Source organism: Rhodobacter capsulatus, from assembly GCF_003254295.1.
Lineage (GTDB): Bacteria > Pseudomonadota > Alphaproteobacteria > Rhodobacterales > Rhodobacteraceae > Rhodobacter > Rhodobacter capsulatus.
Genome location: NZ_QKZO01000003.1, coordinates 1 through 56,466, shown reverse-complemented (window position 1 = coordinate 56,466; position 56,466 = coordinate 1). Strand labels below are relative to the sequence as shown.

General features: G+C 66.2%; 50 protein-coding genes, 1 tRNA gene, 1 rRNA gene and 1 pseudogene (1 of these 53 only partly in view). 18 read left to right on the top strand and 35 right to left on the bottom strand.

The features are described 5' to 3' along the window. From LY44_RS04935 to tatA, 5 genes are all read right to left on the bottom strand, one after another. Positions 1-2,540 carry the 5' portion of a vitamin B12-dependent ribonucleotide reductase gene (locus LY44_RS04935; RefSeq protein WP_055210676.1) on the bottom strand. The gene continues 1,129 nt to the left of window position 1, outside the view, so the window shows 2,540 of its 3,669 coding nt (coding positions 1-2,540); it begins with the start codon at positions 2,538-2,540; its stop codon lies beyond the left edge, outside the window. A gap of 784 nt (positions 2,541-3,324) precedes the next feature. After that, complete coding sequence (locus tag LY44_RS04930; RefSeq protein WP_055210674.1) at positions 3,325-4,164, bottom strand: ATP-binding protein; 840 nt, start codon at positions 4,162-4,164, stop codon at positions 3,325-3,327. Continuing rightward, a complete protein-coding gene (gene tatC, locus LY44_RS04925) occupies positions 4,161-5,006 on the bottom strand; it encodes a twin-arginine translocase subunit TatC (RefSeq protein ID WP_055210672.1) in 846 nt (281 codons plus the stop codon). Before tatC ends, LY44_RS04930 begins: the two co-directional genes overlap by 4 nt. Then, on the bottom strand, positions 5,003-5,443 hold the full coding sequence (gene tatB, locus LY44_RS04920; RefSeq protein ID WP_055210670.1) for a Sec-independent protein translocase protein TatB: 441 nt from the start codon (positions 5,441-5,443) through the stop codon (positions 5,003-5,005). Before tatB ends, tatC begins: the two co-directional genes overlap by 4 nt. A 24-nt stretch (positions 5,444-5,467) precedes the next feature. Beyond that, positions 5,468-5,689, bottom strand: coding sequence for a twin-arginine translocase TatA/TatE family subunit (tatA, locus tag LY44_RS04915; RefSeq protein WP_055210668.1), 222 nt, complete (start codon positions 5,687-5,689; stop codon positions 5,468-5,470). A 156-nt stretch (positions 5,690-5,845) separates the two neighbouring features. Between tatA and LY44_RS04910 the strand changes: the two genes are divergently transcribed. From LY44_RS04910 to LY44_RS04900, 3 genes are all read left to right on the top strand, one after another. Further along, complete coding sequence (locus LY44_RS04910) at positions 5,846-6,205, top strand: helix-turn-helix transcriptional regulator (RefSeq protein ID WP_055210667.1); 360 nt, start codon at positions 5,846-5,848, stop codon at positions 6,203-6,205. A gap of 57 nt (positions 6,206-6,262) precedes the next feature. Continuing rightward, positions 6,263-6,895, top strand: a complete 633-nt coding sequence (locus LY44_RS04905; RefSeq protein ID WP_055210665.1) for a MarC family protein — start codon at positions 6,263-6,265, stop codon at positions 6,893-6,895. An 82-nt stretch (positions 6,896-6,977) separates the two neighbouring features. Beyond that, positions 6,978-7,553, top strand: coding sequence for a retropepsin-like aspartic protease family protein (locus tag LY44_RS04900; protein WP_055210663.1), 576 nt, complete (start codon positions 6,978-6,980; stop codon positions 7,551-7,553). A gap of 173 nt (positions 7,554-7,726) precedes the next feature. Here the strand turns inward: LY44_RS04900 and LY44_RS04895 are convergent, their stop codons facing one another. Continuing rightward, the gene (locus LY44_RS04895; RefSeq protein ID WP_055210661.1) at positions 7,727-8,695 is read right to left on the bottom strand and encodes a magnesium transporter CorA family protein; all 969 of its coding nucleotides are present in this window, start codon (positions 8,693-8,695) and stop codon (positions 7,727-7,729) included. Positions 8,696-8,873: 178 nt separating this feature from the next. Between LY44_RS04895 and LY44_RS18415 the strand changes: the two genes are divergently transcribed. Then, positions 8,874-9,002: a hypothetical protein gene (locus LY44_RS18415; RefSeq protein WP_262985708.1), complete on the top strand. Its 129-nt coding sequence runs from the start codon at positions 8,874-8,876 to the stop codon at positions 9,000-9,002. Positions 9,003-9,073: 71 nt separating this feature from the next. Next, entirely contained in the window at positions 9,074-9,499 is a 426-nt protein-coding gene (locus LY44_RS04890) for an ArsR/SmtB family transcription factor (protein WP_394325852.1), read from the top strand. Between the two features lie 712 nt (positions 9,500-10,211). On the opposite strand, the gene LY44_RS04885 is transcribed toward LY44_RS04890, so the two are convergent. Further along, a complete protein-coding gene (locus tag LY44_RS04885) occupies positions 10,212-13,430 on the bottom strand; it encodes an efflux RND transporter permease subunit (protein WP_055210659.1) in 3,219 nt (1,072 codons plus the stop codon). Beyond that, complete coding sequence (locus LY44_RS04880; RefSeq protein ID WP_055210657.1) at positions 13,423-14,400, bottom strand: efflux RND transporter periplasmic adaptor subunit; 978 nt, start codon at positions 14,398-14,400, stop codon at positions 13,423-13,425. The genes LY44_RS04885 and LY44_RS04880 overlap by 8 nt, the downstream gene beginning before the upstream one ends. 364 nt (positions 14,401-14,764) lie before the next feature. Here LY44_RS04880 and serS point away from each other — a divergent pair, with 364 nt between their 5' ends. Then, entirely contained in the window at positions 14,765-16,054 is a 1,290-nt protein-coding gene (gene serS, locus LY44_RS04875) for a serine--tRNA ligase (RefSeq protein WP_055210655.1), read from the top strand. 54 nt (positions 16,055-16,108) lie between these two features. Here the strand turns inward: serS and ispG are convergent, their stop codons facing one another. From ispG to hemA, 3 genes are all read right to left on the bottom strand, one after another. Then, positions 16,109-17,230, bottom strand: a complete 1,122-nt coding sequence (gene ispG, locus LY44_RS04870) for a flavodoxin-dependent (E)-4-hydroxy-3-methylbut-2-enyl-diphosphate synthase (RefSeq protein WP_055210653.1) — start codon at positions 17,228-17,230, stop codon at positions 16,109-16,111. Positions 17,231-17,313: 83 nt separating this feature from the next. Then, positions 17,314-18,537 carry a helix-turn-helix domain-containing protein gene (locus tag LY44_RS04865; protein ID WP_055210651.1) on the bottom strand — a complete coding sequence of 408 codons (1,224 nt, stop codon included), beginning with the start codon at positions 18,535-18,537 and terminating at the stop codon, positions 17,314-17,316. Positions 18,538-18,643: 106 nt separating this feature from the next. Further along, on the bottom strand, positions 18,644-19,873 hold the full coding sequence (gene hemA / locus LY44_RS04860) for a 5-aminolevulinate synthase (RefSeq protein WP_055210649.1): 1,230 nt from the start codon (positions 19,871-19,873) through the stop codon (positions 18,644-18,646). Positions 19,874-20,113: 240 nt separating this feature from the next. On the opposite strand from hemA, the gene LY44_RS04855 reads away from it, so the two are divergent. Beyond that, positions 20,114-21,490, top strand: coding sequence for a M20/M25/M40 family metallo-hydrolase (locus LY44_RS04855; protein WP_055210648.1), 1,377 nt, complete (start codon positions 20,114-20,116; stop codon positions 21,488-21,490). A 168-nt stretch (positions 21,491-21,658) separates the two neighbouring features. Here LY44_RS04855 and proB read toward each other — a convergent pair whose 3' ends face one another. From proB to LY44_RS04800, 11 genes are all read right to left on the bottom strand, one after another. Continuing rightward, a complete protein-coding gene (gene proB, locus LY44_RS04850; protein ID WP_111395979.1) occupies positions 21,659-22,768 on the bottom strand; it encodes a glutamate 5-kinase in 1,110 nt (369 codons plus the stop codon). Next, complete coding sequence (gene obgE, locus LY44_RS04845) at positions 22,765-23,790, bottom strand: GTPase ObgE (protein WP_055210644.1); 1,026 nt, start codon at positions 23,788-23,790, stop codon at positions 22,765-22,767. The genes proB and obgE overlap by 4 nt, the downstream gene beginning before the upstream one ends. A 180-nt stretch (positions 23,791-23,970) precedes the next feature. Continuing rightward, positions 23,971-24,483 carry a GNAT family N-acetyltransferase gene (locus tag LY44_RS04840; protein WP_055210642.1) on the bottom strand — a complete coding sequence of 171 codons (513 nt, stop codon included), beginning with the start codon at positions 24,481-24,483 and terminating at the stop codon, positions 23,971-23,973. After that, a complete protein-coding gene (locus LY44_RS04835) occupies positions 24,480-25,019 on the bottom strand; it encodes a GNAT family N-acetyltransferase (RefSeq protein ID WP_023918528.1) in 540 nt (179 codons plus the stop codon). Before LY44_RS04835 ends, LY44_RS04840 begins: the two co-directional genes overlap by 4 nt. Positions 25,020-25,232: 213 nt before the next feature. Next, a complete protein-coding gene (gene rpmA / locus LY44_RS04830) occupies positions 25,233-25,502 on the bottom strand; it encodes a 50S ribosomal protein L27 (RefSeq protein WP_013068008.1) in 270 nt (89 codons plus the stop codon). Positions 25,503-25,508: 6 nt separating this feature from the next. Then, a complete protein-coding gene (gene rplU / locus LY44_RS04825; protein ID WP_013068009.1) occupies positions 25,509-25,955 on the bottom strand; it encodes a 50S ribosomal protein L21 in 447 nt (148 codons plus the stop codon). 419 nt (positions 25,956-26,374) lie between these two features. After that, entirely contained in the window at positions 26,375-27,874 is a 1,500-nt protein-coding gene (der, locus tag LY44_RS04820; protein ID WP_055210640.1) for a ribosome biogenesis GTPase Der, read from the bottom strand. Between the two features lie 75 nt (positions 27,875-27,949). Continuing rightward, entirely contained in the window at positions 27,950-29,257 is a 1,308-nt protein-coding gene (locus LY44_RS04815; protein ID WP_055210695.1) for a PQQ-like beta-propeller repeat protein, read from the bottom strand. 49 nt (positions 29,258-29,306) lie between these two features. Further along, complete coding sequence (locus LY44_RS04810; RefSeq protein ID WP_055210638.1) at positions 29,307-29,951, bottom strand: hypothetical protein; 645 nt, start codon at positions 29,949-29,951, stop codon at positions 29,307-29,309. Between the two features lie 246 nt (positions 29,952-30,197). Next, positions 30,198-32,036 (bottom strand): ABCB family ABC transporter ATP-binding protein/permease, encoded by a 1,839-nt coding sequence (locus LY44_RS04805; protein WP_055210636.1) that lies wholly within the window; start codon positions 32,034-32,036, stop codon positions 30,198-30,200. A gap of 120 nt (positions 32,037-32,156) precedes the next feature. Then, positions 32,157-33,290 carry a LysM peptidoglycan-binding domain-containing protein gene (locus LY44_RS04800; RefSeq protein WP_055210634.1) on the bottom strand — a complete coding sequence of 378 codons (1,134 nt, stop codon included), beginning with the start codon at positions 33,288-33,290 and terminating at the stop codon, positions 32,157-32,159. Positions 33,291-33,417: 127 nt separating this feature from the next. Here LY44_RS04800 and LY44_RS04795 point away from each other — a divergent pair, with 127 nt between their 5' ends. Further along, a complete protein-coding gene (locus LY44_RS04795; protein ID WP_055210632.1) occupies positions 33,418-33,978 on the top strand; it encodes an LOG family protein in 561 nt (186 codons plus the stop codon). A 162-nt stretch (positions 33,979-34,140) separates the two neighbouring features. Here LY44_RS04795 and rarD read toward each other — a convergent pair whose 3' ends face one another. Next, entirely contained in the window at positions 34,141-35,025 is an 885-nt protein-coding gene (rarD, locus tag LY44_RS04790; RefSeq protein WP_055210630.1) for an EamA family transporter RarD, read from the bottom strand. 224 nt (positions 35,026-35,249) lie between these two features. Between rarD and LY44_RS04785 the strand changes: the two genes are divergently transcribed. Further along, positions 35,250-36,614 (top strand): tryptophanase, encoded by a 1,365-nt coding sequence (locus LY44_RS04785; protein WP_055210628.1) that lies wholly within the window; start codon positions 35,250-35,252, stop codon positions 36,612-36,614. A gap of 285 nt (positions 36,615-36,899) precedes the next feature. Here the strand turns inward: LY44_RS04785 and LY44_RS04780 are convergent, their stop codons facing one another. The 6 genes from LY44_RS04780 to LY44_RS04760 form a co-directional block, all read right to left on the bottom strand. Next, positions 36,900-37,502 carry a superoxide dismutase gene (locus tag LY44_RS04780; protein ID WP_055210620.1) on the bottom strand — a complete coding sequence of 201 codons (603 nt, stop codon included), beginning with the start codon at positions 37,500-37,502 and terminating at the stop codon, positions 36,900-36,902. A 112-nt stretch (positions 37,503-37,614) separates the two neighbouring features. Next, on the bottom strand, positions 37,615-37,791 hold the full coding sequence (locus LY44_RS17840; protein ID WP_055210617.1) for a hypothetical protein: 177 nt from the start codon (positions 37,789-37,791) through the stop codon (positions 37,615-37,617). Positions 37,792-37,985: 194 nt separating this feature from the next. Continuing rightward, the gene (locus LY44_RS04775; protein ID WP_055210615.1) at positions 37,986-38,540 is read right to left on the bottom strand and encodes a sarcosine oxidase subunit gamma; all 555 of its coding nucleotides are present in this window, start codon (positions 38,538-38,540) and stop codon (positions 37,986-37,988) included. Beyond that, positions 38,533-41,487 (bottom strand): sarcosine oxidase subunit alpha family protein, encoded by a 2,955-nt coding sequence (locus tag LY44_RS04770; protein WP_055210613.1) that lies wholly within the window; start codon positions 41,485-41,487, stop codon positions 38,533-38,535. Before LY44_RS04770 ends, LY44_RS04775 begins: the two co-directional genes overlap by 8 nt. Next, a complete protein-coding gene (locus LY44_RS04765; protein ID WP_055210611.1) occupies positions 41,484-41,807 on the bottom strand; it encodes a sarcosine oxidase subunit delta in 324 nt (107 codons plus the stop codon). The genes LY44_RS04770 and LY44_RS04765 overlap by 4 nt, the downstream gene beginning before the upstream one ends. 87 nt (positions 41,808-41,894) lie before the next feature. Further along, complete coding sequence (locus LY44_RS04760; protein WP_055210609.1) at positions 41,895-43,139, bottom strand: sarcosine oxidase subunit beta family protein; 1,245 nt, start codon at positions 43,137-43,139, stop codon at positions 41,895-41,897. A gap of 239 nt (positions 43,140-43,378) precedes the next feature. Here LY44_RS04760 and ccmI point away from each other — a divergent pair, with 239 nt between their 5' ends. From ccmI to LY44_RS17835, 6 genes are all read left to right on the top strand, one after another. Continuing rightward, the gene (ccmI, locus tag LY44_RS04755; protein ID WP_055210607.1) at positions 43,379-44,650 is read left to right on the top strand and encodes a c-type cytochrome biogenesis protein CcmI; all 1,272 of its coding nucleotides are present in this window, start codon (positions 43,379-43,381) and stop codon (positions 44,648-44,650) included. After that, on the top strand, positions 44,647-45,126 hold the full coding sequence (gene ruvX / locus LY44_RS04750; protein WP_055210605.1) for a Holliday junction resolvase RuvX: 480 nt from the start codon (positions 44,647-44,649) through the stop codon (positions 45,124-45,126). Before ccmI ends, ruvX begins: the two co-directional genes overlap by 4 nt. After that, positions 45,119-45,370 (top strand): DUF1289 domain-containing protein, encoded by a 252-nt coding sequence (locus LY44_RS04745; protein ID WP_055210603.1) that lies wholly within the window; start codon positions 45,119-45,121, stop codon positions 45,368-45,370. Before ruvX ends, LY44_RS04745 begins: the two co-directional genes overlap by 8 nt. Before the next feature lie 241 nt (positions 45,371-45,611). Next, complete coding sequence (locus LY44_RS04740) at positions 45,612-46,607, top strand: Hint domain-containing protein (protein WP_055210601.1); 996 nt, start codon at positions 45,612-45,614, stop codon at positions 46,605-46,607. Positions 46,608-47,042: 435 nt separating this feature from the next. Beyond that, positions 47,043-48,638 (top strand): peptide chain release factor 3, encoded by a 1,596-nt coding sequence (locus LY44_RS04735; RefSeq protein ID WP_055210599.1) that lies wholly within the window; start codon positions 47,043-47,045, stop codon positions 48,636-48,638. Positions 48,639-48,732: 94 nt separating this feature from the next. Further along, on the top strand, positions 48,733-48,897 hold the full coding sequence (locus tag LY44_RS17835; protein WP_160320031.1) for a hypothetical protein: 165 nt from the start codon (positions 48,733-48,735) through the stop codon (positions 48,895-48,897). A 118-nt stretch (positions 48,898-49,015) separates the two neighbouring features. Here the strand turns inward: LY44_RS17835 and LY44_RS04730 are convergent, their stop codons facing one another. Then, positions 49,016-50,164, bottom strand: coding sequence for a deoxyguanosinetriphosphate triphosphohydrolase (locus LY44_RS04730; RefSeq protein WP_055210597.1), 1,149 nt, complete (start codon positions 50,162-50,164; stop codon positions 49,016-49,018). Between the two features lie 73 nt (positions 50,165-50,237). On the opposite strand from LY44_RS04730, the gene LY44_RS04725 reads away from it, so the two are divergent. Then, positions 50,238-50,570, top strand: coding sequence for a HesB/IscA family protein (locus tag LY44_RS04725; RefSeq protein ID WP_055210595.1), 333 nt, complete (start codon positions 50,238-50,240; stop codon positions 50,568-50,570). A 77-nt stretch (positions 50,571-50,647) separates the two neighbouring features. Here the strand turns inward: LY44_RS04725 and LY44_RS04720 are convergent, their stop codons facing one another. The 3 genes from LY44_RS04720 to LY44_RS04710 all read right to left on the bottom strand — a co-directional run bounded on the left by LY44_RS04720 (position 50,648) and on the right by LY44_RS04710 (position 55,286). Then, complete coding sequence (locus LY44_RS04720; protein WP_055210593.1) at positions 50,648-52,708, bottom strand: TRAP transporter permease; 2,061 nt, start codon at positions 52,706-52,708, stop codon at positions 50,648-50,650. Between the two features lie 83 nt (positions 52,709-52,791). After that, positions 52,792-53,802, bottom strand: a complete 1,011-nt coding sequence (locus tag LY44_RS04715) for a TAXI family TRAP transporter solute-binding subunit (protein WP_055210693.1) — start codon at positions 53,800-53,802, stop codon at positions 52,792-52,794. Positions 53,803-54,254: 452 nt separating this feature from the next. Further along, on the bottom strand, positions 54,255-55,286 hold the full coding sequence (locus tag LY44_RS04710) for an IS110 family RNA-guided transposase (RefSeq protein WP_055210591.1): 1,032 nt from the start codon (positions 55,284-55,286) through the stop codon (positions 54,255-54,257). A 255-nt stretch (positions 55,287-55,541) separates the two neighbouring features. Here LY44_RS04710 and LY44_RS18605 point away from each other — a divergent pair. Then, positions 55,542-55,746 (top strand): annotated as a pseudogene (locus LY44_RS18605) (hypothetical protein); the annotation flags it as partial. Between the two features lie 12 nt (positions 55,747-55,758). Next, entirely contained in the window at positions 55,759-55,974 is a 216-nt protein-coding gene (locus tag LY44_RS04705; RefSeq protein WP_055210590.1) for a hypothetical protein, read from the top strand. Positions 55,975-56,149: 175 nt separating this feature from the next. On the opposite strand, the gene LY44_RS04700 is transcribed toward LY44_RS04705, so the two are convergent. Continuing rightward, positions 56,150-56,226: transfer RNA gene (locus LY44_RS04700), tRNA-Met, on the bottom strand. A 73-nt stretch (positions 56,227-56,299) separates the two neighbouring features. After that, positions 56,300-56,414: ribosomal RNA gene (rrf, locus tag LY44_RS04695) — 5S ribosomal RNA — on the bottom strand. Positions 56,415-56,466: the final 52 nt, after the last annotated feature.

Genomic DNA, 56,466 nt, shown 5'->3' with positions numbered 1-56,466 from the left:
GCGCAGTCGAAGACGACGTAATGCTCGGGGCGCAGGAACGGCGCGCCCTCAAGCGTCATCGTCCCGCAGACATGATCGTTCGCCGCATCGATCTGCGCCTTGCTGAAGCCAAGGTGGCGCAACAGGTCAAAGGTCGGATCGGCCAGTTTCTCGGCCGGGATGCCCAGCGTTTTCGTGCAGAAATCCTCGCCCAGCGTCCATTGGTTGAAGACGAAACGGATGTCGAAGGCCGAGGGCAGCGCGGCTTCGATCTTTTCGATCTCGCGCGGGCCGAAGCCATGGCCGATCAGCGCGGCGGGATTGATGCCGGGGCAATTGCCAAGGCTGCCATGCCCCACCGCATAGGCGATGATTTCCGCGATCTGCGCCGAGCTGTAGCCGAGCGTTTCCAAGGCCGCGGGCACCGAGCGGTTGATGATCTTGAAATAGCCGCCGCCCGCCAGTTTCTTGAACTTCACCAGCGCGAAATCGGGCTCGATCCCGGTGGTGTCGCAATCCATCACCAGACCGATGGTGCCGGTGGGCGCGATCACCGAGACCTGCGCGTTGCGAAAGCCGTGTTCCTCGCCCAGACGCAGCGCCTCGTCCCAGGCCATGCGGGCCAGACGCAGCAGCCGGTCCTCGGGGCAATTGGCCAGATCGAGCGGCACCGGCGGTACCTCCAGCCCCTCGTAGCCCTTCGACTTGCCATGCGCCGCGGTGCGGTGGTTGCGGATCACCCGCAGCATGTGCTCGCGGTTCCGCGCATAGCCCGGAAAGGCGCCCAGCTCCGCCGCCATCTCGGCCGAGGTGGCATAGCTGATCCCGGTCATGATCGCGGTCAGCGCGCCGCAAAGCGCCCGGCCCTCGTCGCTGTCATAGCCCAGGCCCATGGTCATCAGAAGGCCGCCGATATTGGCATAGCCCAGCCCCAGCGTGCGGAAATCATAGCTGCGTTGCGCGATTTCCTTCGACGGGAACTGCGCCATCAGAACCGAGATTTCCAGCGTCATCGTCCAGAGCCGGGTGGCATGGACATAGGCCTCGGCGTCGAATTCACCGCCGGTGTAAAAGGTCAGCAGGTTGAGCGAGGCGAGGTTGCAGGCGGTATCATCAAGGAACATGTATTCCGAGCACGGGTTCGAGCCCCGGATCGGCCCGTCCTCGGGGCAGGTGTGCCAGGCGTTGACCGTGTCATGGAACTGGATGCCCGGATCGGCACAGGCCCAGGCGGCATGGCCGACCTGATCCCACAGCTCGCGCGCCTTCACGACCTTCGCCACCGAGCCATCGGTGCGGCGCAGCAATTCCCAGTTCGCGTCGTCTTTCACCGCCTTCAGAAAGGCATCGGTGACGCGCACCGAATTGTTCGAATTCTGCCCCGAGACCGAGATATAGGCATCAGAGTCCCAATCGGTGTCATAGGTCGGGAACTCGATCGCGGTGAACCCCTGGCGCGCATATTGCAGCACGCGGTTGATGTAGGTTTCCGGGATCATCGCCTTTTTCGCGCCGCGGATCGCGGCCTTCAGCGCGGGGTTCACCGCCGGATCGGTGCGCCCCGCGTCGGAGCCGTCAAAAGCCCGGATCGCCTCGAAGATCTTGTTCAGCTCGCGCTCGTGCATTTTCGAGCCGGCCACCAGCGAGGCAACCTTCTGTTCTTCGATGACCTTCCAGTTGATGAATTCCTCGATATCGGGGTGATCCATGTCGCAGATCACCATCTTCGCGGCGCGCCGGGTTGTGCCGCCCGATTTGATCGCCCCCGCGGCGCGGTCGCCGATCTTCAGGAACCCCATCAGGCCCGAGGACTTGCCGCCGCCCGACAGCCGCTCGCCCTCGGCGCGCAGGCTGGAAAAGTTGGTGCCGGTGCCCGAGCCGTATTTGAACAGACGCGCTTCCCGGACCCAGAGGTCCATGATGCCGCCCTCGCCCACCAGATCGTCGCGGACGGACTGGATGAAACAGGCATGCGGCTGCGGATGTTCATAGGCCGAGGCGGATTTCGTCAGCACGCCCGTCGCGTGATCGACGTAGTAATGCCCCTGCGACGGGCCGTCGATGCCATAGGCCCAGTGCAGGCCGGTGTTGAACCATTGCGGCGAATTCGGCGCGGCCATCTGCGCGGCCAGCATGTGGCGCAGCTCGTCGTAATAGGCGCGGGCGTCGTCTTCGGTGGTGAAATAGCCGCCCTTCCAGCCCCAATAGGTCCAGGCGCCCGCCATCCGGTCGAACACCTGCCTGGCCGAGGTTTCGCCGACAAAGCGCTGATCTTCGGGCAGGTTTTCCAGCGCGGCAGTGTCGGGAACGGAGCGCCACAGGAATTCGGGCACGCCCTTTTCCTTGACGCGCTTGAGCGCAGCCGGAACGCCCGCCTTGCGGAAGTATTTCTGCGCGATCACGTCCGAGGCCACCTGGCTGAAGCCCTCGGGGACTTCGACGGCCTCGTTGCGGAACACCACCTTGCCATCGGGATTGCGGATTTCCGAGGTGGTGGTGGTGAAGGTCATCGCCCCGTAGGCGCCGCCCTCGACCGTGGTGAACTTGCGCTCGATCTTCATCTGCCGGTCCTGCCCTTCCCGTTTCTTGCGTCGACATCCGCAAGCGGAAGCAAAACGGCCGACCCGGGGCGCGCGCGCGCTTGCCCCGAGGCTGGGTCGAACCCTGACGGGCGGACCATTCTGGTTGGCTGTCTTGCCGCCGCAAACCCACTATATCTGGTAGGCCCGCCGCCGACAGCCCACAACCTGCCGCGTCCCCTCGGCATCGTCAACGTAATTTTCACGAATAACGGGCGAGAATCCCGCTTGACGGCGGCGTGCAAAAGCTGCGCGCAGATTCTTCCACATTGCCCCGGTTTCGGCCGCATCCGCCGTGAGGGCCGAATTTCCTTTGCTTTGGGCCGAATTACCCGCCGCAGCTGCGGCGGCGAAGCGACTTCTCCACAGCCCCCCATATCTTGTGGAGAACTTCGGCCAAAAACCGCCCGCCGCACTGGCTTCGGGCCGGTTGGGAACAAAACCGGGCCCGGAGGGGCAAACGGACGGAATTTGTTAAGGATTTCTTAAGGAATCTTAATGGGGGGATTCGCTACGGATAGTGTCCGGCCGTTGCGCGGCCCCGCGCTTTCGGGACGCTCGGGCCTACCAGATGTGGGGGGAAAATCGGCGCCGGACGCAACCGGGGCCGGTCCCGGCGGCAGCGCACAAACACCTCGGCGCCCGGTATCGGGCGCCGGACGGGGCCGGAAACGGGGCCTTCGCACTGCCCCATCGGGGCGCAAAAGGTGGCAAGTTTCCTTCCACCTGGACGGCGCAGCTTTCCAGCCCCGCCGCCTGCCCGGGGTCAAGGCGCCAGCCCGTGCCGCCCCGCCAGATCGGTGAAAAACTGCCACGCCACCCGCCCCGAGCGCGAGCCCCGCGTGCGATACCATTCCACCGCCTCGGCGCGCAGGACCTCGGGATCGACCCGCAGCCCATAGGCCGCCACATAGCCCTCGATCATCGCGAAATAGGCGTCCTGATCGCAGGGATGGAACCCCAGCCAGAGCCCGAACCGATCCGAGAGCGAGACCTTTTCCTCGACCGCCTCGGAGGGGTTGATCGCGGTCGAGCGTTCGTTCTCGATCATGTCGCGCGGCATCAGATGGCGCCGGTTCGAGGTGGCGTAAAAGATCACATTGGCCGGGCGGCCAGCGATGCCGCCATCGAGCACGGCTTTGAGCGACTTGTAATGCTGGTCGTCGTGCGAAAAGCTCAGATCGTCGCAAAACAGCACAAAGCGCTGCCCGGGCGCGGCGCGCAGCAGATCGAGCAGCCGCCCGACCGAGGGCAGATCCTCGCGCGAGAGTTCGACGAGTTTCAGCCCCAACCCCTGGCGCAGCACCTCGGCATGGACCGCCTTGACGAGCGAGGATTTCCCCATCCCCCGCGCGCCCCACAACAGCGCATTGTTCGCCGCGTGGCCGCGGGCGAATTGCTGCGTATTGGCCAAAAGCGTGTCCCGCGCCCGGTCGATGTCGCGCAAAAGGCCCAGATCGATGCGCGATACCTCGGCCACCGGCTCCAGCCGGTCGGGGGCAGAGTGCCACAGAAACGCATCCGCCCCCGAAAACTCGGGGGCAGGCGCGGGCGCAGGCGCAAGGCGCTCCAGCGCCTCGGCAATCCGCGTCAGGGGATCGGTCATTCTGCGTCGTCCTCGTCGTCGATCCAGGTGCCCTCGGCGCGCATCTGCGCCTCGCGCTTCTTCTCGATCCGCCGCACAAGGAAGATCGAGCCCTCGTAAAGCGGATAGATCACCGCGAACATGATCACCTGCGACATCACGTCGGGCGGCGTCACGATCGCCGAGACCGTCAGCATCGCCACCACCGCATATTTGCGCACCGAGGCCAGCGCCTGGGCCGAGACCAGCCCCGCCTTGCCCAGAAGCGTCAGCGCCACCGGCATCTGGAAGCAGATCCCGAAGGCCATGACGAATTTCGTCGTGAGCTTGAGATATTCCTCCATCGAGCCGGTGAAGCCGATCACCGCCATCTGGTTGGCCGGATCGGTCGCATCGGCCCCCGCCACCACATCGCCCATCTGGAAGCCCAGAAAGAAGCTGAAGGCCATCGGCAGGATGATGTAATAGCAAAACGCCGCGCCAAGGAAGAACATCACCGGCGAGGCGATGAGGAACGGCAGGAAGGCGCGTTTTTCGTTGCGGTAAAGCCCGGGCGCGACGAAGCGCCAAAGCTGGAAGCCGATCATCGGGAAGGCCAGCGCGAAGCCGCCCAGCATCGCGATGTTGATCGCGACGAAGAAGCCCTCCTGCAGCTTGATCAGCGACAGCTGGCAGGCCTGCCCGCGCGCCGAAAGCGCCTCGCAGATCGGATGCGTCAGGAAGGTGAAGACCGGATGCCAGACGATGTAGCACAGCACCACCGCCACCACATAGGCGGAAAGCGCATAAAGGATGCGCGTGCGCAGCTCTGCCAGATGCTCGATCAAGGGCGCTGCGGTCTCGTCGATATGATCGGCCGTCATGCGGACCCTCCCGGCCCTTCGGCACGTTTCACCGCCGGTTTCGTCCGCACCTCCGGCTCTGGCGCCAGCTCTGCCGCGTCCAGATCGGCCGCCAGCTCGGGGTCAAGCGTCAGCGCCGCCCCAGCAGCCCCCGCCACCGGCTTGGGCAGCTTCGGATCCCAATTCTCGAACCGCTCGGTGGCGCGCTCAAGCGCGTCGATGCCCAGACCCTTCTTGGTGGTCATCGATTTCAGGTCGTTCAGCCCCTCCGCCGCCTCCTTGACGCCGGTGTCCCGCGCCGCCTCTTCCATCGCGGCGGTGAATTCCCGGCCCAGACGCTTGGCCTTGGCCGTCAGCCGCCCCAGCGCCTGAAACATCCGCGGCAGGTCCTTCGGACCCACCACGATGAGGGCGACGATGCCGATGAGCAGAAGCTCGCTCCAGCCGATGTCGAACATGCGTTATCCGCCTTTGGTCAGGGATCAGACCTTGTCCTTGTCGGGGGTCGTCTCGGAGGTCTTCGTCTCGATGGCCTTCGGCTCGGCGGCGGCCTCCTCGATGTCCTTCGTGCCTTCGCTCACGCCTTTCTTGAAGGCGGTGATGCCCTTGCCGACTTCGCCCATCAGCGACGAAACCTTGCCGCGACCGAACAGAACCAGCACGACGACGGCAATCAGAAGCAGCTGCCACGGACCCATTTGCATGTCATTTCTCCTAAACACGGGGTTTGCGGCGATCTTTCCCGCAGCCCGCCCGGCTGACAAGGTTCAATCCCGCCGCAGCCGCCGCCGCGTGGCGGGATTACTGACAGTTATTTGTCAGTTGCCCCCGGATATGCGATGCTGCAGCCCGGAGGGACAATGACACGCAACGAAAGGTTCGAGCAGATTCTGATGCTGCTGCGCGACGGCGCGCTGATCCGGGCGCGCGACGTGGCGGCGCGACTCGGGGTGTCGGAACGCACGATCTGGCGCGACATGGCCAAGCTTGTGGATTACGGCGTGCCGATCGAGGGCGAACGAGGCATGGGCTACATCCTGCGCCGACCGGTGGCGCTGCCGCCCCTGGTGCTGACGCAAGACGAGATGGCGGCGCTGCACCATCTGTTGCGGCTGGCGGGGGCGCATGCCGACACCCGCATCGCGGCGGGGGCGCGCACGCTGGCCACGAAGATCCGCGCGGTGATGCCCCCCGACCCCGAGGAGGACGCCCCGCTCTGAGCTGGCCGCTCCGAACCGGGACTGGTGCGGCCGGGCGCAACAGGATAGAAAACGGCCATGAGCACGCCCGAATTCGTCACCGCCTTCGTCACCCTTTTCGTCGTGGTCGATCCGATCGGCCTCGTGCCGCTTTTCCTTGCGCTGACGCAGGGGATGAGCGCCCAGATGCGCCGCACCGTGGGCATCCGGGCGCTGATCATCGCCGCGATCCTGCTGACCGCCTTCGGGCTTTTCGGCGATGCGCTGTTGCGCGGCATCGGCATTTCGATGCCCGCCTTCCGCATCGCGGGCGGGGTGCTTTTGTTCCTGACCGCGCTGGACATGCTGTTCGAGCGCCGCACCCAGCGCCGCGAGGGGCAATCGGCCGAGCCGCATGCCCCCGACCCTTCGGTCTTTCCGCTGGCCACGCCGCTGCTGGCGGGGCCCGGGGCGATGGCGACGATGATCCTGCTGGCGGGCTCGGGCACGGGGGGGCTGCATCTGGCCGCGGTGATGGCGGTGATGGCGCTGGTGCTCGCCTGCGTCTTCGTGCTGTTTCTGCTCGCCACGCCGCTTGAGCGCGCGCTGGGGCGGACCGGAACGATGGTGGTGACGCGGCTGCTGGGGATGCTGCTCGCCGCGCTGGCGGTGCAGTTTATCCTCGACGGTCTGCGCGGGGCGGGGATCATCGCCCTGCCGCTCGGGGGATGACGTTCGGGGGCTGACGTTCGGAGGTGCGTTCGGGGGGTGACACGGCGCGGGGCGGCCCCTACATCGGGGGGCAGGAGGCGCCATGGACCCCGATATCCCGCGTGTGATCTATTATCTTCTGCTGCTTCTGGCGATCGGCGGCTATCTGGTCGCGGCGCTGCGCCGCCGCCCCGGTCAGGCGCTGCAACAGCTGATGATCTGGGCGCTGATCTTTCTCGGCGTCGCCGCCGTGGCGGGGATCTGGCCCGATGTCCGCGCCGCGATCGCGCCGGCGCAGACGGTGACGCAATCGGGCCGGATCGAACTGCCGCTGCGGGCGGACGGGCATTATTACCTGCAGGCACAAGTGAACGGCGCCACGATCGATTTCGTCATCGACACCGGCGCCTCGCAGATCGTGCTCAGCCGCGCGGATGCGGAACGGGCCGGGATCGACACCGGCGCGCTGGCCTATATCGGCCGCGCCTTCACCGCGAATGGCGAGGTGGCGACGGCGCCGGTGCGGCTTGACAGCCTGAGCGTCGGCCCCTTCACAGACCGCGACGTGGCGGCGGTGGTCAATCGCGGCGCGATGGCGGGCTCGCTTCTGGGCATGAGCTACCTGACCCGCTTCGGCAAGGTGCAGTTCGACGACCGCCGGATGATCCTTGAACGCTAGCCCCGGCCGCGCCGTCGCAAGGGGCGTATTTTGACCAAGAAAATACACCACGGGGTTTTTCCTGGGACAAATACGCAAGGGGGCGCGGGGGACATCGTCCCCCGGCAGCGGGGGGTGCGGGGGGCGGCAGCCCCCCGCTTTCCGGGCACCCGAGCCGCGCGAGGGCGCAATCCCTAAAGCCAGTCCTTCCATTTGAAGAAGGCCCAGGACAGAAGGGCCGAGGCCAGCATCAGCGCCAGCGCGAAGGGATAGCCCCAGGACTGGTTCAGCTCCGGCATGTTGGCAAAGTTCATCCCATAGGCCGAGGCGATCAGCGTCGGCGGCAGGAACAGCGCGGTCACCACCGACAGGATCCGCACCGTGTTGTTCTGCGCCAGATTGATCATGCCCAGCGTCGCATCAACGGTCAGCGACACCCGCGAGGACAGATAGTCGTTATGCACCGCCAGCGCCGTAATGTCGCGCATCAGCGCCTTGGCGAGAGGCCGCAGCTCGCCCCCCTGCGGATGCGTCACAAGGCTCTGGTCATAGAACGACAAGGCCCGTTCCAGCGTCAGAAGCGCGAGCCGGATATGGCCCAGAAGCTCCCCCTGCTTGCCCACCTCGCCCAGCGCCACCTTCAGCTCGGGCGCGCGCGCCTCGCCCAGCACCCGCGCCGAGACCTGATCCAGCGCCCGCCCCGAGGCCTCGAGCAGATCGGCCTGCCGCGCGACGATTTCCTCGATCAGCCCCAGAAAGATCCGCTCGGGCGTGCGGCAGCCCGCCGTCGTGCGCTCGGCCCGGTCGGGATAGGTGGCAAAGCTGCGCGGCGCGTGGTGGCGCACCGTCACCAGCCGCGCGGGCGACAGGATGAAGCTGACCGGCCCCGAGATATGCTCGCCCGCGGGCGTGTGACCGGGCAGCACCACGGTCATCACATCCACCCCCTCCTCGCGGTAAAGCCGGTTCGAGATCTCGATCTCTTCCATGTCGGCCAGCGTCGGCACCTCGACGCCCAGCGCCGCCACCGCCGTCACCTGGCTGTCCAGCGGACGGTAAAGATCGATCCAGAACGCCTGTTCCAGATCGGCGCCGATCTCGGTCGGGCTTTGCTGGCCGAGGCGGGCGAGCCCGCGCGGCAGCGGCTTGTAGGCGTGCAGCATGCGCCCTCGCAGGATGGGGCCGCCGAGATGGCGGGTCCGCCCCACAAAGCCGCGCCGCGCGGCCGCGGTCAAGCCCCCGCGCGGCGCGGCGTGACGCGGTTATTCCCCACCCTTGCCCCGGTTGCGCCACAATCATGCCGCACCACGGGCGGGACTTCACAGCCAAGGCAGGGATCAGATGGACTTCCCCGGTTTCGACGCGCTTGCGGTCGGCTTCATCCTGTTCGTGGCGCTGCGCGAGGCGGGCACCCGTCTGCGCCGCGCGCTTGCCGCCCGCGCCGCCGGGCGCGATCCGCTCGAAGCCTGAGCCCCCCGCCCCCCGGACACCTGCCTCACGCCGCTCTCGATTCCGCGCCGCAGCCGTGCTATGGCCATCCGATGCCCCCGACCTGCGACCACGAGGAAGCCGCCTTGGCGATGGATACTGCCCAAGACCCGCAAGAAGACTTCGATCCCGAGACCGCTGCCAGGACCGCCGCCGCGACGGACGAGCGCTGCGCGGCGCTGGACGCCGAGGAGATGGCGACGCGGGCGCGGGCGGCCTCGAACCTGCTCAAGGCGCTGGCCCATGAAGGGCGGCTGATGATCATGTGCTATCTCGCCTCGGGCGAGAAATCGGTGACCGAGCTGGAAACCCGGCTGTCCACAAGGCAGGCGGCGGTCAGCCAGCAACTGGCGCGGTTGCGGCTCGAGGGGCTGGTGCAAAGCCGGCGCGAGGGCAAGACGATCTATTATTCGCTCTCCGATCCGCGCGCCGCCCGCGTGGTGCAGACGGTCTACGAGCAATTCTGTTCGGGCGACTGAAGCCCGCCGCTGTCTCGACACCGGGCGCCCCGAAACCGACCGTCCCGACACTGGGCGGGAAATCACGGCCGAGAGGTCGCAGATCCTGCCCCCTCCTTCCGGCGCGGTTCCCTCGGAACCTGCGGATGCGCAGCCTCCGGGGGCCTCGACGTTTCGATGTGCTCGCAACAGCAGGTTGCGCGTCGGCGTGGACGGAACCGCATGCGGCCCCTGCCGATGGCGCGCGCGGCGTTCAAACGCCAAAGACCGGCTCCGCAAGCGGAACCGGCCCCCTGTATAGGATTCATCCGGATGACTGACTTCCGAAGTGCTTGCAGGCGGCATTCGCCGGGCATTTACCGCGTTTGAGGCGAGGCCGAATCAACATCCCTCACGCCTGCGGACCACCATGACCCACATCCACGACGCACTGTCTTTTCGGACCATTTCGCGTGTTCAAACCGGTCAGGCATCAGCCTGTTACCGCTTGGCAGCGCCCTTGAACATCAGCGTCAGAACAGAAACCGGATCAAGATTATTCATATCCATCAAGCCTCCTTCATGACATCGCCTGCGTGCGATAAGACCACGTTACGCCTTTGCGCGAGAGTCGGTACAAAATTCGTATGCGACATTACGTCGCATGTCCTTTGCCGGAAATGTCAGAGTGTCGCAGCCCGGAAAGAAAGGCGCCCCCGGGGGTCGGGGGCGCTTTCGGGGCCTGTGCGGGCCCTCAGGTCTTGAAGATGCGATAGATCGCCGGGATCACCAGAACCGTCAGCAGCGTCGAGCTGAGCAGCCCGAACAGCAGCGAAATGGCAAGCCCCTGAAAAATCGGATCGAACAGGATCACCGCCGCCCCGATCATCGCCGCCACCGCGGTGAGCAGGATCGGCTTGAAGCGGATCGAACCCGCCTCGATCAGGATCTCGATCTCGGTCTTGCCCGCGCGGTCGGCGTGGCGGATGAAATCGACGAGCAGGATCGAGTTGCGCACGATGATCCCCGCCAGCGCGATGAAGCCGATCATCGAGGTGGCGGAAAACGGCGCCGAAAACATCATGTGACCCAGCATGATGCCGAGGAACGTCAGCGGCACCGGCGTCAGAACCACCAGCGGCAGCCGGAACGAGCCGAACTGCGCCACCACCAGAATGTAGATGCCCACCAGCGCGATGCCGAAGGCGCCGCCCATGTCGCGGAAGGTGACCCAGGTCACCTCCCATTCGCCGTCCCAAAGCAGCGTCACATGGCTTTCATCCTCGGGCTGGCCATGCAGGCTGATCTCGGGTTTCGTGCCCGGGGCCCAGTCCATCGCCTCGATCGCGTCCCCCACGGCCAGCATGCCGTAAAGCGGCGCCTCGAAACTGCCCGCCAGTTCCGCCGTCACCATCTCGGCGGCGCGGCCGTTGTGGCGAAAGATCGGGAAGCTGCTCATCTCGGGGCGCACCGTGACGACATCGCCCAGCTCCACCACGCCACGCGCGCCGGGCAGGACATTGGCCGGAATGGGCGTCGAGAGCGTCGCCGCATCCATCACCTTCGCGCCCTTGGCCCGTTCCATCACGATCGGCAAGGGCATCCGTTCCTGCCCCCGATGCGAATAGCCGACCGTGGTCTGGCCGTTCAAAAGCCCCAGCGTGTCAAAGACATCGCTTTCCTCGACCGCGTAGAATTCCAGATTGTCGGGGTCGATCGTCGCGCGCAGTCGGCGCGCCTGTTCGCCGAAACTCGTGTCCACATCGACGATGAAGGGCACCGCGCGGAAAGCCGCCTCGATCTGCGCCGCCGCCGCGCGCCGGGTCTCGGCATCGGGTCCGTAGACCTCGGCCAGAAGCGTGGCGATGACGGGGGGCCCGGGCGGCGGCTCGACCGTCTTCAGCACGGTCCCCGCAGGCAGCGGCAGGGCGGTCACGATCTGGCGCACTTGCAGCGCGATCTCGTGGCTGGTGCGGTCGCGATCATCCTTGCCCGCAAGGTTGATCTGCACGTCGCCTTCCCACGGGCGGCCGCGCAGGTAGTAATGCCGCACCAGGCCGTTGAAGTTGAAGGGCGAGGCCGTGCCCGCATGGGTCTGCACCGAGATCACCTCGGGCAGGCGCGTCACCGCCGCCGCCACCTGCTGCGCCACCGCATCCGTCGCCTCGACCGAGGAGCCCTCGGGCAGGTCGATCACCACGCTCAGTTCGGATTTGTTGTCAAAGGGCAAGAGCTTGACGGTGACATCCTGGGTGTAAAGCAGGCCGAGCGAGCCGAAGGAGAGAACGATCGTGGCCAGAAGGAACATCCACGCCGAGCGTTTCGTGGCCAGCACCGGCCGCGCCACGCGGGCATAGATCGCGCCAAGCTTGCCGCCATGGGCATGGGCGCCGCCCTCATGGCCCGACATGTCGGCCCGCCCCGCGATCTTCACCATCAGCCAGGGGGTGATGATCACCGCGACGAAAAACGAAAACACCATCGCCGCCGAGGCGACCGAGGGGATGGGCGACATGTAGGGCCCCATCAGCCCGGCCACGGCCAGCATCGGCAAAAGCGCCGCAACCACGGTCAGCGTGGCGACGATGGTCGGGTTGCCGACCTCGGCCACCGCCTCGATCGCCTTGCGCACGCGCGACCCCGGCCCCGGCATCGCCCAGTGCCGGGCGATGTTCTCGATCACCACGATGGCGTCATCGACCAGAATGCCGATGGAAAAGATCAGCGCGAACAGGCTGACCCGGTTCAGGGTGAAGCCCATCGCATTGGCGGCGAAAAGCGTGAGCAGGATCGTCACCGGGATGACGATGGCCACGACGATGCTTTCCCGCCAGCCGATGGCAAAGAACACCAGCGCGATGATGGAAATCGTCGCAAGGCCCAAGTGGAAGAGCAGCTCATTGGCCTTTTCATTCGCCGTCTCGCCATAGTCGCGGGTGAAGGCCAGATCGACGCTCTCGGGGATCAGGCTGCCTTCCAGCTCCGCCAGCCGCTCATGGATCTTTTCACCCACGATCACCGCATTCGCCCCGGCGCGTTTGGCAATCGCCAGCGTGACGGCGGGGGAGCGGTGCAGGGTCTCGCCGTCGCGGGTGACATTCGCCACCAGATGTTCCGAGGTATCGGGCACATAGGCGACATCGGCCACATCGGCAACATAGACGGGCCGCCCGTCGCGGGCGGTCAGCAAAAGCCCGGCGATCTCGGCCGGTGCCGTCAGCGTCTTGCCCGCCACAAGGTCGATCTGTTGGCCCTGATCGCGCAGGCGGCCGGTCGAAAAGCTGCGGTTCGCCTGCTCGACCTTGTTGGACAACTGCTGCAGCGTGATGCCGTAAAGCGCCAGCCGCTCCGGGTCGGGGGCGATGCGGATCGCCTCGCGCGCCTCGCCGACGATATAGGTGAGACCGACGTTTTCGATCTTCGTCACCTCGGTCTGCAATTCGCGCGCGATCCGGGTCAGATCGGCCGCGCCGATCTGGGTGCCGGGCTTGCCCGAGAGCGTCAGCGACATGATCGCCACATCGTCGATGCCGCGGCCGACGATGATCGGCTCGGGGATGCCCTTGGGGATGCGGTCGAGGTTCGCCTTGACCTTTTCATGCACGCGCAGGATCGCCGCATCCGACGAGGTGCCGACGATGAACCGCGCCATCACCAGCGCGGCATCGTCATTCGTCTGGCTGTAGACATGCTCCACCTCGTTGATCGAGGTGATGATCGTCTCCATCGGCTCGGTGACAAGCTTCATCGCGTCTTCCGCCTTCAGGCCGGGCGCCTGAAGATGGATATCGACCATCGGAACCGAGATCTGCGGCTCTTCCTCGCGCGGCAGCGCGCCGAGCGCCACCAGCCCGACGGCCAGCGCCGCCAGCACGAACAAGGGCGTCAGCGCCGAGCCGATGAAGCCCTTGGTCAGACGGCCCGCAAGGCCCAGCCCCGCGGTGGGCAGATCGTCTTGCACCGGATCATTCATCGCCCAGAACCTCCTCGCCGCCCGACAGGCCCGAGACGATCTCGACCATCTCCACCCCGTCGATCACCTGTTTCGGGCCGGGAACCACGGCGCGTTCGATCACCGCATCGCCCGCCCTGACGCGCAGGAAATCAAGCCCCGAGCGGGTGTGCAAAAGTTCGAAGGGCACGATGAAGGCCTGACGGCGGGCAAGCGGCAGCTTGACCAGCACCCGCTCGCCGACGAAATCCGATTTCAGATCAGGCACTTCCACGTCGGCATTGACACGACCCCCGGCAATCGTCGGATAGACCTTGGCCAGCTTGCCGCTGATCGCGCCGCTTGCCGCCTCGATCGCGATGGCGTCGCCCGCATGCAACGTCGCCGCGAAACGTTCGGGCACCGACAGCCGCAGGAACACCCCGCCGCCGCCCACCGTCGCCACGGTTTCCCCCGCCATCACCACCGCGCCGCGCGCAACAGGCACCTCCAGCACCCGCCCGGCGATCGGCGCCAGCACCGCGCCCTCGGTCGCGGCCTGTTCGGTCACCTGCCGCGAGGCCTTTTGCGCCTCGATCTGCTGGGTCAGCACGCTGACCTGCGTCTTCAGCGCGTCATAGGCCTGCGCCGTCATCACGCCGCGCGCTTTCAGCGCCTCGCCCCGGGTCAGGTCGTTCTGCGCATTCTTCAACTGGCTGCCGAGCGCCGAGATCTGCGCGTCGATGGCGTTGATCTGAAAGGCGATCTTCGCATCGACGACCTTGCCCAGCTCCTGTCCCGCGGTGACCAGATCGCCCTCGGACACGGTCAGCGACACCAGCGTGCCGCCCAGCCGCGCCCGCGCCGGGATCATGTCCTTGGCCTCGATCTGGCCATAGACGGTCTTCCAGTCGGTCACCTCGGTCGGCGCCACGGCAAAGGCACCCTCGGCCAGGGCCAGTCGCGGCAGCCCCAGCGCGCAAAGCGCCATGAGCAGGACGAAAGCTTTCATCGCGGCATCTCCCTTTGGACGATCGGTTGATCCCTTTTACATTCCGCGTTTTGAATGTGTCAAACCGTAAATCACTTTGACCAAGGCCATCGCCTTGGCCCTGCGCGACAGAAGCCCCGTGACCCCCGAGGGCCCAAAGGCCCTCGGGCAGCGCCCGCCCCGCCCATGGCGGGCGCTTCTCGCCCGCCGGGGCGGTCGCCGCCCTCTGTCGTGCGGGTTGCACCGGTCATGCCGCAACCGGACGCTGCGGGCGGGGAAAGGCAGTGCCTTTCCCTTTTCGCCCGAAACAGAGGTCGCGCCGGGGCTTTTCTCGGGTCGCAATTGTGCTAAACGCGAAGCCAACCCCTTGCGACAGGTGAGCCCCATGCACGACATCCGCGCGATCCGCGACAACCCCGCCCAATTCGACGCCGATCTGGCCCGCCGCAGCCTGCCGCCGCTTTCGGCCGAGGTGCTGGCGCTGGATGAACGGCGCCGCGCCGCGATCCTGGCGGCCGAGACCGCGCAAGCCGCGCAAAATGCCGCCGCGAAAGAGGTCGGCGCCGCCAAGGCCAAGGGCGACACGGCCGAATTCGAACGGCTGCGGGCGCTGGTGGCGGAGAAGAAATCCGAAGTCGCGGCGATGCAGGCCGAGGCCGGGCGGCTGGATGCCGAGTTGCGCGACCGGCTGATGCTGATTCCGAACGCGCCTTTGGCCGAAGTGCCCGAAGGCGCGGACGAGGCGGGCAATGTCGAGGTGAAACGCTGGGGCAATATCCCGAGCTTCGCCTTCAAACCCCTTGAACATTATCAGCTTTCCGCCGTGGGCAAGGCGATGGATTTCGAAACCGCGGCGAAGCTTTCGGGCGCGCGCTTCGTTGTCCTGCGCGCGGGCGTCGCCCGGGTGCACCGGGCGCTGGCGCAATTCATGCTCGATCTGCATGTCGACACGCATGGGCTGACCGAGGCGATCACCCCGGTTCTGGTCCGCGCCGAGGCGATGCTGGGCACCGGGCAACTGCCGAAATTCGCCGAGGACAGCTATGAGACCACGAACGGCTGGTGGATGATCCCGACGGCCGAGGTGACGCTGACGAATTTCATCGCGGGCGAGATCTGGGACGAGGCCGCCCTGCCCTGCCGGATGACCGCGCATACGAACTGCTTCCGCTCCGAGGCCGGGTCTGCGGGCAAGGACACGGCGGGGATGCTGCGCCAGCACCAGTTCGAGAAGGTCGAGATGGTGACGATCTGCCGCCCCGAAGACGCGCTGGCCGAACATGAACGGATGACCGGCTGCGCGGAAGCCGTGCTGGAAGCCCTTCGCCTGCCCTATCGCCGCATCGTTCTGTGCACCGGCGACATGGGCTTCGGGTCGCAAAAGACCCATGACCTTGAAGTCTGGCTGCCGGGGCAGAACTGCTTCCGCGAGATTTCCTCGGTCTCGACCTGCGGGCAATTCCAGGCGCGACGGATGAACGGGCGCTACAAGCCCGCCACGGGCGGCAAGCCGGATTTCGTCGCGACGCTGAACGGATCGGGCCTGGCCGTCGGGCGCTGCCTGATCGCGGTGCTGGAAAACGGCCAGCAAGAGGACGGCTCCGTCATCCTGCCCGAAGTGCTGCATCCCTATCTGGGCGGCAAGACCCGTCTGGTCGAGGGCGCGCTGGTCTGAAACGCAACGGCGCGCCCCTTTCGGGACGCGCCGTGACTTCCGCTCAGGCGGGGGTCATTCCGCCGCCTGCTCCGCCGCCGCAAGCTCTGCCGCGCGATCCTCGACCATCCGCACGATCTCGTCGATCATCTGCTCGTTCGACAGCCGGTGGCTTTGCTTGCCCGCCAGATAGACCATGCCCGAGCCCGCGCCGCCGCCGGTGAAGCCGATATCGGTCATCAGCGCCTCGCCGGGGCCGTTCACCACGCAACCGATGATCGAGAGCGACATCGGCGTCTTGATATGCTCGAGGCGTTTTTCCAGCGCATCCACCGTCTTGATCACGTCGAACCCCTGCCGCGCGCAGCTGGGGCAGGAGATGATCTGCACGCCGCGGGTGCGCAGGCCGAGCGATTTCAGGATCTCGTAGCCGACCTTCACCTCTTCGACCGGATCGGCCGAAAGGCTGACGCGGATCGTGTCGCCGATGCCCGCCCAGAGCAGATTGCCCAGACCCACCGCCGATTTCACCGTGCCCGCCATCAGGCCCCCGGCTTCGGTGATGCCCAGATGGATCGGCGCATCGGTGGTCTCGGCCAGCGCGGTATAGGCGGCGGCAGCCAGGAACACGTCCGAGGCCTTCACCGAGATCTTGAATTCGTGAAAATCATTGTCCTGCAGGATCTTGATGTGATCCATGCCGCTTTCCAGCATCGCCTCCGGGCAGGGTTCGCCGTATTTGTCCAGGAGGTGCTTTTCCAGCGAGCCCGCATTGACCCCGATCCGCATCGAGCAGCCGTGATCCTTGGCGGCCTTGATCACCTCGCGCACGCGGCTTTCGTCGCCGATATTGCCCGGGTTGATGCGCAGACAGGCCGCGCCCGCCTCGGCCGCCTCGATCGCGCGCTTGTAATGGAAATGGATGTCGGCCACGATCGGCACCGGGCTTTCGCGGCAGATTTCCTTCAGCGCGCGCGTCGCGTCTTCATCGGGCACCGAGACGCGGACGATATCGGCGCCCACATCGGCGGCGCGCAGCACCTGCCCCAGCGTCGCCTTGACGTCCGAGGTGATGGTGTTGGTCATCGTCTGCACCGAGATCGGCGCATCGCCCCCCACCGGCACCTTGCCGACCCAGATCTGGCGCGAGGGACGGCGGGTGATGTTCCGCCACGGACGATGGGGATTGAGCGACATGGGAAGGCCTCCGTTCAGCTGCCCCACAAATAGGTCAGCCGTCGCCCAAGGGCAACGGCCGCTTTGTCGCGTTCGAAAGACTGTTACTGCTCGGGCGTTCCCGGCACGACCGAGGAGGCATCGGCCACCGCGACCATCTTTGCCAGATCGCGATCGGCGGCCATGTCGGCCACCGCATAGGCCGCGCCCAGCGATGGCGCCGACAGCTCGACATTCTTCGTCACCGCGCCCTTCGAGCCCACCGGCCCATGCGCGACGCCGTTCACCGCGAAATAGATCGCGCCCGATTCCCCGGTGCGCAGCTTCGGCGGCTCTTCCAGCTTCGGCACGGCGAAGCGCTCGCCCGCATCCATCACCTTCTCGAAGATCACCGACCCGTCCGAGGCGGTGATCCGCACCCAGGAGGGCCGCACCGCCAGAACCTCGACCTCGGCGGCGCCAGCCCCCAGCGCATGCACGACCGGCAGCTGACCGGGCGCGGCCGCCGTTGCCCCGGCCTCGGCCAGAACCATCGGCGCGCTGGTCATCGCCTGCGCCGTGCCGGGCAGCACGCCCGCCTCGCGCGGGTCGATCGCGGCAATCGGACCGTCACGGGCGATCAGCACCGGGGTTTCCAGCGCGGCGGGGCGATAAAGCCGGTCAAAGGCCTCTTCGGTGGCGGCATTGGGCAGCACATCGGCGGGCAGCACATCGGCCGCAGTGGCCACCTCGACCGAGGCGACGGGCTGCAGCGGATCGATCTCGGCCACGACGCCCGGGGCCTGTTCGACCGGGGTCAGCTGCACGCGCTGCACCTCCTGCAGCACCGACCAGGCGCCATAGCCGATGCCGCCCGCGACCATCACCACGACGGCAAGCGAGCCCACGGCGCGCGGGTCGATCTTGGTCCAGATCGGCGCCTGTTTCGGGATGAAGGAGGCATTGGGATTGGCCAGCGAGCTGGCCAGATCGGCGCGGCGCGGCGCTTTCGGCCCCGAGGCGGCAGCCGCCAGACCATGCGTGGGGGTGAAGCCCGATTCCTTGCAGAAGCGGTCAAAGGCCCAGTCGGGGTCCAGCCCCAGATAGCGCGCATAAGACCGCACGAAGCCCGCGATGAAGGACGGGCTTTCGAAGGCGCCGGGGTCGCAATTCTCGATGGCGGCGATATAGACCGCCTTGATGCGCAACTCGCGCTGCACATCAAGCAGCGATTTCGACAGGGTCGCACGTTCGCCGCGAAGCATGTCGCCAAGCTTCATGTCGAAGTCGTCAAAGCCTTTTTGCGCGGCCTCAACCTGCGTCGAAGGGTTGCCCTTCCACCTGATCATCTGCCTGTCCCGCCCTCGGTGTGGTTTGTCCGATTCGAACCTGTCGGTCCCGAATTCTTGACGAATTCCTAGCATAATCCCGAGGGCGGTGCATCCGCAGAATGGCTCAGGCAGAGGCCTCGGCGCGATTCAGCGCACAGCGCGCCCAGAGCAGATCCATGGCATGAACGAGCCCGTCGATCTGCTTGAGATCATGCACCGGCGAGGGGGTGAAGCGCAGCCGTTCGGTGCCGCGCGGCACCGTCGGGAAGTTGATCGGCTGCACGTAAACGCCGTAATCCGACAAGAGCATGTCCGACACCGCCTTGGTGTGCACGGGGTCGCCGATGACCACCGGAACGATGTGGCTGCCGTGGTCGATGATCGGCATGCCGAGCGCCTTGAGCCGCATCTTGAGAACCTTGGCGTGCATCTGTTGCGCGTCGCGCAGCTTCTGCCCTTCGGCGGTTTTCAGGAAGGCGATCGAGGCCTGCGCGCCCGCGGCGATCGCCGGCGGCAGCGAGGTCGAGAAGATGAAGCCCGGCGCATAGGAGCGCACGGCATCGACCATCCGCGCCGAAGCGGCGATATAGCCGCCGAAGACGCCGTAGGCTTTCGCCAGCGTGCCGTTGAAGATGTCGATGCGATGCATCAGACCGTCGCGTTCCGCCACGCCCGCGCCGCGGGGGCCATACATGCCGACGGCATGGACTTCGTCGATATAGGTCAGCGCGCCGAATTCCTCGGCGATGTCGCAGATTTCCTTGATCGGGCCGAAGTCGCCATCCATCGAATAGACCGATTCGAAGGCGATCAGCTTCGGCGCGGCCGGATCATCGGCGGCGATCAGCTCGCGCAGATGCGCGACGTCATTGTGACGGAAGATCCGCTTCGGCCCGGCATTGCGCTTGATCCCCTCGATCATCGAGGCGTGGTTCAGGCTGTCGGAATAGATGATCAGGCCGGGGAAGAGCACGCGCAGGGTCGAAAGCGTGGCGTCATTGGCGTTGTAGGCCGAGGAAAAGACCAGCGCGGCTTCTTTCTGGTGCAGATCGGCGATCTCGGCCTCAAGGCGGCGGTGATAGGCCGTGGTGCCCGAGATGTTGCGGGTGCCACCCGACCCGGCCCCGACCGCTTCCAGCGCCTCATGCATCGCGGCCAGAACGACCGGGTGCTGGCCCATGCCCAGATAGTCGTTGCCGCACCAGACGGTGATGTCCTGCTTGCCGCCATCGGGGCGGTTCCACTGCGCCTTGGGGAAGGCGCCCTTCTCGCGTTCGATGTCGATGAACGTGCGGTAACGTCCCTCGTCGTGGAGCTTCTGGATCGCTTTGTCGAGCGCGAGATTGTAGTCCATGTCTGTCACCCCTGGCTTTGAGCACTTGGTTGTGGATCGCCGGGTCGGCTCTGCGGCCCTGTCCGGCGGCAACAGGTTTACGCGCATCGCCCAAAAAATGGGAGTTCTAAATTGTCGCATCCCGGTGCATCATTTTCTTGCGCGCCCGATGCCGCCCCCCAGCCTGCCCCCCACGCCCGCAGCCCGGGCTCTGGCCATGCCCGGCAAGCGCTGCTAGGCTCGCCCCATGGAGGCCCTTCAATGACACTCGACGCCGTTCTTGCCCGTATCGACGACACTCTGCCCGACGCCTGCGACAGGTTGCTTGACCTTTTGCGCATCGCCTCGATCTCCACCGACCCCGCCTTTGAGGGCGATTGCGCCCGCGCCGCCGCCTGGCTGGTGCAGGAGCTGAAATCGCTTGGCTTCACCGCCTCGGCGCGGCCCACCCCCGGCCATCCGATGGTGGTGGCGCGGCATGCGGGCCCCGGGCGGCACATCCTGTTCTACGGGCACTATGACGTGCAACCGATTGATCCGATTGAGCTTTGGGATCGTGACCCGTTCGATCCGGCGCTTGAGGAAACGGCGAAAGGCGTGGTGATCCGCGGCCGCGGCGCCGCCGATGACAAGGGCCAGCTGATGACCTTCGTCGAAGCCTGCCGGGCCTGGAAAGAGGTGCATGGCACCCTGCCCGGCAACCTGACGATCTTCTTCGAGGGCGAGGAAGAATCGGGCTCGCCCTCGCTCATCCCGTTCCTGAAGGACAATGCCGAGGAGCTGGGGCAGGCCTCGCTCGCGCTGATCTGCGACACCGGGCTTTTCGCCGACAAGGTGCCCGCGGTGGTGACGATGCTGCGCGGGCTGGCGAAGATCGAATTCACCCTGAAGGCGGCCGACAAGGACCTGCATTCGGGCAGTTTCGGCGGTGCCGCGATCAACCCGATCCGGGTGCTGACGCGCATCCTCGGGCAGCTGCACGACGCGCAGGGCCGGGTCACCGTGCCGGGCTTTTACGACGATGTGGCGGAGCTGCCCGAGGCCGTGCGGGCGCAGTGGCAGGGCCTTGGCTTCGACCACGCCGCCTTCCTCGGCGGGGTCGGGCTGAGCCAGCCCGCGGGCGAACAGGATCGCACGCCGCTCGAACAGATCTGGTCGCGGCCCACGGCGGAAATCAACGGCATCTGGGGCGGCTATACCGGCGCGGGCTTCAAGACCGTGCTGCCCGCCGAGGCCAGCGCCAAGGTCAGCTTCCGTCTGGTGTCGAAACAGGAACCCGAAAAGATCCTCGCGTCGTTCAAATCCTGGATCGAGGCGCAGCTGCCCCCCGATGTCCGGCTCGAGTGGAAGGCGCCGAACGGCTCGCCAGCCTCGGTGATGGCGATCGACGACCCGGCGTTTGACGCCGCCCGCGCCGCGCTGACCGAGGAATGGGGCGTGCCCGCGGCTTTCGTCGGCTGCGGCGGCTCGATCCCGATCGCGGGCTATTTCAAGGACATCCTCGGCATGGATGCGATGCTGATCGGTTTCGGCAAGGACGACGACCAGATCCACAGCCCGAACGAGAAATACGATCTGGAAAGCTTCCACAAGGGCATCCGCAGCTGGGCGCGGATTCTGGACCGGATCGCGGGCTGACCGGGCGGCGGCGGGGGTTTCACACCCCCGCACCCCCGTGAGGTATTTTTGGCAAGATGAAAGCAAAGGGCGCTCGGATCGGGCGCCCTTTTCGCGTGCCCTTTCACCTTGGCCAAATATCCCGGGGGTGAGGGCGAAGCCCGAGGGGGCAGCGCCCCCTGCCCGGCCTCAGCCGATCACCATGTCATCGCGATGCACCAGCGCGGCGCGGCCCGGATAGCCCAGCAGCGCCTCGATCTCGCCCGAGCGGTGCCCGGCGATGGTGCGGGCTTCCTCGGCGGTGTAGCGCACCAGACCCTTGCCCAGGGCGGCGCCATCGGGGCCCGCGATGGTCACGGGCTCGCCGCGGCCAAAGCGGCCGGTGACCTTGGTCACGCCCGCGGGCAAAAGCGATTTGCCCTGCGAAAGCGCCCCCACCGCGCCCGCATCGACGATCACCTCGCCGCGCGGTTTCATCGCCGCGATCCAGCGTTTGCGCGCCGCCTGCGGGTCGCCCTCGGGCAGGAACCAGGTGCAATTGGCGCCCTCGGCCAAAGCGGTCAGCGGCCGCAGGGCCGAGCCCTCCATGATCGCCATGGCGCAGCCCCCCGCCACCGCGGTCTTCGCCGCCAGAAGCTTCGTCTTCATGCCGCCTTTCGAGAGGCCGGAAATCGGATCGCCCGCCATCGCCTCGATCTCGGGGGTGATATGCTCGACCAGCTCGAAGCGCACCGCGCTCGGGTCTTCCTTCGGGTTCGCGGAATAGAAACCGTCGACATCGGAGAGCAGGATCAGCTGATCGGCGCCGACAGTGACGGCGATCTGCGCCGCCAGCCGGTCGTTGTCGCCAAAGCGGATCTCGTCGGTCGCCACGGTGTCGTTCTCGTTCACGATCGGCACGACGCCCATCGACAGAAGCGTCTCCATCGTCGCGCGGGAATTGAGATAGCGGCGGCGGTCGTCGGTGTCTTCCAGCGTCACCAGAACCTGCGCCGTGGTCACGCCATGCGGCGCCAGGATCTCCTCATAGGCGCGGGCAAGACGGATCTGCCCCACCGCCGCCGCGGCCTGCGATTGTTCGAGCGGCAAGGGCCCCAAAGGCAGGCCCAGCACCCGCCGCCCCAGCGCGATCGAGCCCGAGGAGACCAGCACCACATCGGCGCCGCGTTTCTTCGCGGCCACAACGTCCATCGCGAGCGCCGTCAGCCAGTCGGTCTTCAGCCCCTCGGCGCCGACCAGCAGCGCCGAGCCGATCTTCACCACCAGCCGCTTCGCGGCCGCAACCTGCGGCGTCTTCACGGCTGCCACGGCGCCACCTCTTCCTCGCCCCGGCGGTCGTCCTCGATCTCGGCCAAAAGCGCCCGCAGCACCTCGGCCACGCCTTTTTTCGACACGCCCGACATCACCAGAACCGGCCCTTCGGAGGCCTTTTCCAAGGCGCGCTTGCGGCTTGAGAGGGTCTTGCTGTCAAGCGCATCGGCCTTGTTCAGAACCGTGATGCGCGGCTTTTCGAACAGCTCCTCGGAATAGGCCTCAAGCTCGCCGATGATGGTGCGATAATCCTTGGTGATGGTGGACGACGTGCCATCGACCAGATGCAGCAGCACCGAGCAGCGCTCGACATGGCCAAGGAACTGATCGCCCAGACCGCGGCCCTCCGAGGCGCCTTCGATCAGCCCCGGAATGTCGGCCATGACGAATTCCTTGCCGTCGATGCCGACGACGCCAAGGTTCGGCACCAGCGTGGTGAAAGGATAATCGGCAATCGTCGGCCGCGCGTTCGAGACCGCGGCGAGGAAGGTCGACTTGCCCGCATTGGGCAGCCCCAAAAGCCCGGCATCGGCAATCAGCTTGAGCCGCAGCCAAAGCGTGCGCTCGACGCCCTCCTGCCCCGGATTGGCATGGGCGGGGGCACGGTTCGTCGCGGTCTTGAAACGCTGGTTGCCCCAGCCGCCATTGCCGCCCTTGGCCAGAAGCACGCGTTGCCCCGGCACGGTCAGATCGGCGATCACCGTTTCCTCATCCTCGTCGATGATCTCGGTGCCGACCGGCACTTTCAGCACGATATCGGCGCCATCCTTGCCGGTGCATTGGCTGCCCATGCCATGCTGGCCGGACTGCGCAAAGAAATGCTGCTGATAGCGGAAATCGATCAGCGTGTTCAGCCCTTCGACCGCCTCGGCATAGACCGAGCCGCCCTTGCCGCCATCGCCGCCATCGGGGCCGCCGAATTCAACGAATTTCTCGCGCCGGAAGCTGACGCAGCCGCCACCGCCGCCACCCGAGCGGATATAGACTTTCGCAAGGTCGAGAAATTTCATCGCAGTCGCCCCTTTCGCAAGGCGTCTGATTACGCGCGCGCGCGCCAATCTGCAAGCGAAGCATGGGGGCTCTGCCCCCAAACCCCCGGGATATTTAGGGCAAGATAAAAGCATGCCCCTTTATCTTGCCCTAAATATCCCGGGTGGGGTTCGGGGAGGGCAGCGCCCTCCCCGCCTGTGTCAGCCTGCGCAGGCGGCGTCAAAGGCGGCGCGGCTCAATCTCAGTTCGACATGCGGCAAGACCGCATCCAGCGCGAGCGACTGAACGCGAGAGCGGCCGATCTCGCGAAAGCCGAGTTTCGCCAGAACGCGGGCGGAGCGGGCATTGCCTTCGAAATAGCCCGCGCGCACGGGTTCTGCCACGGGATCGGCGAAATGCGCCGCCAGAACCGCCCGGGCGGCCTCGCTGGCAAAGCCCTGGCCCCAGGCCGGGCGGGCAAGCCAATAGCCGAACTGGCCCTGAAGGCCGATCATGCCCAGGAAAGCGCCGTCGCGGCAGATCACCCAGCGCGCCGCGGGCACGGGATCGGCCAGGAAGGCGCGGAAATCCCCGGCCCCATAGGGCCAGGGCACGGGGGCAAGCCAGCGCACCACCTCGAAATCGGAGAGCGCCGCGACGCAGGCGGCCTCGTCCTCGGCCGCAAGCGGGCGCAGCGCCAGCCGGTCCGTCACCAGATGCGCGGGCAGGCTCACCCGAGTTTCTTGACATAGGTCCAGGTCGGCACGCGCGCATTGCGCGCCAGCGACCAGGCCTCGGCATCGCCCAGATAGGCAAAACCGTTATGGGTCAGGACCCGCGCCGAGCCGGGGCTGTCCTGAAACACCTCGGCGATCAGCGTGCGGGCGCGATGCGGATTGGCCGCGATCAGCGCCGCAACGGCTTCCGAGGCGAAACCGGTGTTCCAGAACCCCGGGCCGACCCAGAAGCCGACCTCGGATTGCGCGCCCTCGTGGCGGGTGAGCGAGACGAGCCCCAGCACCTCGGCCAGACCATGCGCCGAGCCGTCAAGCGCCCAGACATCCTCGGTGCGGGTCTCGGCCATGGCGCGGGCGATGAAATTCTCGGTCGTGCCCGGCGGCAGCGGATGCGGGATCGCGCGGGTGCCCTCGGCCAGACGCTTGTCAGCGGTATACATGGAAATCAACCCGGCGTCGGAACGACGCAACGGGCGCAGGATGAACCGCTCGGCCTCGATCACCGGCTGGTTGGATATGGTCGTCTGAAACATCGCGTTCTCCTCAAACGCCGGCCTTTTGGCCGTTTAACCGTAAAACTCGACAGCCATGTGACGGGAAGTGGACATCCCGCAGGCCTTTTTCAACTGCGACCGGTTGGCCCACCACCCTCCCCGCGGCGGCCGCCCGGAGGCGACATTCGAAACGGAAAGGGGGGACCGGCCCGCGGCCGATCCCCCCCAAACTGATCCGGGTTCCGGTTCGGCTTACTCGGCGGCCTCCGCGACCGGGAGAACCGAAACGAAAGTGCGGCCCTTGAGGCCCTTCTTGTAGGTCACCTTGCCTTCGACGACGGCAAAGAGCGTGTGGTCACGGCCCATCATCACGCCTTCGCCCGGCCACCAGGTGGTGCCGCGCTGACGGATGATGATGTTGCCCGGAATGGCCGCCTGGCCACCGTAGAGTTTCACGCCAAGGCGACGACCGGCAGAGTCGCGGCCGTTACGGGAAGAGCCGCCAGCTTTCTTGTGTGCCATGGGGGATTACTCCTGAGCTTCAGCGGCTTTTTTCGCACGCTTCGGTTTCGCGGGGGCTTCGGCCGGGGCGGCCGCGCCATGGGCGGCACGACGGGCTTCGGCGGTGCCCACGGCTTCCTTCACGCCCGAAGTCTCGGCGCCCGAGGCAAGAACCTCGGTCACGCGCAGCAGCGTCAGTTGCTGACGGTGGCCACGGGTGCGCTGCGACGAATGTTTCCGGCGGCGCTTGTGGAAGGTGATGACCTTGTCGGCCTTGATGGTGTCGATGACCTCGGCGACCACGGCGGCACCGGCCACGGTGGGGGCGCCGACGGTCACGGCCTCGCCGCCGACCATCAGGATCTCGTTGAACTGGACTTTTTCACCAGCCACGGCGGCAATCAGTTCCACGCGCAGCACATCGCCCGCCTGAACCTTGTATTGCTTGCCGCCAGTCTTGAGGACCGCAAACATGCGTATTTCCCTTTTTCAGCCGCGTCCTGTGGCCCCCGGAGCCATGGGCCCCTGCGGTGTTGCCGGGTTTCCCCGCCTCGGACAGCGCACCCCATCGGGTGTTGTTGCAAATGATACCCGGGCGGAGAGCAGACTCACCGCCGGGCTTCGCGCTTATGCGGACGGAACGCAGGGCTGTCAAGGAATTTCGGGCTTTCTTCGCCTTGGCCCGTTGCAAGGGGGGATTTCGCCTCGGCTGACGCCGAGGCGACCCGCCGGGGGCTCCGCCCCCGGACCCCCGGGATACTTTCCCCAAGGTGAAAGGCAACCACGGCTTCCCGTCCCGAACGGCCGCGGTTTTTCCTTGGCCAAATACGCAAAGCGGGGGGTGCGGGGGGCGCAGCCCCCCGCGGGTCGCCTCGGGCTTGCCCGAGGCGAAATCAGCCCTTCGGTTTCGAGGGCAGGCCCCTGTCCTTGCGCGATGCGTGTTTCTTCGCCTCGACATGCTTGGTCAGCCGCGAGGGGATCGATTTCTTGCGTTCCTTGTAGGGGTTCGCACCGCCCTGATCGCGGAAGTACAGCCGAATCGGCGTTCCCGGCATGTCGAAATCGGCGCGCAGCCCGTTCACCAGATAGCGGCCGTAGCTTTCCGGGATCTGGTCGGTATGCGTCGCCTTGATGACAAAGCCCGGCGGCCGGGTCTTCGCCTGGGTGATGTAGCGCAGCTTGATCCGGCGCCCGCCCGGCGCGGGCGGCGGATGCGCCTCGGTCATCGCGCCGAGCCAGTTGTTCAGCTTCGCCGTCGAAATCCGCCGGTTCCAGACTTCATAGGCCTTCAGGATCGCATTGTGCAGCCGATCGAGCCCCTTGCCGGTCTTGGCCGAGACCGTCACCAAAGGCGCGCCGCGCAGCTGCGGCAGCAACCGCTCGAAATTCTCGCGCAGCTCCTTCAGCTTCTCGGTCTTCTCTTCCTCAAGATCCCACTTGTTCGCCGCCACGACGACCGCGCGCCCCTCGGTCTCGGCGAAATCGGCAATCCGCAGATCCTGCACCTCGAAGGGGATGTTCACATCCAGCAGCACGACGACGACCTCGGCAAAGCGCACCGCGCGCAGGCCATCGGCGACCGAGAGCTTCTCGAGCTTGTCCGACACCCGCGCCTTCTTGCGCATCCCCGCCGTGTCCCAGATCCGCATCGGCGTGCCCATGAAGGTCTTCGTCACCGAAATCGCATCGCGGGTGATCCCGGCTTCGGGGCCGGTCAGCAGCCGGTCTTCGCCAAGGATCTTGTTGATCAGCGTCGATTTTCCGGCATTCGGGCGGCCGATGACGGCGAGCTGCAGCGGCCGCGCCTCGGTCGGCATGCGGATCGGCGCGTCGTCTTCCAGATCCTCGGGCAGATCGACATCGATCTCGGGCATCTGCGCCACGTTGCGCGCCGCAAAGCCATCGGCCAGCGGCTGCAGCATGTCGTAAAGCTCGTCCAGCCCCTGCCCGTGTTCGGCCGAAAGCGCGATCGGCTCGCCCAGACCCAGCGACCAGGCCTCCAGCGCGCCCGCCGCGCCGGCATTGCCCTCGGCCTTGTTCGCCGCCAGGATCACATGGGCATTCTTCTTGCGCAGGATATCGGCGAAAATCTCGTCGGCGGGGGTGACGCCGACCCGCGCATCGATCAGGAACAGGCAGACATCCGCCTCCTCGACCGCGCGTTCGGTCAGACGGCGCATCCGCCCCTGCAGGCTGTCATCCTCGGCCAGTTCAAGCCCGGCCGAATCGATCACCACGAAGCGCAGATCGCCCAGACGCGCGTCGCCCTCGCGCAAATCGCGCGTGACGCCGGGCGTATCGTCCACCAAGGCCAGCCGCTTGCCGACGAGCCGGTTGAACAGCGTCGATTTGCCCACGTTCGGGCGGCCCACGATGGCAAGGGTGAAACTCATGGCATGCTCCTGTGGCGGCCGAAAGCCCGCCGCGAAACCGCCCCCTTACACCGCTTTTCCCGCGACGGAAAGCCCTCACCGGAAGGCGAGCAGCTGCCCCTTGCGCGAGACGACATAAAGCGTCTGCCCGGCGACGATCGCATCGGTGGCCGCCCCGCCCGGCAGATCGGCCTGGCCAAGCAGCGCCCCCGAGGCCGGATCGAAGCTGCGCACCAGCCCGTCCGAGGAGACGACGAAGAGCCGGTTGCCCGCCAGAACCGGGCCAAGGTTGACGTGGATCTCGGCCTGTTTCTTGATCTTGTCCTTGACGAAATAGGGCAGATCCTGCGCCCAGACGGTTTTGCCCGTCGCCGCGTCCAGCCGCACCAGCTGGGCCTGATCGGAAATCAGGAAGATCGCATTGCCCGCCACCTGCACCGGGCTCACCGCGCCCTCGTCGGCGGTCCAGCGGGTCTCGCCCGTCAGCGCGTCAAAGGCGCCCAGCTTGCCCGCCGAGGACCCGGCATAGACCGTGCCCCCCATCACCACCGGATCGCCGGTCAGGTCGGAGACGATCGCATAGCCGCGCCCGGGGCGGCCGCCCGCCACCTGCGCGCGCCAGACGGGCAGGCCGCTGGCCCGCTCCACCGCCAGCATCTGCCCGGTCGCAAAGGGGAAGATCACTAATTTGCCGGCGATCGCAGGCGCCGAAACGCCCGAGACGCCCGCCGCCGCAGGCGTGCCCGCGACCTGCCAGATCACCTTGCCGTCCGCGGCGTCGATCGCCCAGGCCGAGCCGTCGCGCGCCAGCGCATAGACGACGCCCTCGGCCACGGTGGGGGCGCCGCCCACCCCCGCGTCGAAATCCTGCCGCCAGATCACCTTGCCCGAGGCGGCCTCGATCGCCACCAGCTCGGCAAAGCCGGTGGTGACGAAAACCCGCCCGCCCTCGACCGCAAGCCCGGCGCCCGAGGCATCGCCGTCGCGGTCGCCCGGACGCACGACATCGGTCGCCCAAAGCGTCGCGCCATTGGTGCCGGTCGCGGTCAGCCGGGCGCGGCTGTCCAGCGTGAAGACCCGCCCGCCCGCCGCCACCGGGGCGGCGGCGATTCGATAGCGCTGCGATTGCCCCTGCCCGACCGGCGCCGACCAGACCAGGGTCTGGGCATTGCCCAAGGCGGCATTGACCAGATCATGCCGCGCATTGCCCGCGCGCTGCGGCCAGTCGGCATTGCCCAGGGGCCGCGGCAGATTCACCGGGCGGCTTTCGTTCACCGCCGGGGCAGAGGGCGCAGCCCCCTCCAGCACGGCGCGGGGATCCAGCCGCTCGCCCTCCAGACGCACTTCCTTTTCGCAGGCAGCCAGCACCATGGCGACGCCCAGAACGGCAATCGACGACCTCAGCTTCACCGCAAACCCCCTGCCTTCATGTCTTTTCCGCAGCACCGGCGCCTCATTTCGCGGCCGGATCGCCTCCCAGCGCCACAATCAACTCTGTCGCGCGCTGTTGCAAGCCCGAGGTCACGCCATCTTCGGCCATGATCTCGCGCGCTTTCGCGATGGCGCCGTCCCTGTCGCCCGCTTCCAGCGCCGCCAGCGCCTGCTGCTCCATCGCCATCAGGCGAAACGGCGCCCCGGGCGCGGACAGCGCCGCCAGCTCGGCTGCGCGCTCTTCGGCGCCCATCGCCGCGCCCGCGACCAGAACCGCCTTGAGCCGGGCCAGCTGGCGCAGGCTGTCGGGCAGCGTCGCATCGCCCGCCACCGCGCGCAGATCCGCCAGCGCCACCTCGGCCTTGCCATCCTCGGCCGCCTGCGCCGCGGTCAGAAGCTTCAGCATCCCGCCCTGCGGCCCCGAAACCGGCAGCGCCGCCAGCGCCTCGGCCGGATTTTCGGTCTCGAGCGCGCTCAGGATGCCGTCGCCGAAAGCCTCGGCCCGGGCCTGCCGCTGCGTCTTTTCCCATTCGACATAGGCCGAACCGCCGACGAGACCCAGGATCGCCACGACACCGATCCAGCCATATTTGCGAAACGCCGCAAACAGCCGGTCACGGCGGACTTCCTCGGTGACTTCGTCAATGAAACTGTCGGTATGATCCACGCCGGGCTCCTCGTCTTTGGCCTATCTATACGCAAGCCCGCCCCATTGCCAAGGCCGGGAAACCGCTGCCCCGGTCACGAAGGGGGGGCGCTGCCCCCCGTCCGCAAGCGGACTCCCCCCGGGATATTTGCGCCAAGGTGAAAGCAGCGCCCTCGTTTCGTTTCACCTTGGCCGAAATATCCCGGGGGGTGAATGGCCGAAAGGCCAGAGGGGGGCAGCGCCCCCCTGCCTTGCTTTGCCTTTGCCTTACTCGGCCGCTTCGGCCGCCTCTTCGGCCGATTGCGCCGCCCACATCGCCGCATAGCGGCCAGAGCGCGCCAAAAGCGCCTCATGCGTGCCTTCCTCGACGATCTCGCCCGCTTCCAGCACCACGATCCGGTCGGCATCCGCAATCGTCGAAAGCCGGTGCGCGATCACGATCACCGTGCGCCCCCGCCCCATCGCATCCAGACTTTCCTGAATGTCGCGTTCGGTCTGCGTATCGAGCGCCGAGGTCGCCTCGTCCAGAAGCAGGATCGGCGGGTTCTTCAAAAGCGTGCGCGCAATGCCCACCCGCTGCTTTTCGCCGCCCGAAAGTTTCAACCCGCGCTCGCCCACCTGGGTGTCGTAGCCCTCGGGCAGGGACATCACGAAGTCATGGATCTTCGCCGCCCGCGCCGCCGCCTCGATCTCGGCCTGCGTGGCCTCGGCGCGGCCATAGGCGATGTTGTAGCGGATCGTGTCGTTGAACAGCACGGTATCTTGCGGCACGACGCCGATCGCCGCATGCAGGCTTTCCTGCGTCACCGCGCGAATGTCCTGCCCGTCGATGCTGATCGCGCCGCCCGTCACCTCGTAAAACCGGAACAACAGCCGCCCGATGGTGGATTTGCCCGAGCCCGAGGGGCCCACCAGCGCCACCTTCTGCCCCGCCGCCACGGTCAGATCGATCCGCTTCAGGATCGTCCGTTCCGGGGAATAGGCGAAATCGACGCCCTTGAAGGCGATCGCGCCCCCCGAGACCACCAGCGGCTTCGCCCCGGGCGCATCGGTGATCTCGGCCGGTTGATGCAGCAGGTCGAACATCTCGCCCATGTCGACGAGCGCCTGCCGGATCTCGCGATAGACCGTTCCAAGGAACGACAGCGGCATGGTGATCTGGATCATGTAGGCCTGCACCATGACGAAATCGCCCACCGTCAGCGTGCCCGCCTGCACCTCCATCGCCGCCATCACCATCACCGCCACAAGCCCCGCGGTGATGATCAGCGTCTGCCCCGCGTTCAGTGCGGCCAGGCTTTGCCCGGTCTTCACCGCCGCGCCTTCATAATGCTCCATCGAGGCGTCATAACGCGCCGCCTCGCGCTTCTCGGCGCTGAAATATTTCACCGTCTCGAAGTTCAAAAGGCTGTCGATCGCCTTCTGGTTCGCCGCCGTGTCGGCGTCGTTCATCTTCTTGCGGATCGCCACGCGCCATTCGGTGACACGGAAGGTGTAGGTGACATAGGTCCAGATCGTGCCGACCACCACCAGCGCATAGCGCCAGTCGAACAGGAAGGCGAAGATCAGCGTGACCAGCGTCAGTTCAAGGATCAGCGGCCCGACCGAAAACAGCATGAAGCGCAGCAGGAAATCGACGCCCTTCACGCCCCGCTCGACAACGCGGGACAGCCCGCCGGTCTTGCGGGTGATGTGATAGCGCAGCGACAGCGCATGGATGTGCTGAAAGGTTTCCAGCGCCAGCGCCCGCAGCGCGCGTTGCGCCACGCGCACGAAGACCGCGTCGCGCAATTCGCCAAAGCCCACCGACATCAGCCGGGCGAGCCCGTAAGCCACGGTCAGCGCGACGGCGCCAAAGCCCAGAAGCCAGGTCTCGTCGCGCGCCTCGCCCGCCAGGCCGTCCACCGCCGCCTTGTAAAGGAAGGGCGTCAGCACCGCGATCACCTTGGCGGCGACCAGAAAGGCCATCGCCAGAACGACGCGCTGTTTCACCCAGCCGTGCCCCTCGGGCCACAGATAGGGCGCGACGGCCTTCATCGTGCGCCAGCCCCGCGCCCGTTCCGAGACGTCCAGCTTGCCAGCCTGCGTGATCTGAGAGGGCGCCATCTGCCCGTCCTTCCAAAGTGTCGAGTGTCCGGGAAGCCGGGCGGATGCCGCGGCCGTGCGGGCAACCTAGGGGGTGGGACGCGATTGTCCAGCCCCCGCGCGCATTTGCCCCGAACGGGCTCACTCGGGCAGGGTGAAGACCTGGCCCGGATAGATCCGGTCGGGGTCGCGGATCTGGTCGCGGTTCGCCTCGAAGATCTGCACGTAAAGATAGGGATCGCCATAGGTGTCGCGCGCGAGCGCCCAAAGCGTGTTGCCGTCGGAGATGGTGACGATGCGGCGGCGGGCGGCGGCGGTCGCGGCGGGCGGCGGCGGCGGGGCGATGCCCTCGAACCCCTGCTCGGCGCGGGCCAGCACCTTGCCCGCGGCGTCGAGCGCATCGACGCGCAGGCTGTGCGCCCCGGGCCTGGCCGCGGGCAGCTGCATCCGGAAGCCGCCCTCGGCCCCCGCCTGCACCAGCCCCACCTCGGCCGTGTCGACATAGGCGCGCAACAGCGCCCCCTTCGGCGCGCCGCGGCCCGAAATCGTGATCTTGCCATCGGCTGCGAAAGACAGAGTGTCGATCACCAGCGTCTCGGACGGGCCCGCCAGCAGCCGCGGCGTGCCGCTCGCATCGGTGAGAAGCGGTTTGTCGGCCAGAACCTGCGCCGCCGCGACTTCGGCGGCGACCGCGGCAGGCGCGGCGCCCTCGGCGGTCGCGGCCTCGGCCACGGCGCGCGGACTGGGCGCGACGGTCAGGCTGTCCTCTGACAGCTTCGCCACGCCATCGGCGCCGGTCACCCGCAGCGTCAGGGACCGCGGCACGGCCGAGGGCTCGGCCGAGGTGACCGCGGCAAAGGCGCCCCGATCATTCGCGGTGACGGTGTCGATCACCTCGCCCTCGAGCAGCAACTCGACCTTGGCGCCCGGCGCGACATCGCCCGCCAGCGTCAGCGCCCCGGCGGGGGTGACGCGCAAAGTGTCGAAACGGGCGACCGGCTGCGGCGCGGGGGCCGTGGCAACCGGATCTGCGGCAATCGCCGTGGGGGCGGGCGGCGCAGTCTTGGCGACCTCTTGCCCCGGCGCCGATGCGGCTTCGGGCACGGTTTCGGGCGCGGGCCCGGCAACGACCGGTGCGGGTTCGGGGATTTGCGCGGCCTCGGATTTGGGCGCGTCCTGCCCGAGCGACCAGAAGGCGGCAACGGCGGCCACCACCGCCACGGCCGCCCCGCCGCCGACCACGACCCCCACCGCCGTCTTCCTGCCCTCGGCCATGCTGTCTGTCCCTCCGTCCGGCGCTGCGGCCCCGGCGTTTCGCGCCGCTTGCTTGCGACCATCTGACCCGGTATCCCTGCCGAAAGCAACACCCGCCACAGCGATTTCCAGCACGAAAGCCCGCCTCATGTCCGCCAAATCCGCCCCCTCGGTCTGCGTCTTCTGCGGCTCGCGCCCCGGCGCCCGCCCCGCCTATGCCAGGGACGCCCGGGCCACCGGCCAGATGCTCGCCGCGCGCGGCTGGCGGCTGGTTTACGGCGCGGGCGATGTCGGGCTGATGGGCGAGGTGGCGCGGGCGGCACAGGCCGCGGGCGCGGCGACCTTCGGGGTGATCCCCCAACATCTGTTCCGGCTCGAGGTCGGCAAACGCGATCTGACCACTTTCGTCGTCACCGAGAACATGCATGAACGCAAGAAAGTGATGTTCATGAATTCGGATGCGGTGGTGGTGCTGCCGGGTGGCGCGGGCAGCCTGGACGAATTCTACGAGGTGCTGACCTGGCGCCAGCTCGGCCTGCATGCGAAACCGATCCTGCTGCTGAATACGGAAGGCTACTGGGATCCGCTTCTGGCGCTGAACGCCCATGTCGTGGCCGAGGGCTTTGCCGGGCAAAACCTGCTGGACGGCGTGACGACGGTGGCGACGGTTTCGGCGCTGGAGGCCGCGCTCGAAACCGCCTTCGGCTGAGGGGCCCAACCGGCGCAAGGGGGCGCTGCCCCCCGTCCCTGCGGGACGCCCCCCGGGATATTTGCGCCAAGGTGAAAGCAGCCCCCGGTTTCGTTTCACCTTGGCCGAAATATCCCGGGGGGTGAATTTTCCGAAGGAAAAGAGGGGGGCAGCGCCCCCCTGCTACGCCCGGCCCCGCAGCGCCGCGGCCGAATAAAGCGCGAGCGCCCCCCAGATCAGCGCAAAGGCGATGGCATGGGCGCGGGTGAAGGGTTCGGCAAAGACCATGACCGCAACAGCGAATTGCAGTGTCGGGTTGAGATATTGCACCAGCCCGATCGTCGCCATCCGCACCCGCTGCGCGGCATAGGAAAACAGCATCAAGGGCCCGCCGGTCATCACGCCTGAAAAGGCCAGCATCAGCGAGGATCCGAGGTCGTCGCCGAAATGCCCCGAACCCGGCGCGCGGCCGAACCAGCCGAAATGCGCCGAAGCCAGCACCAGCGCGGCCAGCGGCGCCAAAAGCACCACCTCGGCCAGGACCGAGACGACCGAGGGCACCGAAAGCTTCTTTTTCAACAGCCCGTAAAGCCCGAAAGTCCCCGCCAGCATCAGCGCGATCCAGGGCGCGGCGCCTAGCGCCCAGGTCAGCCAGCCCACCGCCGCCGCGGCGATCGTCACCGCCACCGCCTGCGCCCGCCCCATCCGCTCGCCGTAAAACACCATGCCCAGCGCCACCGCGACCAGCGGGAAGATGTAATAGCCAAGCGCGGCCTCGACCGCGCGGCCGTTCTGCACCGACCAGATGAAACCGAACCAATTGAGCGAGATCACCACCGCCGCCCCGGCGACGATCCGCAGGTTGCGCCCGGTGAGCGCGCGGGCAAGCATCGCCCAGTGCCCCTGCACCGCCACCACGGCGCCCAGAAACACCACCGACCAGAGCGTGCGATGGGCGAGCACCTCAAGCGGCGGCACTTCGGACAGCGCCTTGTAATAGATCCCCGACAGACCCCAGACGCAGCAGGTCGCCACCATCGCGACAAAACCCTTCGTGGCGTCCTTCATCCGTGTCTCCCCAGGCTCAAGGCGGCCACAGAACCCCGCCCGGCTTGCCCCGTCAATCCCGATCCCACCGCCCGACTTGACGGAAACGACGCGGGATGCGAAATTTGGCCTTGCAACCCTCATGGGCGTCGAGCGCGGTCCGGGTCTCCGGGCAACCGCGACGCTGCGGCCCCATCGTGCGACGGTTGCCACGGTGTCATGGGGCCATCGACAGGAGCCCCGCGATGAAAACCATCATCGAACCTTTCCGCATCAAATCGGTCGAGCCGATCCGCCTCACCTCGCGCCCCGAGCGTGAACGCCTGGCGCGCGCGGCCGGATACAACCTTTTCGGCCTGCACTCGGATGACGTCTTGATCGACCTTCTGACCGACAGCGGCACCGGCGCGATGTCGTCGCTGCAATGGGCCGCGGTGATGCAGGGCGACGAAAGCTATGCCGGCTCGCCCAGCTTCTTCCGCTTTGAAGCCGCGGTGCAAAATCTGATGCCCTTCAAGCACATCATCCCGACGCATCAGGGCCGCGCGGCGGAAGCGATCCTGTTCTCGATCTTCGGGGGCAAGGGCCGTCGCATCCCCTCGAACACGCATTTCGACACCACGCGCGGCAATATCGAGGCCTCGGGCGCCACGGGCGACGATCTGGTGATTGCCGAGGGCAAGGACCCGCAAAACCTGCATCCGTTCAAGGGCAACATGGATCTGGCGCGGCTGGAGGCTTACCTTGAGGCGCATCACGCCGAGGTGCCCTTGGTGATGATCACCATCACCAACAATGCGGGCGGCGGGCAGCCGGTGAGCCTGGCCAATATCCGCGCCGTCGCCGATCTGGCGCATCGGTATGGCAAGCCTTTCGTGATCGACGGCTGCCGCTTTGCCGAAAACGCCTGGTTCATCAAGACCCGCGAGGAGGGTCAGGCCGATCGCTCGATCCCCGAGATCGTGCGCGATTGCTTTGCGGTGGCGGACGGCATGACGATGTCGGCGAAAAAGGACGCCTTTGGCAATATCGGCGGCTGGCTGGCGCTGAACGACGACGATCTGGCCGAGGAGGCGCGCGGGCATCTGATCCGGACCGAGGGGTTCCCGACCTATGGCGGGCTGGCGGGGCGTGACTTGGACGCGCTGGCGCAGGGGCTGGTCGAGATCGTCGACGAGGATTACCTGCGCTACCGCATCCGCACGCATCAATATATCGTCGAGCGGCTGGATGCGATGGGGGTTCCGGTGGTGAAGCCCGCGGGCGGGCATGCGGTCTTCATCGACGCGCGGGCCTGGCTTTCCCATATCCCGCCGCTCGAATACCCCGGGCAGGCGCTGGCGGTGGCGCTTTATGAAATCGCAGGCGTCCGGTCCTGCGAGATCGGCACGGCGATGTTCGGCCGCCAGCCCGACGGATCGGAAAAGCCCGCGGCGATGGATCTGGTGCGGCTCGCCTTCCCGCGCCGGACCTATACGCAAAGCCACGCCGATTACATCGTCGAGGCTTTCGAGGAGCTGGCGGCAACGAAAGACGCCCTGCGCGGCTACCGGATCGTCAAGGAGCCGAAGCTGATGCGGCATTTCACCTGCCGCTTCGAGAAACTCTGAGCCGGATACACTGGCCGAGGCCATCGCCGAGGCCACGCGATGCAGATGCCCCGCAACCGCCGGGGGCCCAAAGGCCCTCGGCCAGCGCCCGCCCCGCCCATGGCGGGCGCTTCTCGCCCGCCGGGGCGGAGCGCTGGCCTCTGTCGTGCCTGGGGCAAACGGTCGTGCCGCGCCGGGGTCGCAGCGGGCGGGGAAAGGCGATGCCTTTCCTGATCCGCCCGAACCGTCCGCCCAAAACAAAACCGGCCCCCGCGGGGGCCGGTTTTTTTCATCCGTCCATCCGCCTCACATCCGCGAGGCGACGTTTTCCCAGTTCACCAGCTTGTCGAGGAAGTTCGTGAGGTAAGCCGGGCGCTTGTTGCGGAAGTCGATGTAATAGCTGTGCTCCCAGACGTCGCAGCCCAGAAGCGCGGTCTGCCCGAAGCAGAGCGGGTTCACCCCGTTCTCCGTCTTGGTGATCTTCAGCGCGCCATCGCTGTCCTTCACCAGCCAGGCCCAGCCCGAGCCGAACTGGCCCGCGCCCGCAGCGGCGAAATCCTCCTTGAACTTCGCGACCGAACCGAAGCTTTCCACCAGCGCCTTTTCCAGCGCGCCCGGCATCTTCTTGTCTTCGCCCGGCCCCATCATTTCCCAGAACTGCGCGTGGTTCCAGTGCTGCGAGGCATTGTTGAAGATCCCCGATTGCGCCACGGCACCGGCGCAATAGGTTCCCTTGACGATCTCCTCGACCGACTTGCCTTCCCATTCGGTGCCCGCAATCAGCTTGTTGCCGTTGTCGACATAGGCCTTGTGGTGCAGGTCGTGGTGATACTCGAGCGTCTCCTTCGACATGCCCAGCGCGGCCAGGGCATCATGGGCATAGGGAAGGGCGGGAAGTTCGAAAGCCATTTGAGCGATCCTTTTACTCGGGTTCTGTTGCGACCAATTGAAGCACTGAACGCCCCAAGGTCAAGGGTTGACGGGTGATTTTCCCGCACAGCCCCCCTTCCCCGGGCGCAGATCAGGGCTTCTTGGCCGCGTCCTTGCGGGCCTCGGCGGCCGCCTTCATCCGCGCGATCAGATCTTCTTTCGCCGCGCCCTTGCCGAAGGGGTTCTTTTCCGAGCCCTTGGCATTGTGTTCGGAATGACGCGGATTGTTCTTGTCGGGCCGCGCGCCCCCGGATTTCGAATAGTCCATGCTGGATCTCCTTTGCCCCCGATCTGCGGCAAGCCCGGCCACAAGGCAAGCAAAAAGGGGGCGCCGCCCCCTCTTGCCCTGCCGGGCAATTCACCCCCGGGATATTTATAGCAAGATGAAGGAGGCGTGTTTCATCTTGCCATAAATATCCCGGGGGGAGTCCGAAGGACGGGGGGCAGCGCCCCCCTGCCCGGTCAGGAAAGCTCGCCCCCCGGGCGGGCCGAGACCTCGAGCAGCCCCATCACATAGGCCGCGACCGAACGGAAGCAGACAAGGCTCAGCTCCTCGGGGCCCGAACGCCAGATCGCCGCCGCCACCTGCGCGGCGCGGGTGCGGCGCATCTCGCCCGGTTTCAGCGCCGCGAAATCGACCGGGCAAAGCTTCATCAGCACCTGATCGGCCTTCGCCCCCGCAATGGTGAAGCGCGCCCGGGCATCCGAGACGTTGGTCACCAGCACATGTTCGGTGTGCAGCGAATGCGCGATCCCCGCCGCCACGGCGGGCGCTTCGTCATAGGAACAGATCACCAGCAGCTCGTCGGGGCTCATCCAGGCGGTGAAGCGGCCCTTCTCGCCCGCCACGATCTCGCGCGGACCCGGCAGTTTCAGCCCCTGCCCGGCCAGCGCGATCCGCGTGGCGGTCGCCGACAAATCGGCGCGCAGCGTCACCATGCCCGACAGCCCCGCCTCGGTCACGGTCGCAAACCCGGCATGGCTTTCGCCCTTGAGTGCAGACACCGCTTCAGACATCGGCTTTCTCCCCTGCCTTGTCGTAGAACACCGGATCGACGATCCGCGCCTGAATGACCTTGCCGCCATCGGCCGGGAATTCGAGCACCTCGCCCATCCGCGCCGGGCCATGCTTGACCAGCCCCATGGCGATGCCCTTCTTCAGCATCGGCGAATAATAGGTCGAGGTCACACGCCCCTGCACCTTGCGCTGGCCGTTCTCGTTCACGCCCTCGTCGATGGCATAGACGCCATCGGGCAGAACCGAACCGTCGAGCGTTTCGAGCCCCACCAGCGTCCAGCGGTCCGGGTCGGTCATGTGCTTGCGTTCCTGCGCGCGCTTGCCCAGATAATCCGCCTTTTTCTTGCTGATCGCCCAGCCAAGGCCCAGATCCTGCGGGATCACCGTGCCGTCGGTCTCGTCGCCGATCATGATGAAGCCCTTTTCGGCCCGCATCACATGCAAAGCCTCGGTGCCATAGGGCATGACGCCGAATTCTTCGCCCGCCTTGTGCAGCGCCTCCCAGAACGCCAGCCCCATATTCGCGGGCACGGCGATTTCATAGGAGAGCTCGCCCGAGAAGGAGATCCGGAACACCCGCGCCGGGAAGCCGCCCAAAGTGCCTTCCCGATAGGTCATGAAGGGCAGCGCCTCCCTGGAGACATCCATGCCGCCCAGCTTTTCCAGCAATTTCCGCGCCTTCGGGCCGACAACGGCCACCTGCGCATATTGCTCGGTCAGGTTGGCGGTATAGACCTTCCAGTCCCACCATTCGCATTGCAGCCAGTCTTCCAAGTGGCCATGGATCCGGTCCGCGCCGCCCGAGGTGGTGTGGCAGAGCCAGGTATCCTCGGAGAGCCGCACGACGACGCCGTCGTCGATGAGAAACCCGTTGTCCGAGCACATCAGCCCGTAGCGGCACTTGCCCACCGGCAGGGTGGACATCAGGTTGGTATACATCATGTCAAGGAAGCGCCCCGCATCCGGCCCCTTGACCACGATCTTGCCCAGCGTCGAGGCATCGAGCAGCCCGACATTGGTGCGGGTGTTGACGATCTCGCGGTTGACCGACTCGCGGTGCTTTTCGCCCTTGCGCGGATAGGTATAGGGGCGCCGCCACAGGCCCACAGGCTCCCAATGCGCGCCCTTCGCCTGATGCCAGTCATGCATCGGCGTCTTGCGCAGGGGCTGGAAGATCTCGCCCCGCGCCTCGCCGGTGATCGCGCCAAAGGAAATCGGCGTGTAGGGCGGGCGGAAGGTGGTCGTGCCGGTGGCGGGGATCTCCTGCCCCAAGGCTTCCGAAAGGATCGCCAGCCCGTTGATGTTGCTGAGTTTCCCCTGATCGGTGGCCATGCCGAGCGTGGTGTAGCGCTTGGTATGTTCGACCGAGGCGTAACCTTCGCGCGCGGCCAGCTGCACGTCCGAGACCTTCACATCGTTCTGATAGTCAAGGAAGGCCTTGAATTTCAACGCTTCCGAGGCCTTGGCGGGCATCACCCAGACCGGCATCAGCGGCGCTTCGGCTTCGACCTGGCCCACCATCCCGGCTTCCGCGCAGATCGCGTCCAGCGTCAGATGGCCATTCGCGGCGCCCACCGCGGCGGCGATCGGTTGCCCCTTGTCGCCGGTCGGCGGTTTCGCGGCATCGGGGCGGAACATCACCGCCGCCGCATCCCATTTCACCTTGCCCCCCGCATGGGAATAAAGATGCACGACCGGCGACCAGCCGCCCGACATCGCGACGCAATCGCAGTCGATCACCTCGACCGCGCCGCCCTCGCCCGCGTGGCTGGCGATCTCGACCGCTTTCACCGCCTTCGACCCCTTGACCTTGGCAATGGCCCGGCCTTCGAGCACCTTGACGCCGCGTTCGCGCAGGGCTTCAACCAGCGGCCCGGTCGGCGCCGGGCGGGCGTCGATGACCGCCGCGACCTCGAGCCCTGCGCCGAGCGCGCAAAGCGCGGTGCGGTAGGCGTCATCGTTGTTCGTCACGATGACGAGGCGCTTGCCCGGCGCGACGGCCCAGTTCACGATGTAATCGCGCACGGCAGAGGCCAGCATCACGCCCGGAACGTCGTTGCCCGCGAAAGCCAGCGGCCGTTCGATGGCGCCGGTGGCGACCTGGGTGATCCCGGCGCGGGTGCGCCACAGCCGATGGCGCGGGCGGCCGTCGCCCGGGGTGTGATCGGCGACGCGCTCGTACAGGATCGCATAGCCGTGGTCATGCAGCCCGGCGACCATCGTGCGGGTCATCAGCCGGACATTCTCCATGCCTTCAAGGGCTTGCAGGGTGTTCTGGATCCAGATCTCGGGCGTCTGACCGTCGATCAGCCCGCCATCCACCGGGGCGCGGCCGCCCCAATGCGCGGTCTGTTCGGCCAGGATCACCCGCTTGCCTTCTTTCGCGGCCTTCAGCGCCGCGGCAAGACCGGCGACGCCGCCGCCCGCAACGAGCACGTCGCAATAGGCATAGGCCTGTTCGTAGCGGTCCGGGTCGGGTTTCGTCGGCGCCTTGCCCAGACCCGCCGCGCGGCGGATGATCGGCTCGAACAGGCTGTGCCAGGCTTCGAGCGAATGCATGAAGGTCTTGTAGTAAAAGCCCGCGGGCATCAGCTTGGAGGCGAAGTCGTTCACCGCGCCGATGTCGAAGCCGAGGCTCGGCCAGTGGTTTTGCGACGTGGCCCAGGCGCCCTCGAACAACTCCGTGGTGGTGGCGCGCTGGTCGGGCTCGTGGCGGTTGCCGCGGCCAAGGTTCACCAGAACGTTCGGCTCCTCGGCGCCCGAGGCGACAAGCCCGCGCGGGCGGTGGTATTTGAACGAGCGGCCCAGAAGCGTGCGGCCGGACCCCAAGAGCGCCGAGGCGAGCGTGTCGCCCGCAAAGCCCCGGGCCTTGCGGCGGTTGAACTTGAAGGCGAGCGGTTTGGAGCGGTCGATCAGACGGCCGCCCGAAGACAGACGATGGCTCATTTCCAGCCCTCCCAGCCCGGACGTTTCTCTTTGATTTTGGCGATCAGCTCGGCGGGCGGTTCGGAGGTCTGCGCCGGATAGGTGCCGAAAACCTCCCAGGTGACGGTGCAGCGCGCGGCCAGGAACCACTTGCCGCAGCCATAGGCATGGCGCCAGCGCTCGAAATGCACGCCTTTCGGGTTTTTGCGGGCGAACATGTAGGTTTCGAAATCGGCGTCCGAGGCGCCCGGGCCGAAGCGCTTCAGATGCGCCTCGCCGCCGGGGGCGAGTTCGGTTTCCTCGACGGTGACGCCGCAGCAGGGGCAGGTCAGTGTCAGCATGTCAGCAGGCCTTTTTTGTGACGACGGCCGGGGGCGCTGCCCCCGGACCCCCGAGGTATTTCGGGCAAGATGAAAGGGCGAAGGGCATCAATGCGCCACCCCGGCGGCCACGGATTCGTCGATGAACTGGCCTTCCTTGAAGCGGTGCAGGCCGAATTCGGCGGCCAGCGGCGAATAGCCCTTGGCCACCAGTTCCGCCATCGCAAAGCCCGAGCCCGGGATCGCCTTGAAGCCGCCGGTGCCCCAGCCGCAGTTGACGAAGATGCCCTCGACCGGGGTTTTCGACAGGATCGGCGAGCGGTCGCCGGTCATGTCGACGATGCCGCCCCATTGCCGCAGCATCTTGAGGCGCGAGATCACCGGGAAGGTCTCGATCAGGGCGCGGGTGGTTTCTTCGACATGGTGCCACGACCCGCGTTGCGAATAGTTGTTGAAGCCGTCGGTGCCGCCGCCGATCACCAGCTCGCCCTTGTCGGATTGCGACATGTAGCCGTGCACGAGGTTCGCCATCACCACGACGTCGATCGTGGGCTTGATCGGCTCGGACACCCAGGCCTGCAGCGCCATCGATTCGATCGGCAGACGGAAACCGGCCATGCCCGCCAGAACCGAGGAATGCCCGGCGACGACGATGGCGAGCTTGCCGCAATCGATCGCGCCGCGCGAGGTGTCGACACCGACGACCTTGCCCTCGGCCGTGCGCACGCCGGTGACTTCGGTGTTCTGGAGCAGATCCATGCCCATGTCGGAACAGGCCCGCGCATAGCCCCAGGCCACCGCGTCATGCCGCGCGGTGCCGCCCTTTTCCTGATAAAGCGCGCCCAGAACCGGATAGCGCGGCCCGGCGATGTTCAGGATCGGCACCAGCTTCTTGACTTCCTTCGGCTCGATCCAGCGGGTTTCGACATTTTGCAGATTGTTGGCATAGACGGTGCGCTTGTAGCCGCGCATCTCATGTTCCGACTGCGCCAGCATCAGAAGGCCGCGCGGGCTGAACATGACGTTGTAGTTCAGATCCTGGCTCAGCCCCTCGTAAAGCGCGCGCGCCTTTTCATAGATCGCCGCCGAAGGGTCCTGCAGGTAGTTCGAGCGAATGATCGTGGTGTTGCGCCCGGTGTTGCCACCGCCCAGCCAGCCCTTTTCGATGATCGCCACATTCTTGATGCCGTGGACCTTGCCCAGGTAATAGGCCGTGGCCAGCCCGTGGCCGCCCGCCCCCACCACGATCACGTCGTAGCGTTTCTTCGGCTCGGGCGAGGCCCAGGCCTTTTCCCAACCGCTGTGATAGCGCAGCGCCTCGCGCGCCACGGCGAAGATCGAATAGCGTCTCATCGGCCCTCTCTCGCTTCGGGTTGGGGGTGCCACAGGCTGTGCGCGCGCCCCGAGTCTGGCTGTTCCACCTTAGATGAACCGCCCGGAACCCCGAAAGCCCCCCCCATGCGGCAATCGGCAGCAAAAAGCGACATCGTTGACAAGAGCCGCAACACAGAGCCGTGAGGCGGTCTTTCACGCTCTTGTCTCTTTCTGCACGGCGTCAAAAGCCTTATGGGAGATACAGGATAGGAGACCCCATGCTGTTCTGGATCATCTGCGCGACGCTGGTCGCCGCCATCGCCTTCGCCCTTGCCCTGACGCTGATCCGCCCGCGCGGCCAGGCCCAGCCCGCCGAGGCGCAGGATCTGCAGGTCTATCGCGCGCAACTGGCCGAGGTGGACAAGGACCTTGCCCGCGGCGTGCTGAGCCCCGAGGAGGCGGCTCGGAGCCGGGTGGAAATCTCGCGCCGGCTGCTGGAGGCGGACCGGGCGTTGCAGGCGGCGGTGACGGGGGGCGATGCGCCGCGGCGCGGCACTGTGGCGGCGGCGGCGCTGACGGTCGCGGCGCTGGCCGGGGCCTTCGCGATCTACGACCGGATCGGCGCGGCCGGTCTGCCCGATGCGCCGCTGGCCGGGCGGCTGGCCGAGGCGGAGACGCTGTATCAGGCCCGCCCCGATCAGGCAGCGGCGGAAGCGACGGCGGCGGCCGAGCGCAAGGCCGCCGAGGCGCGGGCGACGGCGGCGGGCAGCCCGGTGCCGCAGCCCGATCCGAAATACCTCGAGCTGATGGAGCGGCTGCGTCAGGCGGTGGCGTCGCGGCCCAATGATCCGCAGGGGCTGGCGCTGCTTTCGGAAAACGAGATGGCTTTGGGCAATTACCGCGCCGGATGGGAGGCGCAACGGCGGCTTGTCGCGCTCAAGGGCGACCGGGCCGAGGCGGCGGATTACACCCGTCTGGGCGAGCTGATGACCATCGCCGCGGGCGGGCTGGTGACGGCCGAGGCCGAGGCGGCCTTTGCCAAGGCGCTGGAAATGAACCCGAAAGACGGGCTGGCGCTGTTCTATCTCGGGCTGATGATGGGGCAGAACGACCGCCCCGACCGGGCCTTCAGGCTGTGGGATGCATCGCTGCGCGTCTCGCCGCCCGAGGCGCCCTGGGTGGCCGAGATCGCGCAGGGGATCGAGACGCTGGCCTGGCTGGCGGGCGAGCAGGATTACACCGCGCCGCTGCCGGTGCCCGCGGGCCCCTCGGCCGAGCAGATGCGAGCCGCCGAGGGCATGGCCCCCGCCGACCGTCTGGCGATGATCCGCGGCATGGTCGAAAACCTGAACGCGCGGCTGGCGAACGAGGGCGGCAGTTCCGAGGATTGGGCGAAGCTGATCTCCTCGCTGCGGGTGCTGGGCGAGGCCGAGCGCGCCGCGGCGATCGCCACCGAGGCGCGGACGAAATTCACCGGCCGCGCCGAGGATCTGGCGAAGATCGAGGCGGCGGTGCAAACGCCGCTTGGCACGATCGGAGCCGCGCCATGATCTGCACCGAGATCAGCGATTTCGCGGGAGCGCTGCCGCGGGTGGGGGCGCTGGCCGGGCTTGACCTGGGCACGAAGACGATCGGGGTCTCGGTCTCGGACACGCTGCGGGGCATCGCGACGCCGCTGCGCACGATCCGGCGCGAGAAATTCACCCTCGACGTGGCGGATCTGATGAAGACGGTGGCCGAGCGGCAGATCGTCGGTTTCGTCCTCGGGCTGCCGGTGAACATGGACGGCTCCGAGGGGCCGCGGGCGCAATCGACCCGGGCCTTCGCGCGCAACCTTGAAAAGCTGACGCCCTTGCCGATAACCTTCTGGGACGAGCGGCTCTCGACGGTGGCGGCCGAACGCGCGATGCTCGAGGCCGATCTTTCCCGCAAGCGCCGGGCCGAACTGGTCGATCACGTCGCGGCGGGGTTCATTTTGCAAGGCGCGCTCGACCGCCTTGCGCATCTGGGGCGCGCACATGGCTGAAAACACGCCGGAAAATACCGACGGGATCTGGAAACGGGCGGAAATCGACACGCCCTGCGTGAAGATCTGCCAGATCCACCCGACCGAGCGGCTTTGCATCGGCTGCCTGCGCACGCTCGACGAGATCGGCCGCTGGTCGCGCATGAGCCCCGAAGAGCGCCGCGCGGTGATGGCCGAGCTGCCCGCCCGCGCGCCGCGTCTGGCCCAGCGCCGCGGCGGGCGCGCGGCACGACAGGCGGAGTAAGGGGGGCTCTGCCCCCCGTCCGCAAGCGGACTCCCCCCGGGATATTTGCAGCAAGATGAAACCGGATGCCTTTCATCTTGCCCGAAATATCCCGGGGGGTGAATGGCGAAGCCAGAGGGGGGCAGCGCCCCCCTGCCCCGGCGGTCCGTGGCGGCGCCTTGACGGGCGGGGGCGCGGGCATTAACCGAAATTGCAACAGATGCTGCGATCCTCGCCCAACCCCTCGTTCCCCGGACCCGCCATGACCGCCTCGCGTTCCCTGCCGCCTCAGGTCGTCCACGTCTATGAGGCCGATCTGATCTGGGTGACCTCGGGCGCCAATCAGGGCGACGGGCTTGATCTGGCCGCGCTGTGCCAGCCCGGCGACATCTATCAGCTCGAGCGCGCGGCACGGCCGCTGCGGCTGCTGATCGCCGCCGATCCCGACACCGGGCAGCGTATCTGCGCGGGTTCGGAACTGGGCGCCGAAGGCGACCGGATCGCCCTGCTGGCGCGGCATGTCTTCATCACGCCGGACGGCGACACGGTCGATATCCTGTTGATCCGGCATGAGGAAACGCAGATCTTCTATGCCCTGCCGCTGTCGCCGATCGCGCCGCGGGTCGATTACACCCTGCTTGAAGCCACCGATGATCCGGGCGATGTGCGGCTTTCGGATCTGGTCTGCATCGCCTTCACCACCGGCACGCTGATCACCATGGCGGGCGGCGCGCAGCGCCCGATCGAGACGCTGGCGCCCGGCGACCGCGTGCTGACGCGCGACAGCGGCCCGCAGCCGGTGCGGCTGGTGGCGCGGGCAACGCTGCGCGCCTTGGGCTCTTTCGCGCCGGTGGTGATTTCGGCCGGAACGCTGGGCAATGAAAGCGATCTGATCGTCGCGCCGCATCACCGGGTGTTCCTGTATCGGCGCGGCGAAAAGCGGCTGGGCGACACCGCCGAGATCCTCGTGCAGGCCAAGCATCTGGTCGATGGCGACCATGTCTGGCGCCGCGAAGGCGGTTATGTCGATTATTTCGCGCTCGTTTTCGACCGGCACGAGATCGTCTATGCCGAGGGCGTACCGGTCGAAAGCCTGCAGGTGTCTGAGGCGACGCTGAGCCTGATGCCCGAGGAACTCTCGGCCGAGATCAAGGCCCGCCTGCCCGATCTGTCGCACACGCCGCATTTCGGCACCGAGGCCGGGCGCGAGATGCTTGACCGCGTCGGCCGCGAGGCGCTGTTTCGCAAGAAGGACTGACCCTTTCGGCGGCTATTCCGCCGCAGGCCCGCAATCGCAGCGACCTTGCGGACGCGGATGCGGATCGGTGCAATCGGCGCAGTCCCAGGCCCCCTCGCCCTCGGAACGGCACAGCTTCAAGTCAAGATGCCTTTCGCGGTCCCTGGCGGTGAAAAGCGGCACCCCGCAATAGGGGCACAGAACCGTTTCGCGCGCAGTCAAAGACCCGGCAGCGGGATCGACCCTTGCCATGGCAGCCTCCTGTTCCGATCGGGGTCGGGCGCGTAAGCGACCCCCGTCCGCCGAAGACAGGCTCCCCCACGAAGCCCGCCCGACGTTGGTCAAGCTTGGAACGATTCTACGCAGCGTGCCATGATCCGGATCAATTTGCCGCAGGCCGGGCGGGAAAAATCCGTCCTTCTTGCCCGCAATCCCGCCTTGCGGTAAAGGCCGCGCATGAGCAACCGTGCCCCCCTCCCGCCCGAAATCGCCCGCCGCCGGACCTTTGCGATCATCTCGCACCCCGACGCCGGGAAAACCACGCTCACCGAGAAATTCCTGCTGTTCGGGGGCGCGATCCAGATGGCGGGGCAAGTCCGTGCCAAGGGCGAGGCGCGGCGCACGCGTTCGGACTTCATGAAGCTGGAACAGGAACGCGGCATCTCGGTCTCGGCCTCGGCGATGAGCTTCGATTTCCGCCAGTATCGCTTCAATCTGGTCGACACGCCCGGCCACTCGGATTTCTCCGAGGACACCTATCGCACGCTGACCGCCGTTGACGCCGCGATCATGGTGATCGACGGGGCGAAGGGGGTGGAAAGCCAGACGCGGAAACTGTTCGAGGTCTGCCGGTTGCGCGATCTGCCGATCCTGACATTCTGCAACAAGATGGACCGCGAAAGCCGCGACACCTTCGAGATCATCGACGAGATTCAGGAAAACCTCGCCATCGACGTTGCCCCGGCCAGCTGGCCGATCGGGATGGGGCGCGAGTTTCTGGGCTGCTACGACATCCTGCACGACCGGCTCGAGCTGATGGACCGCGCCGACCGCAACCGGGTGGCGGAAAGCATCAAGATCGACGGGCTCGACGATCCGAAGCTCGCCGATCATGTGCCCGCCGATCTGCTGGCCAAGCTGCGCGAGGAAGTGGCGATGGCGCGCGAGCTTCTGCCCGCCTTCGACCGGCAAAGCTTTCTGGAAGGCCACATGACGCCGATCTGGTTCGGCTCGGCGATCAATTCCTTTGGCGTCAAGGAGTTGATGGACGGCATGGGCGCATACGGCCCCGAGCCGCAGCCGCAAAAGGCAGCCGAGCGGCAGATTGCCTCGGACGAAACCCCGGTCACCGGCTTCGTCTTCAAGGTGCAGGCGAACATGGATCCGAAGCACCGCGACCGCGTCGCCTTCGTGCGTCTGGCCTCGGGGCATTTCGAGCGCGGCATGAAGCTTTTGCATGTGCGCTCGGGCAAGCCGATGGCGGTCTCGAACCCGGTGCTGTTTCTGGCCGCCGACCGCGAACTGGCCGAGGAGGCCTGGGCGGGCGACATCATCGGCATTCCGAACCACGGGCAATTGCGCATCGGCGACGCGCTGACCGAGGGGGAAAAGCTGCGCTTCACCGGCATTCCGAGTTTCGCGCCGGAACTGCTGCAGGCCGTGCGCTCGACCGATCCGATGAAGGGCAAGCATCTGGAAAAGGCGCTGATGCAATTCGCCGAGGAAGGCGCGGCCAAGGTTTTCAAGCCGATGATCGGCTCGGGCTTCATCGTCGGCGTCGTCGGCGCGCTGCAATTCGACGTGCTGGCGAGCCGGATCGAGATCGAATACGGCATTCCGGTGCGGTTTGAGAGCTCGCAATTCACCAGTGCCCGCTGGGTGCTGGGGCCGAAGGACACGGTCGAGAAACTGGTCAACGTGAACAAGCAGCATATCGCGACGGACCACGATGGCGACATCGTCTTCCTGACCCGGCTGCAATGGGACATTGATCGGGTGGTGCGGGATTATGAGGGCGTGAAGCTGTCGGCGACGAAGGAAATGATGCAATAAGGGCCCCGCGCCGGAAGGCATGGCGCACGCGTTAAAGTTGTGTTAGACTGACGGCGCGGCACAGGCCGCATGTCTGAACAGTTTGGAGGATGCCATGTCCGACGACGATGTGATGGACAAGAAACGTCAGAAGGCCGCCGACAAGATCATCACCCGGATGACCGAGGAGGGCGCGAGCCCCGGCGACATCAAGATCCAGAAAAAGGCGAACAAGGACGCCTTCGGTCACGAAGGCGACTACGACGCCGACAGGGGCTGAGACCGGTGCGCCGTCCCCTTGCCCCGGGGGGCGGCGCATTTTGCGCGCGTGACGAAGGGCGTATTTGCACCAAGGAAACCCATGTGTTTTTTCTTGGCGCAAATACGCGACTGCGCGCTCAGTCCTCGCCGAAGAGCCGGTGATGTTCCTGGATCGCGAAGCGGTCGGTCATGCCCGCGACGTAATCCAGAACCGTGCGCGCCAGTTCCGAATTCCCCTTGGCCCGCGCGCGGGCGACATCGGCCTGCCAATCCTCGGGCAGAAGCTCGGGGCGCTCAAGGAAAAGCGGGAAAAGCGCATTCACCATCGCCGTCACCCGCTGCCGTTCCACCACCACGGTCGGCGCGCGATACATCCGGGTGAACAGGAACCCCTTGATCGCCTTGATGTTCTGGTAAAGCGGCTTGGAAAACCGGATGATCGGCCCCTGCATCGCGCGGATCTCGTCGACATGGCGCGGTCGCAAAGCGTCAAGCCGGTTCTTCGCCACCGCGATCACGTCTTCGACCATCACGCCGAAGACCCGCCGCAAGGCCTCGTGGCGGCGCCGCATCGGATCAAGCCCCGGGTAAAGCTTGTCCACCGTGGCAAAACACTCGCCCAGAACCGGCAAGTCGCACAGGTCGGCTTCGGTGAACAGCCCGGCGCGCAGGCCGTCGTGCAGGTCATGGTGGTTGTAGGCGCAGTCATCGGCCACCGCCGCCACCTGCGCCTCGGCGCTGGCATTGGTGGTCAGTTCCAGATCCCATTGCGCATTCACCTCGGCCAGGGCGTAATTCCACGGCTGCGCCACCGGGCCGTTGTGCTTGGCGATGCCCTCGAGCGTCTCCCAGGTCAGATTGAGCCCGTCGAAATCGGCGTAATGGCGTTCGAGCCGCGTCACGATCCGCAGCGCCTGGGCGTTGTGATCGAACCCGCCGTAAGGCTCCATCAAGAGCGCCAGCGCATCCTCGCCGGTATGGCCGAAGGGCGGATGGCCCAGATCATGCGCCAAGGCAACCGCCTCGGCCAGATCGGTGTTCAGACCGAGCGCGCCTGCGATCGTGCGCGCCACCTGCGCCACCTCGATCGTATGGGTCAGCCGGGTGCGGTAATAATCGCCCTCGTGTTCGACAAAGACCTGGGTCTTGTGTTTCAGCCGCCGGAACGCCGAGGAATGGATGATCCGGTCGCGGTCGCGCTGAAACGGAGTGCGGAAGGTGGAATAGCTTTCGGCGAAAAGCCGGCCCCGGCTGGCCTCGGGATTGCAGGCATAGGGTTGCAGCATCTCTCACCTCACCTTGTCGCAGGGCATGCCCCCTCCTATACTCTAAAGGGAACAACAGAACAGGTCCAACCCGATGCTATTGCCGCCGAAAGTCACCCCCCGCGCCTTTGCGCGTCTGGCGAAACTGAATGCGCAGGAAGCCACGCCCAGGGCGCTGCGCGTCGCGGTCGAGGGCGGCGGCTGTTCGGGGTTTCAATATGACCTGAAACTGGAAGAGGTTGCCGCGCCCGATGATCTGGTGATCGAGGGGGAAGGCCAGCGCGTGCTGATCGACCCGGTCAGCCTGCCGTTTTTGCAAGATGCGGTGATCGACTACACGCAAGAGCTGATCGGGGCGCGGTTCGTGGTGCAAAACCCGAATGCGACGGCCAGCTGCGGCTGCGGGATTTCCTTTTCGATGGCGTAGGTCGCCCTGAACACCCCGTTCACGCCATCTCGGGGATCTGATTGCGGCCCTCATCGCAGCTCTTTCCGGCGGTCCTGTCAGGGGACGGCGGGAGATCGGGCTCGGCCCGCAAGCCACTGACGCAGGGTCACCGCCATCAGGATGACCGCCCCGATCGCGGTGGAAACCATCTCGGGCGCGATCATCAGCAGCGCCGCAATCGGCAGCGCCACCCGCTCGATCAGCAGCAGCGGGCGCAGCAGCCAGTTGGTGATGGCCGCCGACAGCGCGATGATGCCGAGGACTGCCCCGCTAAACGCCAGCGCGAACGACCCCCAGCTGAAATCTGCCGTCACCAGCAGCAAGGACGGCGAGAACACGAACATGAACGGCACCAGCGCCTTGCCCATCGAAAGGCGGAACGCGGTGTTGCCGGCCTTGAACGCATTGGCCCCGGCGATCCCTGCGGCGGCATAGGCGGCCATCGCCACCGGGGGCGTCACATCCGCCAGCACGCCGAAGTAGAACACGAAGAAATGCGCCACGAGCGGCTCGACATTCATCATCGAGAGGACCGGGGCAGCCACGGCGACCATGATGATATAGTTTGCCGTCGTCGGAATCCCGCAGCCCATCAAGATGCAGACCACCGCCGTCATCATCAGCGTGAACAAGAGCGCGAGCGTGGACATGCTGAACAGTTCGATCGGCAGGAAGGCGAGGAAAGCATGGGTGCTTTCGGCCCAACCCTGGGCCACGCCGGTCAGCATGAACGCGATCTTGAAGCCGATGCCCGTCAGCGTGACAACGCCGATGACAACCCCCACCAGCGCCGCCGCCGCCGTCACGGCAAGCGCGCCCTTGGCGCCCGAGATGAAGCTCTCGTAGATGCCCGCCGCAAACTCGCGGGCGCCCTTGGCCAGCCCCGCCGCCATCACCCGCTGAATGGCATAGATCACGATACAGGCGGTGATCGCCCAGAAGGCGGCCAGAAACGGCGTGCGCCCCGACATCAGCATGTAAACCAGCAGGATCAGCGGCAGCATCGCCAGCCAGCCCTTGCGCAGCACCTGCATGGCGTTCGGCAATTCTTCCTTGCGCAGGCCGCGGATGCCCAGTCGCTTCGCCTCCAGATGCACCTGAACCAGCACCCCGAAAAAGTGCATGAAGGCGGGCACGATGGCCGCAATCAGGATGGTGCGCAGCGGGATGCCCAGATACTCGACCATCAGGAACGCCACCGCCCCCATCACCGGCGGGGTGATCTGACCGCCGGTGGACGAGGCCGCCTCGACCGCCGCCGCGAAATGACGCCGGAAGCCGATCTTGATCATCGTGGGAATGGTCAGCGCGCCGGTGGTCACCGTGTTGGCGATGGACGAGCCCGAGATCGACCCCAGAAGCGCCGAAGACACCACCGACACTTTCGCCGGCCCGCCGGAAAAGCGCCCGGTCAGCGCCGTCGCCAGGTCGATGAAGAGCTGCCCCAGTCCGATACGCTGCGCCATCGCCCCGAACAGCACGAAATGGAACACATAGGTCGCGATGACCCCCAGCGCGGTGCCGTAGACACCCTGTGACGAAAGGTAAAGGTGGTTGACGATCCCCGACCAGTCCGCTCCGGGATGCACGAAGATCCCCGGCATCGACTGGCCGAAATAGGCATATCCGATGAACATCAGCGCGATGAGGGGCAAGGGCCAGCCCATCGACCGGCGCACGGCCTCGAACAGGGTCACCAGAAGGATCGTCCCCATGACCACGTCGATCTGCAGCGGATTGCCGATGCGGAAGGCGAGCTGATCATAGATCCAGGGCACATAAAGCGCGCTGACCACTGCCCCGAGGCCGAAAAGCCAGTCCGTGACCGGCAGGCCAAGCACGGCAAAACCGTGTGTCCTGTGTCGCCGTGATGACAGCGCGGCAAAGCTGAGGAAGATCAGAAGCAGCGACACCCCCATGTGGATGCCGCGATGGGTGGTGGCGCGCGGAATGCCGAAACCGGAGGTATAGTAGTGATAGCAGGCCAGCGCGAAGAGGATCACCCCCGCCAGAGTGGCCACGGGCCGCGTGACAGTGCGAAAGCGCGCTTCGGGATCGAACTGTTCTTCGATCGCTGCAAGCTCCGCTGCGGTCATCGCGCGTTTGCCGTCACTCATCGGGGTATCCTCAAGGCTCGTGTAGTGAAAGAAACGCGATCGGCTGTTGCGATCGCGTTCCCGGTCGATTCAGAACAGGCCGATCACTTGATCGCGCCGACTTCCCTATAGAACTTTTCGGCACCCGGATGGAACGGGATCCCCGCACCCTGCACCGCATTTTCCAGCGTGATGAACTTGCCCTTGGAATGACCGTTGGCAAACAGCTTCTGGGTGGTTTCGTTGAACATCGCCTTGGTGATGCCGTAGACCAGCTCTTCGGAGAGATCGGCCGAGGTCACCAGCTGCGCGCCGACCGACAGGGTGGGCACTTCGGCGTCCTGGCCCTTGTAGGTGCCCGCCGGAACCACGTCATTGGCGAAGAACTTGTATTGGGCGCGCAGCGCATCGACCTCGGGGCCGGTGATCGGAACCATCACCACCTCGTGCTGGCTGGACAGTTCGGCGATCGCACCGGCCGGATAGCCGCCCACGAAGAAGAACGCGTCCATCGCCCTGTCGCGCATCCGGTCAGAGGCCTGATCGGGTTTCAGATATTCCGGCGTGATGTCGGCTTCGGTCAGGCCGAACGCGCCCAGAATGATCTTGGCATCGACCAGCGTGCCCGATCCCGGCTCGTCAAGCGACACCCGCTTGCCCTTGAGATCGGCGACCGAGGTGATGCCCGACGCCTTGGTGGCGACCAGATGGATGCTTTCGGGGTAAAGGGTCGCGATCAGCCGCAGCTTTTCGACCGGCGGCTGACCTTCCCAGATGCCGGTTCCGGTCTGCGCCCAGAAGGCGACGTCGGACTGGCTGAAGCCTGCCTCAAGCGTGCCGCCGTTGATCGAATTCACGTTGCCGACCGACCCGTTCGAGGCCACCGCAGTGGCGATCAGCCCGGGCACGCCGCAAGATCCACCATCCTCGCAGGCGCGCGATCCCGGCGGATTGGAAATCGCGTTCGCGATCAGACCGCCGATCGGGTAGTAGGTCCCGGCCGTGCCTCCGGTTCCGATCCTGAAAAACTGCAGGTCTTGCGCCACAACTCCCTGCGCCATCAGGCCGACCGCAAGCGCGGCTCCCGCAAGGGATTTGAAAGAAACGAACTGCATGCGTAGATCCTCCAGAATGTCGATGGGGTAGATGCCGCTGCGAGCGAGCAGACCATTCTGATGGTAAGGGATGATCCGCAGGAGGTCCAGCTTCGAGCGCCAGGCAAGTCTTTTCCGGCAGACGGCAGGCATCGCGACACGGCGCCCCGGTTCATGGTTTCTTGACACGGTATCGATCGCCATCCCTCCGGGCCCTCCGCGGCAGTGTCCACGGTGCTTCTCTAATCGCCTTGGTCAAGTGCTGATCTCCCTTTGTTTTGTCCTGCGCGCCGGGCTCTGAGATTCTCTCCGCGGTCACCGCTCGGGGCCGCATTTTTGCGTTCAGGGTTGGAAGGATCGAAATGGTGTGCGCGGTCGGAGCCGCAGTCCGTGGAGCGATCTCTTCCTCGCCGCGCGTCCCGGCTGGACGCATTTCTACACGCGAGGGACCCGCGTCAATTTCAGCGGCGTTGTCACGGCATTGCCGCCTCCCGGTAGGGCGTGTTGTTGATCCACATGGCGTGCAGGATCACCGCGAGCTTCCTCGCGAGCGCCACCTTGGCTTTCCGCGGCCCTGTCCTCTCGGCAATTGCCTTGGCCCAGTCACGGAGACGGTGGCCACCGATGGCACGACAGAAGATCGCGTTCGCCGCCTCGTACAGGCATTTTCGCGTGAATGTGTCGCCGCGTTTGGAAACTCGACCGTTTCGACTGACTTCGCCGGATTCGTATCGCCTCGGTGTCAGTCCCAGATAGGCGCCCACGCTGGAGGATCTTCGGAAGCGTGAGGCATCATCGAAGGCAGCGACCACCGCCATGGCCGTTATGGCGCCGACACCCGGCGCCGTCATCAACAGGCGGACCGTCTCGTGGGTCTTGGCAACGGCCCGGATACGACTGTCCAAAGCCGCTATCTGGGTCAGAATGTCCCGCCTCGCCTGCATGAGAGCCGCGAAGACGGGAACGAGCTCGGGAGCAACCGACAATTCGTTGTCGAAGATTTCCTCGGCGCGGCGCTTGAACCCACCCACCCGTTTGCCGAACATCACGCCGAAGGTTTTCAGGAGCCCCCTGATCTCGTTCTCCAGCCGAACGCGCATGCCGACAAGCGCTTCGCGCGCCGTCAACATGGCCCGGTTGACATAGGCAGCGTGGCTCTTGATCTGCACGGCCTTGAACCAACCCGTGCGTACGATCTGGGCAAGCCCACGGGCATCATGCCGGTCCGTCTTGTTCGGCATCATCTTCAGGACGCCGTGGGCATGACGCGCGTCCAAGCAGATGATCGGGAGGGTGCGCTCAGCCAAGGCGTTCCAGAGCCAGACGGCAAGCGGACCGGTTTCCATTCCGACCCGTTCGACATCATCGAACCGGTCACGCAGCCAACGGTCGATGGCGTCAGGACAGGTCGGCACCTTCGCTTCGCCCAGGATCATGCCGTCCGCGTCCACCACGCAGATTGCCGTCTCTTCCTGCGACACATCCAATGCAGCGTACACTCCCATTCCAAATCCTCCTTTTCCTGGCCTCAGCAGCTGCCAAAGCATCCAGTGGCTTTCTCGATACGAGATGAGGTAGTTCGGTATGGCGATTACGCTAAATGGTGTAATTTCATCGCCGCCAGCGGTGTGATCCCGGGTGGCCATCGAGGTGTAAGATCAAGGTGGAGTTTCGACGCTTCAACTACGAACCCTACGGAGCCCCCGATGACCAAGATCGAGCCATGGGAACGCCACGGGTTCGAGTGACCATGGCGAGGCATGGACCTGTCCGAGCTGATGGCCAAGCACGATCAGGGCGATTTGCCTCACGCAGCCTCGCCGAGGCCGTCTTGCCGCTGCTCATGGACTTCGAGCGTAAAGCGATCGATCCAGTGGATCGATCGTAGCGAAGAAGGATGTCGAAGGCCTGATCGGCGCCGGTCGGCATGAGCGCAGCGGCGAGCGCACGACCTGGCGCAACGGGAACCCGCGCCCCATGCGCGACCTTTTGCGCGGCGGGGCCGAACGCCTGCAAGTTGGGGCGACGGAGTTTCAATGCACGCCTGAGGAATTGCTCTCGGGGCTGATCGAAACGGTCTACACCATGCGCAACGCCCTGCTGCACGGCGAGGTGGACCCCGACCCAAGGGTGCTGGCTTGTTACGAGCCAGCCTACAGGATCGTTATGGCCCTTCTGAGGTGTATCGGTTGAGGGAATAGGGCATCGCGTCGTGCGGAAGTTATTACCGCATGTTGCGTTACGGCCACAGCGTTTGCTTGGCGCCGATGTAGCACCTTCTGCTTCCACAGTGCTTCCACGGGTTTTGCGCAAATGCAAAGGGCCCCGCGAGGGCGAGGCATAACGCATTGATCTTGTTTGTATATTTTGGTTGCGGGGGCAGGATTTGAACCTGCGGCCTTCAGGTTATGAGCCTGACGAGCTACCGGGCTGCTCCACCCCGCGTTATGTCCCGAGGGCTTTGTTTGCGATCGGGGTTTATTGGTATCGTTTTGAGAGAACTTTGGCTTCTTACTAGGTTTGGCGGTGACCTACTCTCCCACGTCTTGAGACGCAGTACCATCGGCGTGTTGGCCCTTAACGGCCGAGTTCGGGATGGGATCGGGTGTTTAGCCAACGCTATGACCACCAAACCGAGGAAGAAGCCATCTGTCCAAGTCAAGTATCAGGAGAAGCTCGCGTACC

What these genes read in the sequence shown, in the direction of transcription:
- LY44_RS04930 (WP_055210674.1), bottom strand. Translation starts at nt 4,164, where the DNA reads ATGACCGATCCCCTGACGCGGATTGCCGAGGCGCTGGAGCGCCTTGCG.
- tatC (WP_055210672.1), bottom strand. Translation starts at nt 5,006, where the DNA reads ATGACGGCCGATCATATCGACGAGACCGCAGCGCCCTTGATCGAGCAT.
- tatB (WP_055210670.1), bottom strand. Translation starts at nt 5,443, where the DNA reads ATGTTCGACATCGGCTGGAGCGAGCTTCTGCTCATCGGCATCGTCGCC.
- tatA (WP_055210668.1), bottom strand. Translation starts at nt 5,689, where the DNA reads ATGCAAATGGGTCCGTGGCAGCTGCTTCTGATTGCCGTCGTCGTGCTG.
- LY44_RS04910 (WP_055210667.1), top strand. Translation starts at nt 5,846, where the DNA reads ATGACACGCAACGAAAGGTTCGAGCAGATTCTGATGCTGCTGCGCGAC.
- LY44_RS04905 (WP_055210665.1), top strand. Translation starts at nt 6,263, where the DNA reads ATGAGCACGCCCGAATTCGTCACCGCCTTCGTCACCCTTTTCGTCGTG.
- LY44_RS04900 (WP_055210663.1), top strand. Translation starts at nt 6,978, where the DNA reads ATGGACCCCGATATCCCGCGTGTGATCTATTATCTTCTGCTGCTTCTG.
- LY44_RS04895 (WP_055210661.1), bottom strand. Translation starts at nt 8,695, where the DNA reads ATGCTGCACGCCTACAAGCCGCTGCCGCGCGGGCTCGCCCGCCTCGGC.
- LY44_RS18415 (WP_262985708.1), top strand. Translation starts at nt 8,874, where the DNA reads ATGGACTTCCCCGGTTTCGACGCGCTTGCGGTCGGCTTCATCCTGTTC.
- LY44_RS04890 (WP_394325852.1), top strand. Translation starts at nt 9,074, where the DNA reads ATGCCCCCGACCTGCGACCACGAGGAAGCCGCCTTGGCGATGGATACT.
- LY44_RS04885 (WP_055210659.1), bottom strand. Translation starts at nt 13,430, where the DNA reads ATGAATGATCCGGTGCAAGACGATCTGCCCACCGCGGGGCTGGGCCTT.
- LY44_RS04880 (WP_055210657.1), bottom strand. Translation starts at nt 14,400, where the DNA reads ATGAAAGCTTTCGTCCTGCTCATGGCGCTTTGCGCGCTGGGGCTGCCG.
- serS (WP_055210655.1), top strand. Translation starts at nt 14,765, where the DNA reads ATGCACGACATCCGCGCGATCCGCGACAACCCCGCCCAATTCGACGCC.
- ispG (WP_055210653.1), bottom strand. Translation starts at nt 17,230, where the DNA reads ATGTCGCTCAATCCCCATCGTCCGTGGCGGAACATCACCCGCCGTCCC.
- LY44_RS04865 (WP_055210651.1), bottom strand. Translation starts at nt 18,537, where the DNA reads ATGATCAGGTGGAAGGGCAACCCTTCGACGCAGGTTGAGGCCGCGCAA.
- hemA (WP_055210649.1), bottom strand. Translation starts at nt 19,873, where the DNA reads ATGGACTACAATCTCGCGCTCGACAAAGCGATCCAGAAGCTCCACGAC.
- LY44_RS04855 (WP_055210648.1), top strand. Translation starts at nt 20,114, where the DNA reads ATGACACTCGACGCCGTTCTTGCCCGTATCGACGACACTCTGCCCGAC.
- obgE (WP_055210644.1), bottom strand. Translation starts at nt 23,790, where the DNA reads ATGAAATTTCTCGACCTTGCGAAAGTCTATATCCGCTCGGGTGGCGGC.
- LY44_RS04835 (WP_023918528.1), bottom strand. Translation starts at nt 25,019, where the DNA reads ATGTTTCAGACGACCATATCCAACCAGCCGGTGATCGAGGCCGAGCGG.
- rpmA (WP_013068008.1), bottom strand. Translation starts at nt 25,502, where the DNA reads ATGGCACACAAGAAAGCTGGCGGCTCTTCCCGTAACGGCCGCGACTCT.
- rplU (WP_013068009.1), bottom strand. Translation starts at nt 25,955, where the DNA reads ATGTTTGCGGTCCTCAAGACTGGCGGCAAGCAATACAAGGTTCAGGCG.
- der (WP_055210640.1), bottom strand. Translation starts at nt 27,874, where the DNA reads ATGAGTTTCACCCTTGCCATCGTGGGCCGCCCGAACGTGGGCAAATCG.
- LY44_RS04805 (WP_055210636.1), bottom strand. Translation starts at nt 32,036, where the DNA reads ATGGCGCCCTCTCAGATCACGCAGGCTGGCAAGCTGGACGTCTCGGAA.
- LY44_RS04800 (WP_055210634.1), bottom strand. Translation starts at nt 33,290, where the DNA reads ATGGCCGAGGGCAGGAAGACGGCGGTGGGGGTCGTGGTCGGCGGCGGG.
- LY44_RS04795 (WP_055210632.1), top strand. Translation starts at nt 33,418, where the DNA reads ATGTCCGCCAAATCCGCCCCCTCGGTCTGCGTCTTCTGCGGCTCGCGC.
- rarD (WP_055210630.1), bottom strand. Translation starts at nt 35,025, where the DNA reads ATGAAGGACGCCACGAAGGGTTTTGTCGCGATGGTGGCGACCTGCTGC.
- LY44_RS04785 (WP_055210628.1), top strand. Translation starts at nt 35,250, where the DNA reads ATGAAAACCATCATCGAACCTTTCCGCATCAAATCGGTCGAGCCGATC.
- LY44_RS04780 (WP_055210620.1), bottom strand. Translation starts at nt 37,502, where the DNA reads ATGGCTTTCGAACTTCCCGCCCTTCCCTATGCCCATGATGCCCTGGCC.
- LY44_RS17840 (WP_055210617.1), bottom strand. Translation starts at nt 37,791, where the DNA reads ATGGACTATTCGAAATCCGGGGGCGCGCGGCCCGACAAGAACAATCCG.
- LY44_RS04775 (WP_055210615.1), bottom strand. Translation starts at nt 38,540, where the DNA reads ATGTCTGAAGCGGTGTCTGCACTCAAGGGCGAAAGCCATGCCGGGTTT.
- LY44_RS04770 (WP_055210613.1), bottom strand. Translation starts at nt 41,487, where the DNA reads ATGAGCCATCGTCTGTCTTCGGGCGGCCGTCTGATCGACCGCTCCAAA.
- LY44_RS04765 (WP_055210611.1), bottom strand. Translation starts at nt 41,807, where the DNA reads ATGCTGACACTGACCTGCCCCTGCTGCGGCGTCACCGTCGAGGAAACC.
- LY44_RS04760 (WP_055210609.1), bottom strand. Translation starts at nt 43,139, where the DNA reads ATGAGACGCTATTCGATCTTCGCCGTGGCGCGCGAGGCGCTGCGCTAT.
- ccmI (WP_055210607.1), top strand. Translation starts at nt 43,379, where the DNA reads ATGCTGTTCTGGATCATCTGCGCGACGCTGGTCGCCGCCATCGCCTTC.
- ruvX (WP_055210605.1), top strand. Translation starts at nt 44,647, where the DNA reads ATGATCTGCACCGAGATCAGCGATTTCGCGGGAGCGCTGCCGCGGGTG.
- LY44_RS04745 (WP_055210603.1), top strand. Translation starts at nt 45,119, where the DNA reads ATGGCTGAAAACACGCCGGAAAATACCGACGGGATCTGGAAACGGGCG.
- LY44_RS04740 (WP_055210601.1), top strand. Translation starts at nt 45,612, where the DNA reads ATGACCGCCTCGCGTTCCCTGCCGCCTCAGGTCGTCCACGTCTATGAG.
- LY44_RS04735 (WP_055210599.1), top strand. Translation starts at nt 47,043, where the DNA reads ATGAGCAACCGTGCCCCCCTCCCGCCCGAAATCGCCCGCCGCCGGACC.
- LY44_RS17835 (WP_160320031.1), top strand. Translation starts at nt 48,733, where the DNA reads ATGTCCGACGACGATGTGATGGACAAGAAACGTCAGAAGGCCGCCGAC.
- LY44_RS04730 (WP_055210597.1), bottom strand. Translation starts at nt 50,164, where the DNA reads ATGCTGCAACCCTATGCCTGCAATCCCGAGGCCAGCCGGGGCCGGCTT.
- LY44_RS04725 (WP_055210595.1), top strand. Translation starts at nt 50,238, where the DNA reads ATGCTATTGCCGCCGAAAGTCACCCCCCGCGCCTTTGCGCGTCTGGCG.
- LY44_RS04720 (WP_055210593.1), bottom strand. Translation starts at nt 52,708, where the DNA reads ATGAGTGACGGCAAACGCGCGATGACCGCAGCGGAGCTTGCAGCGATC.
- LY44_RS04715 (WP_055210693.1), bottom strand. Translation starts at nt 53,802, where the DNA reads ATGCAGTTCGTTTCTTTCAAATCCCTTGCGGGAGCCGCGCTTGCGGTC.
- LY44_RS04710 (WP_055210591.1), bottom strand. Translation starts at nt 55,286, where the DNA reads ATGGGAGTGTACGCTGCATTGGATGTGTCGCAGGAAGAGACGGCAATC.
- LY44_RS04705 (WP_055210590.1), top strand. Translation starts at nt 55,759, where the DNA reads ATGCGCGACCTTTTGCGCGGCGGGGCCGAACGCCTGCAAGTTGGGGCG.